Raw genomic sequence first — 57,671 nt, 5'->3', positions numbered from 1 at the left:
TTGGCGTACCGACATCGGAACGCACAGCTGATCTTTGCAGAGAATTGGGGGTTCCACTCACGACTCTGGAAGAAACGCCGCATCTTGACCTGACCGTCGATGGCGCTGATGAAGTCGATCCTAATCTTTCAGTCATCAAGGGCGGAGGTGGTGCATTGCTGCGTGAAAAGATCGTCGCTGCCGCTTCCGACACAATGATTGTTATTGCAGACGGGTCGAAAGTTGTTGAGACGCTTGGCCGTTTTCCTCTGCCGATTGAAGTCAATCGTTTTGGACTTGGCGCAACTTTGCGCGCTATTGAACTGGCTGCTTCGCAATGCGGCCTTGCAGGTCCGTTGGTCCTGCGTTTAAAAGACGGCTCACCATTTGTAACGGATGGTGGGCATTATATCGTGGATGCATCTTTTGGCCGCATTCCCGATCCAAAGATTCTATCTGACGCTCTCTTCGCCATACCGGGCGTTGTCGAGCACGGACTTTTTATCGGACTGGCACGGGCCGCAATCATTGCAGGCGCTGACGGCATCCGAACCATGACCCGGCCTTAAACCGCCTATAAGAATTGTTTGAACGGAGTACTGACCATATGATCCCGGCAACTGGCTTCCGCCGTCTGATTGCACCGTTTTCCGCACTCGTCCTGCTGTCAGGCGTTCATGCGGCCTCAGCACAGGAAATTTCCGCTTCGCATCTGGACGCTGCCCGCGCGGCAATTGCTTCCATTCAGGCGACTGAACAGTTTGATGAGATCCTGCCGAGTGCCGCACGGGCGCTGAAGGGGGAACTTATTCAGAAAGACCCAAATCTTGAAGCGCTCATCACCAAGACTGTTGATGACAAAGCGCTCGCGCTTGCTGCTCGCCGCGCCGATCTCGAAACTGAATCGGCTCGCGCTTATGCAAATGCGTTCAGCGAAGATGAACTCAAAGCAATCGCCGCATTCTACAATTCCGAAGCAGGCAAGAAGCTGCTTGCTGAAGGCCCGATTGTAACGCGCGAAGTCGTTAAGGCTGCCAATATCTGGCAGAACGGAATTGCCCGCGATCTCGCGACTTCGGTTGCAGAAGTTCTCGCAGCCCAGGCAGGTGCTACGGCTACGCCTGAACAGCCTGCTCAGCAGTAATTTCTTATTGTAACGCAGATTTTAAAAGCCCGGCGACTTGGCCGGGCTTTTTCTTTTGCTTACATAAGTGTCACGCATCAGATTTAAATGGAGAGTCCCATGGCCGGTTATGATTATGATCTTTTTGTTATCGGTGGTGGGTCCGGTGGCGTGCGGGCAGGGCGCCTGGCCGGTGCAATGGGCAAAAAGGTCGGTCTGGCCGAAGAGTACCGTATGGGCGGCACCTGCGTTATTCGTGGTTGTGTCCCAAAAAAACTCTTCGTTTACGCCTCGCAATTTCCCGAGCACTTTGAAGATGCGGCCGGATATGGCTGGAATGTTGGCAAAAGCAGCTTTGAGTGGAAAAAGCTTCTCGCGGCGAAAGACAAGGAAATTGATCGGCTTGAAGGTCTTTATCGCAAAGGTCTTGAAAACTCGAACGTCGATATTTTTGCAAGTCGCGCAGAACTGATCGATGCACACACAATCGAACTCAAAGCTGACGGGCGCCGTGTCACTGCGGATCAAATTCTGATTGCAACGGGCGGTCACCCAAGCGCGCATGACGCGCTGCCCGGCCATGAATATTGCATTACGTCTAATGAAGCCTTTCATCTGGAAGAGTTGCCGAAATCCATCGCCATCGCTGGCGGCGGTTATATCGCAGTCGAATTTGCCAATATTTTCCATGGTCTTGGTGTTGAAACGACAATCGTCTACCGCGGCAAAGAAATCCTCTCGCGCTTTGACCACGATCTGCGTCAACTGCTTCATGAAACCATGGTTTCTAAAGGCATTCGCATCATCTGCGGCGCAGTTTTTGAGAAGGTCGAAAAGCAATCTGATGGCGCATTGAAAGTTTCGCTGACCAATGGCGAAACACTCGATGTCGGTCAAGCCATGTTGGCAATTGGCCGCAAACCCAACACCGCGGGCCTTGGTCTTGAAAAGGCAGGCGTAAAAACCGACGCGCTGGGTGCCATCGAAGTCGATGATTATTCCCGCACAAGCGTTTCCAATATCTGGGCTGTTGGCGATGTTATCAATCGCGTTCAGTTGACGCCGGTCGCGATCCACGAAGCAATGTGCTTCCTTGAAACAGCTTTCAAAGATAATCCAACGAAACCCGATCATGAGCTTATTGCCACGGCAGTTTTCTCGCAGCCTGAAATCGGCACTGTTGGCTTGCCGGAAGATGAAGCTGCAAAGAAATATGCTGAGCTGGAAGTTTATCGCGCTTTGTTCCGGCCAATGAAGAACACGCTTTCAGGCCGCAACGAAAAAACGCTGATGAAACTCATCGTTGATGCCAGGAGCCGGAAGGTTGTCGGGGCCCATATTATGGGGCCGGATGCCGGCGAAATGGCACAGCTGCTTGGGATTTCGCTCAAAGCTGGTGCAACCAAGGGCGACTTCGACCGCACCATGGCGGTTCACCCGACAGCGGCGGAAGAACTGGTTACAATGTATAAGCCGACCTACCGCGTGGTGAACGGGCAAAAGCTCGAAAGTTGAACTTTCGTATCACTCCCATCCTGTTAACGATTCTCGCTGGTATAAAGTGAGCGTCTGCATTATATCAACGCGATCACGCGTGCTGTTATGCGTGCACAGACATTGAATTGTCTTGCACAAACGCATTTCAGCTTTCGTGCAAGGAGGAACTAATCCGAGAGAAATCGCGCGGATAATTAAAACAGGTGTGAAATGACGAAGAACTGGACCCCAAATTCCTGGAGAGACAAACCGATCAAGCAAGTGCCGTCTTATCCAGACGCACAGGCTCTGACCGATGTTGAGGCTCGCCTTCGTACCTATCCACCGCTCGTATTTGCAGGCGAGGCCCGCAAGCTGAAAAGCCAGCTGGCAGACGTTGCCGAAGGCAAGGCATTTCTGCTTCAGGGCGGCGATTGTGCGGAAAGTTTCGCAGAACATGGCGCGGATAATATTCGCGACTTTTTCCGCGTCTTTTTGCAGATGGCCGTCGTGCTGACATTCGGAGCATCCAAGCCTGTTGTTAAGGTGGGCCGTATTGCCGGTCAGTTCGCCAAGCCGCGTTCTTCCGATATGGAAACACTCAATGGCGTCGAGCTGCCATCATACCGTGGCGACATCATCAACGGCATCGATTTCGACGAAGCATCGCGTATCCCTGATCCGCAGCGTCAGGACATGGCTTATCGCCAGTCCGCTGCGACACTGAACCTGCTGCGTGCCTTCGCGCAGGGTGGTTATGCGAACCTTGAAAACGTACATCAGTGGATGCTCGGCTTTGTTGGCAAAAGCCCGCAGGCAGAGCGTTACGCTGCACTGGCGCAGCGCATTTCGGAAACGATGAATTTCATGCGGGCGATTGGCATCACCTCTGACAGCAATCATTCGCTGCGTGAAACCGATTTTTACACCAGCCATGAAGCGCTGCTGCTTGGCTATGAAGAAGCACTGACACGCGTCGATTCGACCTCTGGCGACTGGTACGGCACTTCGGGTCACATGATCTGGATTGGCGATCGCACACGTCAGGCTGATCATGCGCATATCGAATATTGCCGTGGCATCAAGAACCCGCTCGGTCTGAAATGCGGTCCATCGCTACAGCCCGATGATCTCATCCGGCTGATCGATCTTCTCAACCCTGAAAACGAAGCTGGACGCCTGACGCTCATCGCGCGTTTTGGTTACGACAAGGTCGGCGATCATCTGCCACAGCTCATCCGCGCCGTTGAACGTGAAGGCCGTAAGGTTGTCTGGTCTTGCGACCCGATGCACGGCAACACGATCACAGCAGGCGGTTACAAGACGCGTCCATTCGACCGTATCCTCAAGGAAGTTGAGTCCTTCTTCGCGATCCATCGCGCCGAAGGTTCACATCCGGGCGGTATCCATGTCGAAATGACCGGCAAAAACGTCACCGAATGTACGGGCGGTGCGCGTGCGATTTCAGCAGAAGATCTGCATGACCGCTACCACACGCATTGCGACCCACGTCTGAACGCCGATCAGGCGCTTGAACTGGCTTTCCTTCTGGCAGAACTGCTCAAGAAGGAACGGGATCTGGGCTCGGAGAAGCAGGCCGTTAACGCCTGATTGAATAAAGTCACTTTGAAACAAGCGCAGGGCGGAGAATTCACTCTCCGCCCTGTTGTGTTTCAAATGAATTCGCTTATTGGTTTTGGCGAAAACTCATTTGGGGGCATCAATGAAGCGAATTTTTCTGGCGTTTCTCAATTCAATGCGTGCTCTTCGCTACTTGGCCGCTCATGAAAAGGCAGTTCAGCAAGAACTGGTGCTTTTCCTGTTATCAGTGCCAATCGCATTCTTTCTTGCTCCGAGCGGGCTGGCATTTCTGCTGATGACAGGATCGATCCTGTTTCTCATTCTTGTTGAAGTGCTCAACACCGGTATTGAAGCCACTTGCGATGCTGTTTCGCGTGATTTTCATAAGGAAATTCAGATTGCCAAGGATTGCGGCTCGCTCGCCGTTCTGATCGCGATTGTTTTTGTCGCCGCCACATGGGGCTATATTCTGATCACAACCTATATGATCCGATAAAGAACGACTGTTCTTGAACGCCATCCGTTGCAATTAATTGCACAAGCGCGCTAAAGCTGACGCATGATCAGCGTAAACGAGAATCTCGACATGCTTCGTATTGCCGTTGCACAGCTCAATCCTGTTATGGGCGACATCGCCGGAAATCTTGCCAAGGCGCGTGCAGCCCGCGCAGAAGCAGCCAAAATGAACGCCGACCTTGTGATGTTCACGGAGCTGTTTATTGCAGGTTATCCGCCGGAGGATCTGGTTCTCAAAACGGCCTTTGTCGCAGCCTGTGAAAAGGCTGTGGCTGCGCTTGCCAAAGACACAGCAGATGGTGGACCAGGTGTCATCATCGGGACACCGATGCAGCGTGACAGTGGCCTGCATAACGCTGTCGCTGTTCTGGATGGCGGTGAAATCATTGCCGAGCGTTTCAAGGTCGATCTTCCCAACTATGGCGAATTTGACGAAAAACGCGTCTTCCAGTCGGGCCCAATGCCCGGACCAGTCAATTTCCGCGGTGTCCGCATCGGCATTCCGATCTGCGAAGATATATGGGGTGATCTCGGTGTTGCGGAAACACTGGCCGAAAGTGGCGCTGAACTCCTGCTGGTGCCCAATGGTTCGCCTTATCACCGCGCCAAGATCGAGCGCCGCTATCAGGTGGTTCTGAAACAGGTCATCGAAACCGAGCTTCCCATGCTCTACGCCAATCAGGTTGGCGGGCAGGACGAACTGGTCTTCGATGGTGGCTCATTCGTATTTAACGCCGACAAGACGCTTCGCCTGCAAATGCCGCAATTTGCAGAAGCCATTACACTGAGCATATGGAAGCGGGACGGCGAGGGCTGGCATTGCGAGGAGGCCGAAAAGGCTACGCTGCCGGAAGGTCTGGAAGCTGATTATTCGGCCTGTATGCTGGGCCTGCGTGATTATGTGAACAAGAACGGCTTCAAGGATGTTGTGCTTGGTCTTTCAGGCGGTATCGACTCGGCGATCTGCACAGCGTTAGGCGTCGATGCGTTGGGCAAGGATCGCGTGCGCTGCGTGATGCTGCCCTATCGTTACACGTCCGAAGAGTCGCTCAAAGACGCTGCCGATTGCGCCAAAGCGCTCGGCGTGCGTTATGATATTGTGCCGATTGCCGAACCTGTCGAGGGTTTTCTGTCTGCACTCAAGCCTTTGTTTGAAGGCACAGAAGCCGGTGTGACGGAGGAAAACCTCCAGAGCCGTGCCCGTGGCACCATTTTGATGGCAATCTCCAACAAGTTTGGCTCGATGGTTGTAACCACCGGTAACAAGTCCGAAATGTCGGTCGGCTATGCAACGCTTTATGGCGATATGAATGGCGGCTTTAACCCCATCAAAGATGTCTATAAAATGCAGGTCTATGCGTTGTCGGAATGGCGCAACAACAATGTTCCGGCGGGCAGCCTTGGGCCTGCAGGCGAGGTGATTCCACAAAACATCATCTCAAAGGCTCCATCCGCAGAATTGCGCGAAAACCAGACCGATCAGGACAGTCTGCCACCTTATCCGGTGCTGGATGACATTCTTGAGTGCCTCGTTGAAAACGAAATGAGCAATGCTGAGATTGTCGCGCGCGGCCATCAGCTTGAAACGGTACAACGGATCGAGCATCTGCTTAATCTGGCGGAATACAAGCGCCGCCAGTCTGCGCCCGGTGTCAAAATTACCAAGAAGAATTTTGGACGTGATCGTCGTTATCCGATAACGAACCGCTTCCGCGACCGCTGAAAGATTGAGTCATGACTGTTACAGTTCGTTTTGCACCGTCGCCGACGGGTTATATTCATATTGGCAATACACGTACCGCGCTCTCAAACTGGCTCTACGCCAAAAAGAATGGCGGCAAATTCATTCTGCGTTACGACGATACCGATGTAGAGCGTTCTAAGCAGGAATATGCTGACGCCATTGCTGTCGATCTTGCATGGCTGGGTGTGACGCCTGACCGGATCGAATACCAGTCGAAGCGATTTGATGTGTACGCCAAGGCTGTCGAAAAGCTGAAACAGGCCGGTCTTCTCTATGCCTGCTATGAAACAGCCGATGAACTCGAACGCCGCCGCAAACTGCGTCTCGCGCGTCGCCTTCCGCCCGTTTATGGCCGTGAAGCCCTGAAGCTGACGGATCAGGAGAAGGCAGCTTTTGAAGCCGAAGGCCGCAAGCCACATTGGCGCTTCCTTTTGCCGAATTTCGAAAGCGACCCTTTTACGACCACCCGCACCGAAGTTCATTGGGACGATCTGGTGCGCGGACCACAGACTGTCGATCTGGCTTCCATGTCCGATCCGGTTCTGGTTCGTGAAGACGGTACCTATCTCTACACACTGCCATCAGTTGTCGATGACATTGATCTTGGTATTACCCATATCATCCGCGGCGATGATCACGTCACCAATTCAGGCGTTCAGATTGCCATCTTCAAGGCGCTTGGTGCAGAACCGCCCATCTTCGGCCATCATAATTTGCTGACCACCGTTTCAGGCGAAGGCCTTTCAAAACGATCCGGCGCGCTGTCAGTCGGCTCGCTGCGCGAAAGCGGGTATGAACCGATGTCCGTTGCCTCACTGGCAATCCTCATTGGAACCTCGGAATCTGTTTCGGTAGCCAGCGACATGAATGCGCTCGCAGAACGCTTTGATCTGGCTGCCATTTCAAAATCTTCGGCAAAATTCGACCCAGCCGAACTGGATACGCTTAACCGCGCTTTGCTGCATGAAATGCCTTTCGAGAAAGCAAAAGAGCGTCTCGAAGCACTCGGAATTTCAGGCGACCAGGCAGAACCATTCTGGCTGACTGTTCGTGGTAATCTTGAGCGCTTCAACGATGCAGCTCATTGGTGGCAGATTATCAATGGCGAGCTGCCTGAAAAGCCTGAACTGTCCGAAGAGGATCAGGCATTTGTGCAGCAAGCGTTTGAATTGCTGCCTGCTGCCCCTTGGGACAAGCAGACCTGGAAAATCTGGACCGATGTTGTGAAGACCGCAACCGGACGCAAGGGCAAGACACTTTTTATGCCCCTGCGCATCGCGCTTACGGGGCAGGCGCATGGTCCGGAGCTTGCGGATTTGCTGGTTTTGATTGGTCCGGAAAGAACGAAGAGCCGATCACTCTGACCTTGGCACTATCCGAATATGCCCGTTCAACAGGCGGTGTCGCGTCTACAGGTGCGATGTGCGCTGGCGCTTGCAACACCGGTGCGGATGCTGTGTAAGCGACCGGCTCTGTTGCGCTTGAGCTATAGGACGAATAGGCCGGCACGACATAATCCTCAACCGGAAGCCCATCAGTTTGTACTGGCTTTTTCGCCTGCGCACTGGCAACCGTAACCGATGCTTTTGCCAATTTTCTGCTTGGCGCGGCTTTCTGAACGCTGCGCTTCGGCAGCCAGCTGGCCGAGCAGGATTTTACATGCTTGCCAGGATGAGACATTCCGGCAATGGCAGCATTAATTTCTGACAGTCTTTCAGAAAGTGTCTGGTTTTCAGACACAAGCTTTGCTTCCTGCGTTTTCAAGCGCTCACACTTCGGTGACTTATTTACAGGTGCAAACAAATTTCCCGTACAACGTTCTTTTGCCTGCTCGGCACGAATACGTGAAATTTGTATTTTATTTCTATCCAGTCGTGCATTCGTTGGCGTGATTTGTGCATGCAACCTTGCCGCTTCCTGACTGGTGCAGGGCTGTGAAGGTTGCGTTGTTGTACAGCCACTCAATAAGCCAACTATCGTAACAGCGAATACTGCTGAAGGTAAGTTTGTAAATTTCTTATAAACAGTCATCATAGAACAAGCCCATCCCGTTGTTCGTATGTGTCAATGTTTATTTATTACAGTTAAAAAAACATAAACGCCAAGTATTATTTGAATACTTGGCGTTTATTACGTTTTAATTATAAAGATCTATCTAAATTATTTATTCTGATTTCCTTCACCGGATCTTTGTAATGCTTCAACAACTGCAAGCGCTGTCATGTTGACGACACCGCGCGAAGTAACCGAAGGCGTAAGAATATGAGCAGGGCGTGCTGCGCCCAGCAGGATAGGACCAACATGCAATGCATCAGTGACAGTCTTGACCACGTTAAGTGTGATATTCGCCGCATCAAGATTAGGGAAGACAAGCAGATTTGCTTCGCCCTTGAGACGTGAACTTGGAAATACACGGTCACGAAGCGCCTGCGACAATGCAGAGTCACCATGCATTTCGCCGTCAGATTCAAGATCAGGCGCTTTCTCCGCAAGCAGTGCTGCAGCCCGGCGCATCTTCTCTGCACTGGCAGATTCCTTGGAGCCAAAGTTTGAATGCGAGACCAGAGCAACCTTTGGCTCAATACCAAAGCGGCTGATTTCTTTTGCAGCCAAAATGGCCATCTCGGCAATATGGTCGGCATCAGGTTCCACATTGACATATGTGTCTGTTAGGAACAGGGCACCGCGCTGCGAGATAAGCAAACTCAATGCGGAATAATCGCTGATGCCCGGCAGCTTGCCAATGATCTGCTTTACAACGCGCATATGGCGCTCAAAGCGGCCTTCCAGACCACAGATCATTGCATCTGCTTCATCGCGCATAACGGCGAGGGCAGCGATTGCAGTCGAGTTTGTACGGACGATCGTGCGTGCTGCTTCAGGTGTTACGCCCTGACGCCCCGTGAAGGACAAATAAAGATCGACATAATCACGGTAGCGCGGATCGTCTTCCGGGTTGATCAGTTCAAAATCCTTACCCGCTCGAATTTTCAAACCATAACGGTTCAAACGTGTTTCAATAACATTCGGACGACCAACGAGGATTGGCGATGCAATGCCTTCTTCAATCACCACCTGCGCAGCGCGCAATACGCGCTCATCTTCACCATCAGCATAGATCACGCGCATTGGATTTTTCTGTGCACGCGCGGCAGCAAAGACCGGCTTCATGATAAGGCCTGAGCGGAACACGAAGCGGGTCAGCCTGTCCATATAGGCTTCCCAGTCCTCAATCGGACGCGTGGCAACTCCGCTCTCCATCGCAGCCTTGGCAACAGCAGGCGCGATACGCAGAATCAGCCGCTGATCGAACGGCGAAGGAATGATGTGGTTTGGTCCGAAAGTTGGCGTATCGCCCGAATAGGCGCGTGCGGCGACATCAGAAGGTTCTTCACGGGCAAGTGAAGCAATGGCACGGACGGCCGCAAGCTTCATTTCCTCGTTGATTGCAGTGGCGCCAACATCAAGTGCACCGCGGAAAATGTAAGGGAAGCAGAGAACATTGTTCACTTGGTTCGGATAGTCTGAACGTCCGGTGCAAATCATGGCATCAGCGCGCGCTTCGCGTGCAGCCTCTGGCATGATTTCCGGGTTCGGGTTGGCCAGCGCCATGATAAGCGGCTTTTCAGCCATCTGCTTAAGCAGTTCTGGCTTCAAAACACCCGCAGCCGAAAGTCCAAGGAACACATCGGCATCGCCAATGACATCGGCGAGCACGCGCGCATCCGTCTTCTGCGCGTAAACATCTTTCCAGCGGTCCATAAGCGTATTGCGGCCTTCATAGACCACGCCTTCAATGTCACAGACCCAGATATTTTCGCGTTTTGCACCAAGTTTAACCAGCAGATTGAGGCAGGCAAGGGCTGCTGCACCAGCACCAGACGTTACAATCTTCGCTTCACTGATCTTCTTGCCGGCCAGTTCCAGACCGTTCATAACGGCAGCGGCAACGATAATCGCCGTTCCGTGCTGGTCGTCATGGAAAACCGGAATATTCATCTGCGCGCGAAGCTGTTCTTCAACTTCAAAACACTCAGGTGCCTTGATGTCTTCGAGATTGATGCCGCCAAAAGTTGGCTCAAGCGCCGAAATCACGTCGACCATACGGTTGATTTCAAGCGCTTCAATTTCAATGTCGAACACATCAATATCAGCGAATTTCTTAAAGAGAACGGCCTTGCCTTCCATCACCGGCTTGGATGCAAGCGCGCCGATATTCCCAAGTCCCAGCACAGCCGTACCATTGGATATGACAGCCACCAGATTGCCGCGCGCCGTATATTCGGCAGCAGTGGATGGATCTTCTTGGATCGCAAGGCAAGGCGCTGCAACACCGGGCGAATAGGCGAGTGCCAGATCGCGCTGATTGCCAAGCGGCTTTGTCGCCTGAATTTCGAGCTTTCCCGGTTTCGGGTAGCGGTGAAAGAACAGGGCCGCTTCGTCAAAATCTGAACGCGTGGAAGTGGAGGGGGTCTTTTTGTCGGTCATTTTAGCATCGCTTTCCAGTTCATACGCGCAGCCGGAGGGAAACCGCGTGAGGACGCCTATTCGCGTCATGTGAGCCAATATCGTTTTTATCTCAAACTATCAAATCACTATAGGCCCGATTTCGAGAAGCAGTTGTTCCGCAATCCAACGGTATTTTGAACGAAACTGCTTTTTATGGCCGTAGACATGCCACTAAGCCGATGTGGCAATCAACCGGATTCTGGTTGACGCGCGGAAATGTCCAACAAATCCTCACTCAAAAATGCCGTCATATGTTTGTGACATGAATCGGGTTTTCTTCATTCAAATTCGGGTTGCCAGTCGGAAGGACAACCAAATGAGCGAAGAACAGATCGATCCAAAAAAATATCGCACCCTGTTCATTTCAGATGTGCATCTTGGTTCCAAAGCAGCTCAAGCTGAGCTTTTGCTTGATTTTCTGCGCTATCACGAGGCGGAAACGATCTATCTGGTTGGCGATATTGTCGATGGCTGGCGCCTGCGTCGCAACTGGCACTGGCCGCAGGAGCATAATGATGTTGTGCAGAAACTGCTACGCAAAAGCCGCAAAGGCGCGACAATCATTTATATCGCCGGCAATCACGACGAATTTCTGCGAAATTTTCAGGGCACACATTTTGGCGGCATCGAGGTGATGAACCGCGCCATTCACGAAGCTGCGGATGGCCGCAAGTTTCTGGTCATCCACGGCGACCAGTTCGACGTGGTTGTGCGCAATGCGCGCTTTATCGCCTATCTGGGTGACTGGGCCTATGACACAGCGATCTGGATCAACACGGTTATGAGCCGTATACGCGCGACGTTCGGATTGCGTTATTGGTCATTTTCCGCATGGGCCAAATTTCGCGTGAAGAAGGCTGTCAATTTCATTGGAAAATTTGAAGACGTGGTTTCCGATGAAGCAAAACGCATCGGCGTGGATGGTGTGATCTGCGGTCATATTCATCACGCAACCATCGGAAATATGAATGGTGTTGAATATATCAATACCGGGGACTGGGTCGAAAGCTGCACAGCGGTTGTCGAGCATTTCGATGGTCGCATGGAATTGCTTGAATGGACGCAATGTCTCGCTCAACGCCCATCGATCCCGGCTGATCGGGAAAGCAGCAAGATAATCAGGCTTCCAAAACAAACTCGAAAAGCGGTGAATAGCAACAGATGAAGAAACTCGTCATCGTGACAGACGCGTGGCATCCGCAAGTGAATGGCGTGGTGAGAACGCTGACAAAATGCTGTGAACTGATGACAGCGCGTGGCTACGAGGTGATTGTTGTTTCGCCGCTGGATTATCGCTCTGTTCCGTGTCCGACTTATCCAGAAATTCGTCTGGCCATGACAACACCGGCTGCCGTCCGGCGGCGATTGCTTAAGATGCAGCCCGATTATGTGCATATCGCAACCGAAGGTCCACTTGGTTTTATGGCACGCAGGGCATGTCTTAAGATGGGCTGGAGCTTCACGACAAGTTTCCATACGCGCTTTCCGGAATATCTTCAGGACCGCTTTCCCATACCACCAAAATGGACTTATGCATTTTTACGCCGCTTCCATAATCTTGCATCGCATACACTTGTTCCGACCCAATCCATTCTGGATGACTTGCGGGAGCGCGGCTTTACGGGATTGGAATTATGGACGCGCGGTGTTGACCGCACGCTGTTTCATCCGCGTGATGATGTGGCAAGAGACCTTCCAAAGCCAGTTTTCATCTGTGTTGGACGCGTTGCGACAGAAAAAAACCTGCCAGCATTTCTTGAGCTTGATCTGCCCGGCACAAAACTGATTGTCGGCGATGGCCCTGCGCTCAATGACTTCAGGTCGCGTTTCCCGGATACGGTATTTATCGGAAAAAAAGAGGGCAAAGAGCTGGCGCAAGTCTATGCATCAGCGGATGTTTTCGTTTTTCCAAGTAGAACCGATACATTCGGCCTTGTTCTGCTGGAAGCTATTTCATCAGGCCTTCCTGTAGCGGCCTATCCTGTTCCCGGATCATCCGATGTTGTGGGTGCCACAGGCGCAGGCGTTCTTTCGGAAGATTTGCAGACTGCTTGTCTTGCTGCCCTTGAAATGCCTGCCTTTAACCCTGCTGAAGTCCTCAAACCCTTCACATGGGAGGCCTGCGCGGATATTTTCGAGAACGTGCTCTCATCAGCAACGCGCCTCACGCAGGCAGCACAGGACGCCCATAATCAACCCCAGACGGCCGCTTCCGGCGGATAAACAAGAGCACCATCATAATGAAGGCCGGGAATGCGATCCTGCGCCAAGAGCAGTGGACCATCGAGATCAACGACATTGGCTTTCTGTGCGAGCAACACGGCCGGAGCCATACCCAGCGATGTGCCGACCATACAGCCAACCATGATCTGCAATCCAAGCGCAGTTGCCTTTTCGCGCATGATCAGCCCTTCGGTCAGACCGCCGGCTTTGTCGAGCTTGATATTGACTGCATCATAACGCTTTGCGAGGTCTTCAAGACCAATCGACGTATGCACGCTTTCATCGGCACAAATGATGACCGGACGTTCAATTCGGCTGAGAATTTCGTCCTTGCCAGCGGGCAGGGGCTGTTCGATCAGAACCACACCGGCCTTTGCGGCAGCGGCCATGTTTTCTATAATGTTGTCATCAGTCCAGCCTTCATTGGCATCGATGATAATGCGGCTGTTGGGAGCAGCCTTTGCAACAGCCAAAATACGCTCAATGTCATTATCGCCCCCCATCTTGACCTTGATCAGCGGATAATGGGCAACCTTAGCCGTCGATTCAGCCATTTCAGCAGGCGTACCGAGCGACACCGTAATCGCAGTTTCAAGCGGGCGGGTTGGTGTTCCAAGCAAGTCTGCAACACGTTTGCCAGATATTTTTGCTTCCAGATCCCAGAGCGCGCAATCAACCGCATTGCGCGCGGCACCGGCAGCCATAATTGTCTGTATTTCCTGACGCGTTGCACCCTTTTCAAGGGCATCACGCACGACCTCAATCTGTTCGCTCACACTCTCAATCGATTCGCCATAGCGTGCATAGGGCACACATTCGCCACGCCCACGCTTTCCTTCATGGCTTATCTCGCACACGATGACCGAAGCCTCCGTCTTGGAGCCGCGGGAGATTGTGAATTTCCCGGCAATAGGATAGCGTTCATGAATGATTTTCAAGTTTTTGTGCATGGCTATGGCTTCCAGTACGCAGTATTTCGGTCGCGCAACGACTCGTATAAGGGTTAGGCCATGTTGACCGACACCGACGACAAAGCAAGTGCTGCCGCCAATGTCGCGCCAAAGATTGATTTGGCCGAGCAGGATAACTTACGTCTCATAAACCTGAGCGGACATTGGATTTCTCAGAACGTTGGCGTTGTCGACAAAAAAATGCGCGAGCTCGAAAAAATTGGCGGCTCGCAGGCAGCGATCATCAACGTTGCGGGTGTGGAAAGTCTTGATACGGCTGGTGCCTGGCTGATCGAACGCCTGCGCCACCGTCTGTTGTCTCAAAAGATCGATGTTGAACTCCAAGGCGTTAAGCCAGCATGGCTGCCGCTTGTGGAAGAGGTCGGCAAATCCGTCGAACGCACGCTGGACGTGCCACAGACCAAGAAGCCTTTCTTCTTTATCAAAATGCTGGATTCCATCGGGCGTGGCGTCACCTCGATGTTTCAGGATTTCCTGATGGCAATGCACATTCTTGGTGCAACAATTCGCGGTGCGCAGCTGAAAGCCGGGCGCGGCAGTGGTATTCCGTTTCCGGCAATCGTCAAGCAGATTGACCGGATGGGCGTGGGCGCGATCCCGATTATTGTCCTTATGTCAACAATTGTTGGTGCCATCATTGCACAGCAGGGCGCCTTCCAGCTTCGCTATTTTGGCGCTGAAATTTTCGTGGTTGATCTGGTCGGCATTCTGGTTCTGCGTGAACTCGGCGTGCTTCTGACTGCCATCATGATCGCCGGACGATCCGGCAGTGCGATCACGGCTGAAATCGGCTCGATGAAAATGCGGGAAGAAACAGATGCGCTCACCGTTATCGGGCTTAATCCAGTCGGTGTTCTTGTCTTTCCGCGACTTGTCGCGCTTGTGGTGATTCTGCCGCTTCTGACAATCATTGCAGATCTTTCAGCTTTGGTAGGCGCTGCAGCGGTTACTTATTTCTACTCCAACATCTCGCCGGAAGCATTTATCAGCCGCTTGCATGATGCCGTTGCACTCAACACCTATTTTGCAGGTCTTATTAAAGCACCGTTTATGGCGATGATTATCGGTATACTCGCTTCTGTTGAAGGCATGAAAGTCGGCGGCAGCGCAGAATCACTGGGCAGTCGCGTAACTGCCTCTGTGGTTAAATCAATTTTCATCGTCATCGTTGTCGATGGTTTGTTTGCGATATTCTACGCTGCAATCGACTTCTAAGTCTTCAATATCCCTCTATATAAGGAATTGTGGGGCCTTTCGGACACAGTTCCAGACAGAACTTATATAGCTTTGTTTCATACTGTTCTGTCGAAGCGCACGCTCAGGTAAAGAGTAAATATGGAGACTATCATCGATAACCAGCAGCCAATGCAGGATACACAAAGCAGCGAAGCGCCTGTGCCGATCATTTCGGTGCGGGATGTTACCGTTGGCTTCGGTGGCCGCGCTCCTGTACTCGATAGCTTATCGCTCAATATTTATAAGGGCGAAGTCCTTGGCTTCATCGGGCCGTCAGGTTCTGGTAAATCTGTGCTGATGCGGACCATTCTTGGACTGAACAAAAAGCAGTCGGGTGAGATCGAGATATTGGGACGCAATATCGACAAGATCACAGAAGCCGAGAAAATGGCAATTGATATGCGCATGGGCGTGTTGTTTCAGCATGGCGCCTTATTTTCAGCACTCAGTGTGCTTGAGAACATTCAGGTTCCGATGCGCGAATATCTTGATCTTCCGCCCAAGCTTATGGATGAACTGGCGCGTCTCAAAATCGATCTGGTGGGCCTAAGTCCTGATGCGGCTGATAAATTTCCATCTGAACTTTCCGGCGGCATGATCAAGCGTGCGGCATTGGCACGTGCTCTGGCGCTTGACCCGGACATTGTATTCCTTGACGAGCCGACATCTGGTCTTGATCCGATTGGAGCGGCAGACTTTGACGAACTGATCGCCAATCTGCGCGATACAATGGGGCTTACCGTTTATATGGTGACGCACGATCTTGACAGTCTGTTTGCGATTTGTGATCGCATTGCCGTTCTGGGTAACAAAAAAGTTTCGGTTAGCGGTTCCATTGAAGACATGCTGGCTGTAGACGATCCATGGGTTAAATCCTATTTTCGAGGAAAGCGCGCACGTCAGATCGACACCTCTGCGCCAAGCAGAAGACGGCCCGGCAGCGGCAGCCGCTTGCAGACTGGATAAGATATGGAAACGAAGGCCAATTATGTACTGGTAGGAGTTTTCACGCTGATCGTCAGCCTGCTGGCTTTCGGTTTCGTGTACTGGATCGCGCGCTATGGCGAAGCCAGAGACTCCGTAGAGCTTGATGTACGCATACCCGGATCGGTAACGGGTCTGGGGATCGGCAGTCAGGTTCTGTTTAACGGTATCAAAGTCGGGGACGTCCGCTATCTTCACCTCGACGAAACAAATCCGGGTATGGTGATCGTTAAAACGCGTGTGAATGCAACAACACCGATTACCCGTTCAACTGAAGCGACACTAGGCTTTCAGGGTCTGACAGGTCAGGCCTATATTGAGCTTAAGGGTGGGCGGCTTGACGAGCCAAACCTTCTTACCGAAGCTGCAAAAGAAGATACGGTTGCACGCATTGATGCCGATCCATCTGCCGTGAACAATCTTCTGGCGACCGCGCAGGATATTTTTGCGCGCGCAAACAGCGTGCTGGGCGAGCTTGAAGGCTTTGTCACAGAAGCGCGCGGGCCGCTGACTGACACGATCAAAAACACCAAGACCTTCACAGATGCACTGGCAAAGAATGCCGATGTGATTGATGAGCTGGGCTCCAACGCGGACAACATCAACCAGATCGTTTCCGATGCCAAAGAAATGATGGGGCGCTTGAATGCTGCTTCATCGCGCATCGAAGATGTGATTGCGAAGGCGGACCATTTGCTCTCCAGTGACGATAAGGACGGTGTTGTGGCGCAAGCCAAGGCAACGCTTGAATCCATTCGCCAGCTTTCCAGCAATCTGGACAAGCGCATTTCACCCATTGCCAGCAATCTTGAACGCTTCTCCGGTCAGGGCTTGACCGATATTCAGGCGCTGATTGGTGATAGCCGTCGCGCTGTACAACGTGTAGAACAGGCTGTATCCGATATTGAGCGCAATCCGCAGCGATTGTTCTTTGGTGGCCCCGGCAGCGTACCGCAGTATAACGGAAGGACGCGTCATTAATGTCCAATACAGGTTCTGTGGTGGTAAATTCCCATCGTCGTTTCATTATGCCTCTTCTGCTTGCAACCTTGCTGGCAGGTTGCGGGACGACAACACCGCTCGACACATTCAGCCTTTCCGCACCGCAGCAATCGCAGTCCGCATCGGCGAACCGCAAGAACCTTCAAATTCTGGTGCCCCCACCAAGCGCTTTGAAAGCGCTTGATAGCCAGAACATCGTCGTCAACACTGCGCCCGGTGCCATTGAATATCTCAAAGGCGCGCAATGGGGCGACAGGCTGCCAAACATCGTTCAGTCGCGTCTTGTGCAGGCCTATGAAAATACCGGCGTATTTGGCGGTGTTGGGCGCCCCGGTGACGGTTTGGCCATCAACTATCAGATCCTGAGCGATCTTCGCGTATTCAGTATTCAGGCCTATGGTGCTCAGAGAGCCGCAGTGGTGGAAATCGCCGTCAAGCTTATGAATGACAAGAATGGTGAAGTCCGTGCCACACGCGTTTTCCGTGCCACAACACCAGTCTATGGCACGTCCAACAACGAATATGTCAAAGCGCTGGATAGTGCTTTTGAACGTGTCGCCAGCGAAATTGTTGGCTGGACAATTTCTTCACTCTAAGCGTTAAAACATAAAAGGCAGCTTGTTTTCACAAGCTGCCTTTTTTCTCGCCCGTCACTTCTGAAGTTCATACAGAACCGTCAGTTTAAACCAGCACCGGGCAACACCCGAACCCCAAGCTTTTCTAAAAAAACTGGAAATAAAAAAACGCGGCCCATGAGCCGCGTTTTCATTACTTTATTGGCTTTTCTTACCGCAGGCGACCGCTTGCATGGGCCAGCATCGTGTAAACTTTACCGGTATCTGACGTCAGGTAAGTCTGCGTCACCATGTTATCGCGGTCATTGCGCGCAACGTCTTCAAGCAGACGCTGGAAGTCGTCCATGTAACGATCTACAGCGCGACGGAACTCACCATCCGTCTGATATTTACGCTTGATGTCGTCAAAGGTCTGCTGTCCCTTGAGCGTATAGAGACGACGGGTAAAGACATTCCGTTCACCGCGGCGATAGCGGTCCCATAGCTCAACGGATGCTTCATGATCGATTGCGCGGGCAATATCGACCGAAAGCGAGTTGAGCGATTCAACCACATGGCTTGGCGAGCGAGGAGCCTGTGTAGGCTGTGCCTGCGATGGGGCGGCCACCTCATCCTCGCGCGATGCACGGGCAAGAAGGTCAGAAACCCAACCGCGTGGCTTATCAGAGGATACAGCTGGCTGTGCGGGTTTAGGGGCTTCTACCGGACGGGTGCGAACAGCGACGTCGGCCTGTGGCTGCACTGCCATGATAGGAGCCTGAACCGGAGCTGGCCTCTGTGTCTGAACCGGACGCGAAACAGGGCGATCTGCGCGGCTTTCACCAACATCAACCAAACGTCCCGACTTGTTGACGATTTCAGCAAGTTCCTTGAGAGCATTGATCTGCTCGCCAACGGCTTTGCGCATTGCGCTCGTCGTTTCCTTGGCTTCCGCAGGCATATCCAGAACGCCGCGCTTGAGTTCACCACGGGTTGTGTCGAGCTCTGTGCGAATTTCTGTTGCCGTGCGGCGGATATCGTCGGTCGCAGCGGAGAACTTCTGCGATGCCTGTTCGACGATCTCAGCAATGCTTTCACGCATCTTCTCAGCCGAAGAACGGGTCTGGCCCTCTGCGCGCTGGAAGGCCGATGCCACGATCGTTTCAAACGACTGCATCAGATTCTCAATGCCTTCCGACTTCTCAACAAGGCCCGAAGCAAGCTTGTCAAGCGCGAGATGGCGATCTTCAAGCGTACCGGCAAGACCATTCTGTGCCGAGCTGATCATATCCGAAGCAGTTGAGAGAACCTTGCCATGCTCTTCAAAGCGCTCGGCAATATCAGCAATCTGCGACAGTGTACCATCGGAAAGCGCGCGCAGCGTGCCAATATTGTTGTCGATGAGACCCGTTGAGGCCTGGAACATCTGTGCTGCGCGGTTTGCATTTTCAACGAAGCTGCTTGTCGTTTCAACAAGGCGGCCGTCAATGCTTGTCAGGTTGCGCGCAGCAGATTCGATCAGCTTGCCAAGTTCGCTATTTGAAGCGGCGAGGCGATCAATCAGCTCGCTTACATTGTCTGACAGTCCCGTCTTTGCCTGCTGCACGGCTGCAATGGTTTCTGCCGTACGGCTGGCCAGTGCATTGACGAGCGCTGCGTTCTCAGCACGCAGACGATCAGTGGCTGCATGGGTCGCTTGTTCAAGCTGTTCTGCCAATCCGCGACCGCTATCCGCCAGACGCTGCACAAGAGGCTCGGCAGTGTCGCTGAGAATCTGTGTGATTTCCTGCGAGCGCGCTGCCAGAACTGCATTGAGTTCACGTGTGCGTTCTTCAAGCGTAACAGCCGTTGTGTCTGTTACCTGAGCGATACGTGCTTCAACGGAACCCAGTTCCGTTGTGATCCGCGAGCCAATGTCACCAAGGCGCGTGGCAATGGCATCAGCACGTTCGGTGAGGCGCGCTTCTGTGCCGGACAGGTTTTCAGTAACGCTTGATGAGAATGCTTCGCTGTGACCGGCCAATGTTTCACTGGTCCGGGTCGCCGTGTCAGCAATACGCGCTTCAATCGCCGAAAGTTCGCCGGTGAGGCGGCTTTCAATGGCTTCAAGTCCACCGGCAATAGCGCTTGCACGCTCACTTAGACGGGCTTCTGTGCCTGCCAGATTATCGGCAACACTTGCTGCAAATGCTTCGCTATGACCGGCAAGTGTTTCGCTTGTCTTGCTCGCCGTATCAGCAATGCTGCTTTCAATCTGGGCCAGACGCGATGCAATTGCATTGGCTCGCTCACCGAGGCGTTCCTCAGTCGCAGCAAGATTGGTCGTCAGATCAGCGCTGAAATTCTGACCAAAACCGTCGAGCGATTCACCAGCCTTCGCTGCTTCTGCGGACAGAATGCTGGCAGCTTCCGTGATCTTCTCGCGCAGCGAACCAGCAACGACGCCTGCACTGTGTTCAAGTGCACGGCGAACATTGTCAACGCCCATCGTGAGCGCCTTTTCCATGGTCTGCGTGCGCTCTTCGATAATGCCAGTCTGACCTTCAAATGCACGGCCGATCGCATGGCTGCTGTTTTCAATCGCATGATGCAAATTGGTCGTGCGTTGCGAGAGAATTTCGCCATGGTCCTGAAGCGTCTGGCTCAGAGATGCAGTGGTTTCAGTGAGCGTTTCGCGGATGGCAGCAGCACGACCTTCAATGGTCTGTTCATGTCCATCAAGAATATGGGCAAGGGTGCTGTTGTGATCGTTGAGAACCGAGCGAAGACCGCTCGTACGTTCTTCTACACGCTGAACATGATCGGTAAATGTCGCCTCGAAAGCATCACGGCTTGCGCCGATGGTTTCGCTGATGGCTTGCGAACGCTCATCAAAGACACGCGCCAGCTGCTGCTGATTGTCTGCAATAAGCGCCTGCAAAGCGGTGACGCGCTCATCGAACGTGCGTGCCAGAACTTCGCGATTTTCATTGAAGTTATCGCGCAACACGCTTGTGCGTTCATCCAACAACTGAGCAAGCATGGCCTGATTGCCGGCGATCACACTGTTGAGCGAGGCTGCACGCTCGTCAAGCGAACGGGCATGATCAGAAAATGCTGCATCAAGACGCGAAGCATTGTTTGCCATTTCTTCCTGAAGAACATTTGTTCTGTCAGCAAGGATCGCAGCATGGTGCTCTGCGGCTGAATTGAGCGCAGATGCGCTGCTGTTGATGGCGTTTTCAATGTCGCTCGTGCGAGCAGTCAACGTATCGGCATGACCACGAATGACAGTCGAAACACGCTCAGTTTCGCCTTCAAGCGAAGAAGCCAGTACGTCGCGGCTTTCCGCAAGCTTGCCTGCAAAGGCTGAAGCCTTTTCGTTGAGAACATTGCCAACGCTCTCGCTGATCGAATTCAGTTCATCGCTGATCTTCGTCTTAGTTTCATCGATCATACCAATCATTGCATTGCGCCCACCTGAGAAGGTTTCGGCAATTTCACGGGTACGGGCAATGAGATTTTCATTGATCTGGCGTGAACGGGTTTCAAGGGCCGCGTTGAGCTTTTCCGTGCTACTGTCAAGCGCATGCGCACGTGTTTCAAACTCGGTCAGAAGCGAGCGACCACGTTCATTGAGTGTCGTATCAAGCTGCGCGAGACGTGTATCGAACTCGCTGACCATTGACTGGGTTGCACCACCGAGCAGTGTCGCAATGCCCGCCGTGCGTTCGTCCAATGCCGAGCTTACACGTTCCGAAATCTCGCGCGACTGCTGGTCAAGCGTTGTGATGCGGGTATCAAGCTCTTTCGAGAAAGATTCACCGGAACTGGTGATGCGGCTCGCAATATCGCCGGTACGCTTTTCAATAGCATCAGCAATGGCACCGCCACTTTCATTGATGCTGCCGATCAGACGCTCGCCGGAATCGCCCAACAGCGCACTGAGCTGTTCAGATGCGGAGGCAACATTATCGCGTATGATATTGGCTGCGCTCGACAATTCTTCCTTCAGCTGCTCATGCGCACCCGTAATGGAAGAGCGAACGCGTTCAGCATGGCTGACCACGGCTTCGCGTTCATTGCCAAGATCGCTGACAAGCGAACGAATACGGACTTCGTTGTCGCTGTACGCACGTTCAAGCTGATTGACCTCTGATTGAACAAGGGTCTCAAGTTCGACAGCACGCGCCAGCGTACGTTCGATACCTTCGTTCATTGCAGCAACTTCGCGGCGAACGGCCTGGCTCAGCGTGGAAACGCGATCACCCGCTGCTGCTTCAGGCTGCAACAGTTTCAGCGCTGCTTCCGACATGCTGCGTGCTGCAACATGCATTTCCTGTGCACGACGAACAATATGGGCAAAGCCCCAGAACATAGCGATAGGCAGCGCCACGCCTGCGGCGACGCCAATGCCGGATGGGGATGTGAAGAAATTCGTCGTTGCCTGGAGGCTTGAGAAAACGTCCGGGCTGATTGCTTTGCTGATTGCAACACCGCCAGCGGCCCAAAGGACACTCATGGCTGTTGTGGTCCAGTAAAGCCTGGATGAGCGTTCGGTTGCGCGGCGCGGCGCTGTCGCGATGGCACGGCCATTGCGTGAATCGTCGTTGGCTGGCGTCAGGGCTGCGGCAGGCGTGGCGGCGACAACAGATGGCGCAGGAGAGGCCGAAGAGGTTGCAGGCTTCGCTGCGGCGTCCTGAGCGATAGGCTTGGATTTATTGGCAGGCTTTGGCGCAACGTTGGCTGCTTCTGGTAAGGCGGAAGAAGCTGTTGTGTTGGCGACCGAAGCGATCGGAACAACCGGCGGCATTGGGGGGGCAGCCGGGCTTGCAATCACAGAAACGGTTGCGATCGTCTCTGCCTTCGCTGTTCCCTCTGTCGTAATATCAACGGAAGAGACCTGCGCGGCTTGAACCACTTTCGTGTTCTGCTCTGCGACCAGTTCTTCGGTCGCGCGCGAAATCTGCTCTTCGAGGTCATCGACTGAGAAATCTTCGTCAAACGCACTCATATCCATGTCGATGTCGAAATCGTCACCGAAATCAATGTCGAGTGCCTGTTCAAGTGCCTGTTCAACCTCATGGTCGAGCTTTTGCGCCTTGGATTTTGAAGCCATAGCCTTGCCTACCTCGTACTCAATTACTGCGACGGCCGGAACAACTCAGAGCCGTTACAAAACTTACTCCGCCATTTTTTATCGTACTGACTCAGGCTTGTTAAGGAAATAGGCACCCGGGCCAGATGTCTAAAACTTTAAATACAAGGTTAACAAAAATGAGTGAGCCTGTAAAAAATCCCGGAGTTCCGGCGTTTTTAGATGGGTGATCATTCTGTGGAAATCAAAACAATGTGCGAAATGACTATAACGCATCCTGTGTAAAAGGTTAACAAAATTACGCGCGGAAGGTGAACTGGTAGTTTTCCGCCACCCACAGTTTGATTCATGCTCCTACGCTTTGTCTTGTGATCATCAATCCTGCCGACCAGCTAGAACGGCATATTGGCGCAGTTCTCTGCCAAGCTGGTTCCCGTGGTTGAAACTCCTGGCATAAGACCGTATTTGCCTCTGCAACATATCAAAGAAGCTTGTTGCAGCTCACAGGGGTTGTTAAACAGCTTTCAATCGCGCCCTCTTGGCGTGTTCAGGACCTTAAAATGACAAAGATTATCTTCGTATCCGCTGATGGCGCATCCCGCATAGAAGTTGACGCTGACAATGGATCAAGCGTGATGGAAGCTGCAATCCGCAACGGTGTTCCGGGTATTGATGCGGAATGTGGCGGTGCCTGCGCCTGTGCAACCTGCCATGTTTATATTGATGAAGACTGGACTGACACGGTTGGCGGCCCGGATGCGATGGAAGAGGATATGCTGGATTTCGCTTACGAACCCCAGCCGAACTCGCGGCTTTCCTGCCAGATCCGCGTGCGCGACGAGATAGATGGCCTCGTCGTCACCGTGCCTGAACGCCAGAACTAAAGCGCATCCCGAAAAGGGTGAAGCGGTTTTCAGAACAAGATGCGTGTTAAAACAAACAGATAGAGCCGTTTTGGCTTACTGGCTCATTTTTTCAAGTTTGTAAGTCAGAAGCCGCTCAAAACGGCGCTCGAAATTGATCGTTTCAACGCGATCAAATTGCTCTTGCGCCTTATCATGGGCTATCATCAACTGCTCGGTCACTTTGTCGATGTCAGCGCGCAATGTCGAACAATCTTTACGGCTGCGAAGCGCACGTATCTCACGTTCCATCTCGCTCGCATGACTGCGGGCGATCACGATGTGGCTTTCTTCGTGGCGGCGAATATCCTGATAAAGGGTATCCCAGATCAGTGCGAGTTCGGGCGATGCTTTCCGGCGCTGTTTCCAGCGCGGCAGCATGACCTTCGCATGAACATTGACATAAACGTCCTGAACCTTGCAGGCGCGATCACCGGTCGCGCGACCATAACGCACTTTGGCGTCAAAGCGAATCTCGGCTGCGCCGGGATGATGCTGTCCGGTCTTTTTCAGAAACGGGCCGCTGCGCGACAATGCCTTGTCGAGATCTTCCGCAGTCTTTCCGTTGACATTATAATAACTGAACGTTCGGAAAATGGAGGCCGCTTGAGCCTGTGGTGCAACGACAGCCAGCGCCACTGTAATCGCCAGAACCCGTTTTTTAAAAGACATGTTCCGGCACCTCTTCATATAACCAGAAAGAAATTTGCAAATTCAACGATGAGCAACATGGCATGCAATCGTCAAGAGAACTATAACAACCACCATAAAACATTGTACTTGTTTTCTGGCTGCATTGTTTCCGACAAAAAAGACAATTGGAATATTCGTAAATGATGAAAGAATGGCAACTTGCCCATGGTCGTAACCTCCAATTGGGGACAAAATCTGTCATCATGGGCATTTTAAATGTCACGCCGGATTCATTCTCAGATGGCGGCCAATATAACGATGTCGATAAGGCTTTGGCGGTTGCTGAAAAGATGCTCGATGATGGCGCGACCATTATTGACGTGGGTGGCGAGTCGACCCGTCCGGGCGCTGAAGCGGTGGATGCTGAGACCGAAGCGGCACGCGTTGTTCCGGTTATTCGTGCGCTGACCGAGCGCTTCGGCTGCATCATTTCTATTGATACTTATCGCGCTTCAACCGCCAAACGTGCGATCGAAGCGGGCGCGCACATCGTCAATGACGTATGGGGGTTACAAAAAGAGCCTCAATTAGCCGAAGTGGCACGGGAAACCAGCGCCGGGCTGGTCATCATGCATAGCAGCCGCGACAGGGACACCAATCCCGATGTGATAGCCGACCAATTTGAATTTCTTGGCAGATCATTGGAAATCGCGGGCAGGGCAGGTATTGAAACCTCGCGCATTGTGCTCGATCCTGGTTTTGGCTTTGGCAAGGATAAGGACGACGACATTGCACTGATGGCACACATGGAAGCGTTGCAGCGTTTTGGCTATCCTCTGCTTGTCGGCACATCGCGCAAACGCTTTATTGGTGCAATCACCGAGCAGGCCGACCCTTTGAAGCGTGATGTGGGAACCGCGGCAACATCCGTGGCGACGCGTCTCGCCGGAGCCAGTATTTTCCGCGTCCATAATGTCGCTTTTAATAGGGATGCTCTTGCAGTCGCTGATGCTATCCTGCAAAGCAAAGCAAGTTCAAAATAGGAAATCAGGCCGTGTACACAATCCGTATCATGAATTGCGCATTCTTTGCGCACCACGGCGTCTTTGACGAGGAACATAAGCTCGGCCAGCGATTTTATGTCGATGCGATCCTTGATGTCGATCCCGGTGATTCCCTGGAAAATGACGATATTGAAGGCACGGTTCACTATGGGATCGCCTTTGCCGTCATTAAGGATATTATCACCGGGCGTCAGCGTTATTTGATCGAAACACTTGCGCTTGATGTCGGAAAGGCACTCAAAGAGCGTTTTCCGCAGATTAAACGTGCGGAAATTACCATTCGCAAGCCCAATGCACCGGTTCCGGGCATACTCGATCATGTCGAAGTCACGGTGGTATATCCGCGTTGATCGACGAAGACATGCCTTATCGCGCCTGGCTGGGCCTTGGCGGCAATATTGACGACCCTGTTGCGTCTATGGCCAAAGCATTGAAATTGCTTGATGGCCGTGAAGACACAAAGGTCGTCGCCGTGTCGAATGTCTATCGCACACCGCCATGGGGCAAAACTGATCAGGCGTGGTTTCACAATGCCTGCGCGGAAATAGTGACCGCGCTTGAGCCCCTCAAGCTTATCCAAATATGTCTTGATGTCGAACGTTCACTCAAGCGTGTGCGACTGGAGCGCTGGGGGCCGCGCATCATCGACATTGATATTCTCGCAATGCAAAACAAAGCGGGCGAGGCGATCATCATGAATGAGACCGCCCTTGAACTGCCGCATCCGCGCATTCAGGAGCGCGCTTTTGTGCTCGTGCCGCTTAATGATATTGCTCCGGAACTGGAAATCGCCGGTAAAAGCGTTTGCCAATGGGAAGCGGCCTGTAAGAGCGCTGAAATAGAAAAAGCCCGCACGGATGCGGGCTGGTGGCTTGAGCAATACCAGTCTTAATTCTTGGCGATGCTGCCGACAGCCATGTTGTCAACGCGCTTGAGGCTCATGCCGATCACCGGAACCAGTTCTTTTTCGACGCGAACAGACACCGTGACATTCATAGTGTTTTTATCGGCAACGCGTGCGAGCATGGCACCATTAAGTTCCTTGCGGTTAAGACCAAGCACAACCTTGTTGCCGCTGACCGAACCGGAAGTCACATTGAGACCTTTGCCTTCTGCTCCGTCATTGAACTTACCGGAATAGCTGGAGCCAGTGCGTGTAACCGTTGCCTTCATCGGCTGCGAGAAAACACCAACCCGGCAGGAACCATCCAGCGTCATGCCAACCGTATCATCGGGCGTGGTGCCTGCCAGCGTACAGACGAACTTCGTGCCTTTGTATTTTCCGGCAACGATCTCACCCGGACCCGACCATTGGCCTTCGATTGTCTGGAAAAACTGTTCATCCTTGTCTGCAGCCGATGCAGGCGCAGCAAAGAACGATGCGGGCAGTAGCGTGAGGCATGCAACGATGTAATTTTTCATATTCAGCTCTGTCCCGGAATTTCTACCATTAAGGGCGCATTCCAATAGATTATTTCAATACACGCCAACACAAATACGCAGCGTGTTTCGAAGGGGCAGGAATCGCAGATTCGAGCCCCCAATATTCTGACCTTATAATCGTCGCGAATGGTTAATGCTTCGTTGTTGCCGTTCGCAAAGTCAACGGATTTGCATCATTATATGTTGTGCCTAGCCACGATTTTTTGGCTTTGGATCCTTATCACTATTTATGCGCGCAATATCGCCGATAAAGTCGCCAATACCGGGTCTTTTCTCAGCATTGAATGGAAAGGGGCGCACAACGTCCATGGCCGCAATCCCGATGCGGGCGGTCATCAAGCCATTGACCACGCCTTCACCGAGCTTTGCCGAAAGCCGTGACGCCAACCCATGGCCGATAAGCTGCTGAATGACACTATCCCCCATAGCGATTGTTCCGGTGACAGCCAGATGCGCCACAACGCGCCGCGCAAGCTTCAAAAAGCCCAGTGTTCCGGGACGTCCACCATAAAGCTGTGACAGTCTGCGGATGAGACGTGCCGATTCAAAAATCACATAACCAATATCAACCAGCGCCCGCGGGCTGATGGCTGTCACGATAGAAACGCGCTTAGACGCATTGAGGATCAAGGCACGCGCTTCGCGATCAAGGGGGCGCAGAATTTCTGTTTCGGCAAGCTGGATGAGATTGCGGCCATCAATTATTTCGTCGCTCAGCCCATCCAGCATCTGCCGTCCGCGCGCGGTTTCAGGCAAACCGGCTGCAATTGCACGCAATTCATCCACAGCTTTGCGCGCTGCGGCCATATCATCACGTTCGGCAGCATCGGCTGCGTCCTTGCGCAGATGCTGAACCGATGCGAGCCTTCGCAAAGCCAGCAACTCCCGCACGATAATGGCGAGGAAGGCCACAAGTGCAACCACGGCAACAGCCAGAGCCGTCCAGCCAAGCCAGTCGGATCGCGCAAACAGCGCCTGAATGAGATCCTCGATCCAAATACCGATGGCAAACGAAACCAGAATACCCAAGGCACCAAACAATATCCTGCTCAACGACCAACGACGCTGCGGCGGCGCTTCAAAGGACGGATCAAGAATTTCAAGTTCTGCCGCTTCATCCTCACTGAGCGCAAAGATATCCACCTCAGGGACAACCTTTTCCAGATCCGTGACGGCGCGTGGGCGGCGCGGCGCATCTTGTTCCATGTCCAGAGCCGAAACCGTCTCAACGGGTTTTTTGACGGTAAACGATGTCGGTTTGCGCGGAGGCTGCTCACTCATGCCAAACGATCTCCGATAAGAAACTGGAGTGCGCGATCAAGCCGGATATGCGGCAAGGAAAGCGTGATGCCTTCCGCAGTGCGTTCAAGACGCGGAGGGCGGAAGCGGACAAAGCGGATGGCTGACTCTGCGCTCGAAAGCAACGGCTCGAATATTACATTAGGATTTTTTGGTAAATCACCGGGAAATATAGCAGTTTCTGTTTTTCCATCGAATGTTTCACCATCAATACGCTCGCCTTTAAGCGGCGTTCCAATGATCACAGGCAGCGTATCCTTGCCTTCTTTTACAGTGGCTTCGCGGGTGGCACGGACGGCGGCCATAGCCAGCACTTCGATATCGGCACCGGAAAAATCGGCACGCTCAATGGCGCGCTCCACAAGCCTGCGAACAATCGCCTGCAACCGGTCATGACTTTCATGATGCAGATGATCGGCTTTTGTTGCTGCGACCAGAATACGCCCGATACGACGTTGAATAAGCCCTGTCAGCAGGCTGGCGCGTCCCGGACGAAAGCACGAAAGAATATCAGTGAGCGCGCGTTCGAGGTCGGCTACCACAGCACCACCGGCATTCATGGCCTGCATGGCGTCGATGAGGATAATCTGTCGATCAAGTCGCGCGATATGTTCGCGAAAAAAGGGTTTGACCACATGTGTTTTGTAAGCCTCGTAACGGCGCTCCATCATCGCACCCAGACTGCCCGTCTTGAAATCATCTGCTTTTAAATCGGGCAAGGGAGCGAAAGTAAGCGCAGGCGACCCCTCAAGGTCGCCCGGCATAAGAAAACGCCCCGGCGGCAATGTAGACAAGGCGCGTTCATCGGCCTTACCGGCCCTTAAATAAGCCGTGAAACTCTTTGCCAGCCTCTGTGCGGTCAGTTCGTCTGCACTGTCTGATGCGATGACCATCTGAGCCTCTCTCAGCCAGTCCTGCGCCAGATCTTTATGAGTTGGCTCATTGGCGAGTGCAAAAGAATCTGCGCTGAACTCACGATAGTTTTTACCCAGCAAAGGCAGATCAAGCAGCCATTCACCGGGATAATCAACAATATCGACGGACAGCCGTCCCGGTGAAAGCCAGCGGCCCCATGCCGATGCGCTCTCATATTCAATGGTCAGCCGAAGCTGCGATATGGCGCGCGTCGAATCCGGCCAGATGCCTTCATCAAGCAGCGCCGAAAGATGCTCTTCATATTGAAAGCGCGGGACCGCATCATCGGGCTGCGGTTCCAGCATGGAACGGGAGATCCGCCCGGATTTATAAGCTTCAAACATCGGCAGGCGACCGCCATGCACCATATTGTGCACAAGGGCCGTTATGAAGACCGTTTTGCCCGCGCGTGAAAGACCGGTAACGCCAAGTCTCAGCGAAGGAGACATCAGCCCGGTTGCGCGATCCGTCAATGTATCAAGTGCGATCCGTGCCTCATCGCTGAAACTGGTCAGTTTTGCCAATTGTTGCCTCGCAAGAAAACCGTTCTGTCACACTCATACATAGGAACCCGTGCGGCATATCAACAAGGCCGCCGTTAAATGCTTCAACTCCGCTTATGCACCGGGCAGCGGAAAGCTTTCGAGAAAACCTTTGCCCCGCGCAATTTCTGACAGCGGCCCATCAAACCGCATGATGGCAAGGGCAGACGTTGGAAATCCGGCACCAAGTCGGGACATGCTCGCAGCTTCACCATCGCCGCAGAGCGCAAGTGCCAAATCTTCAATGCTTGGATTGTGTCCCACCAGCATCAACTGCCCTGAACCGGCATTGGCGCGAATGGCCTGCATATAGTCGTTTGGCCCCCCGCTATACATGGTCTCGTCAATGACTGTTTCGACGTTAATGCCAAGTCGCTTGATAAGACCGAACGCGGTTTCACGTGTGCGGCATGAAGCCGAAAGCAAAATTTTTTCAGGAAGAACCCCGGATGACAGCATGGCTTCAGCCAGTCTATCCAGAGAGGAATTCCCCTCATTATCCAGCGGCCTGTCAAAATCACTCATTGATGGCTTAGCCCATATAGCCTTCGCATGGCGGAGAAGAAAAAGACGACTCATGAGGGGCTCCCGGCTGCAATTTGAAAGGCGCTAAAGGGAATTAATGCCACAATTTCTGCAAACTTTCTCGCAATCGCTCTCGTTTTTGATGATTTTTTTAAAGCTTCGGGAAATATTCACAGGTAGTTTTGCTCTTTTATTGGGCATAAACTGGATGATTGGTTGTTCTTCATTCGTAATTATGTTTCGTGAGTAGCAGCCTAGACAATATTTTGAAGGCATTTATAAAAACAAAAACTAACAAACTATACACTTAATATAAATTGCGTATTTTTTCATCAAAATCATACAATTTTGATGGATTAAAAAGTCGTGAAGCGCGCGTGTTTAATGTTGTGTCGTCGTTGCGATGGACTTATATAACCGCTCGCGTCTCCTAGATGTGGGGTGATTCAGAATGAGTGAATTAATCGACCTTGACTATAGGCCCACTGAAGACGAACCGTTCATGAATGAACGGCAGAAGTCTTACTTTCGTGCAAAGCTTGTTGCATGGAGGAATGATATTCTTCGCGAAGCGCGCGAAACTCTCGATGCGCTACAGCAGGAAAATGCAAACCACCCGGACCTGGCGGATAGGGCATCCTCCGAAACGGATCGGGCAATTGAGCTTCGCGCTCGTGACAGGCAGCGCAAACTGATTTCCAAAATTGATGCAGCCATTGGCCGTATTGAAGAGGGGACCTATGGTTTTTGTGAAGAAACCGGCGATCCGATCAGTTTGAAACGACTTGATGCACGACCAATCGCAACGCTTTCTATTGAAGCGCAAGAGCGCCACGAGCGCCGCGAAAAGGTCTATCGCGACGATTGATCTTCATCCAGTCGGCTATACAAATTCAAAGGCTGCGGGTTCGCAGCCTTTTTTCTTTGTGTTTTTATGATGCACAAAAAAGGGTATCAGCCCATCGGAATGATACCCTGATATTGCCAAAGGCAGTCTGATCAGAAATTGCGTGTTTCGTTTCTGGTAAGCTCACCGAGAAGCTTTTCCATTTCATCCTCAATCGCATCATCCGGGCGTGCATTTGCCTCATTCTCGTTCGGAGAAATATCAAGCGAACCGAGCAGCTCTTCTTCAAAAAAATCAACTTCAAGCATTGACGGTTCATCAGCAGCAGAACGTGCCTGAGTTTCCGTTTCAAGGTCAGCCATGATGGCATCATGCAACGCGCCGCCAATATCGCCCAGATCATCGTCAGTAAGATCCGGCTCGGAATGTGCCGAAACCATAGCCGGCTCTGTTTTGGTCGCAGATGGCGTATTGGCAGCCGGGCTCTGCTGGATATTGCTGATTTCAGGAACAGGCGATTTTACGCCCGTTGGCTCACGCTCCGGCGTTACGCCGCCAAGGTCGGAAGAAGCCGCGACAGTTGCAGCTGCTGCCGCACCGGCACCAAGACCAGATGTCGAGCTGAGAACCCCACGCGATACCTGGCTAAGCGGATAGGCAGGATGCAGACGCGGAGACTGTAGCTGTTCTGCCGGGCGCGCTTCGGGCAGAACCGTGCGCGGCTGTGGCGGGTAATTCGGGGCAGGTCGTGGCGGCTGAGGGCGCGCCTGAACCGCTGGTGCTTCGGCTACCTTGGGTGCCTGAGGCGCAACCGGCATAACAGGTGGCACAGGCGGCGCCCGAAACTGCTGCGCTTCAAATGTTGCCTGCTGCACAACCGTCTCGCGCACGATTTCTGGCTTGCGCGGTAACGGTGTTTCAATCGGAGAATTAAGCTGAATGGCTTCGTTTTTCTCCACAGGCTGCGGCACCTGCTGCGAAATACCCGGACGCTCTCCCGCCTCTGAAGTGAGACTTGCCTCATGCTGTCGGAAACGTTCGATATGTTCCGCTTCAATACGGGTTGCTTGCGAGCGCGAATTGGCACGTGATTCCATGACGATATTTTGCTCAACAACAACGTCGGTGGGGCCACCGATAAGCAGAAGATGCTCAACATCGTCACGACGGATCAGAACCAGCTTACGGCGGCTATCCACCGCTGCAGCATCCATCACCGACAATCTTGGCTGGCGCCCGGTTCGTGCATTAGAGGCAAATCCTCCGCCGCTAAAGCGACGGATAATACTCAGAACAACGAAAATTCCGCCTAGAATGATCGCAAAAATAAGGATGAAGCCGACAATATTTGCCGTGCTTTCGCCAACAAGACCGCTGAGCCATTCCTTCATGCGGGTAACCCTCTCATACTAAAACCAATAATGTCCGGTTGACGGAAACCACAAATTCCCCGCGCTTCAAATCACCGCGACAACACATGTCCTGTAGAACACTAATTCAATTTGCCTTGCATGGGAATGTTCTATGAATTCATGAGAAACATATGATCCCCAGCCAAAACAGTGCAAAACGCTGCTCTTCGTGCTGTTTTATACGAGCCATGCTTGTGCTGTCAGGCAATTAACGCATTCTGCGAATCGTATATACCCTGCAATATGCGTCAAAATCTGGCACAAGATATAAAGCTGGAAAACGATGCAGGGAACGTGATTGGTTTTGCTTGATGAATAAGATAGCGCTTGAGCTGGAAGAAACAGCGAATGGACGATACGTCGTCCATGCAGTTCAGCCAAACAGCATGAAAGGGCAGTGGGCCTGATGTCGCGACATACGGACAATAATTATCCGAAACCGCTCGTCATGCCGAAGCGTGGCTCCAGTTCAGCCTTGAGGCTGCTGATCATCGGCGTCGTGCTGACCATGGCAGCCCTTGTCTATTTCCTGTTTCGCGATCAGCTTGGCGATGGTTTCGCAATCGTTTTAATGGGCATATTGTCCATGATTGGCGTTTTCTATCTTTTTGGTGCGGCCACGGGGCTGATCCAGTTCAGCCAGCGGCATGGTGGGCAGGATCTGGCGCATGTTTTCATGGATACACAGCCGGAAGGCACCGTCATTTCAGATGCACGCGGGCAGATTGTCTATGCAAACAATGCCTATGCCAGAATGACCGGCGTTGCATCCGCTGATGGTGTTCGCTCGCTCGATAATATTCTGACCACCGAACCTGCTGCTTCAGATGCTATTTACCGGCTGACAAATGCCGTGCGTGACGGGCTTTCGGGGCAGGAGGAAGTGCGTATTTCCGGTGGCCTTTCACGGGACGCTCAAGGAGCGGATGCTCCTGTCTGGTATCGTATTAAGGCACGTCCCGTTGACGGCGGACAGGACTTCAAGGGAACGCTTGTCGCCTGGCAGATTGCGGATATTTCGGACGAACGCGCCGAACAGGAGCGATTCTTTCAGGAGTTGCAGGAAGCAATCAACCACCTTGATCATGCGCCTGCCGGATTTTTTTCGGCTGATCCTTCGGGCCGTATCATCTATCTCAATGCAACCCTTGCCGAATGGCTTGGCGTAGACCTCACGCAATTCACCCCCGGTTCTCTCACGCTCAATGATATTGTCGCTGGCAGCGGTATGGCGCTTATCAAAGCCGTCAAAGCAGAACCCGGCACCAGCCGTAACACTGTGATCGATCTCGATCTGATCAAGCGCAATGGTCAGAGCCTCGCTGTGCGCTTTTATCATCGCGTTCAGGCTGCACGCGATGGCACACGCGGCACCAGCCGCACAATCGTGCTGGATCGTGCAGAGGGTGATGATTCCTCCGCAGCACTGCGCTCGGCAGAAGTCCGCTTCACGCGCTTCTTCAATTCCGCCCCAATGGCCATCGCAGCCGTGGATGCGCAAGGCCATACACTGCGTACCAATGCGCGCTTCCTTGATATTTTCGCGCCGGTCGTGGATCGCGATGCGGTGGATAACCGCATCAAGCTCGAAAATGTCGTTCATGAACGTGATCGCGATACGTTCAACAAGGCGCTGGCAGCGGCCTTTGCAGGCCAAGCCAGTATTTCGCCAGTCGACACCGTTCTTCCGGGCAATGAAGACCGTCACATTCGCTTTTATCTGAGCGCGGTCACTGATCTTGGCGAAACAAGCGAAGAAGCAGCGATCGTGTCGGCGGTAGAAACCACCGAGCAGAAGGCGCTCGAAAATCAGATGGCGCAAAGCCAGAAGATGCAGGCTGTCGGCCAGCTTGCCGGTGGTATCGCGCACGACTTCAACAACGTCCTGACCGCGATCATCATGTCATCGGACCTGCTGCTGAGCAATTATCGCGCTTCCGACCCGTCCTTCCCTGACATTATGAACATCAAGCAGAACGCCAATCGGGCCGCCTCGCTTGTGCGTCAGTTGCTTGCATTCTCGCGCCGTCAGACGCTTCGTCCAGAGGTTCTTGATCTTACCGATGTTCTGGCCGATCTGCGTATGCTGTTGGCGCGTCTGGTGGGTAAGGATATCAGCCTCAAGATCGAACATGGACGCGATGTCTGGCCTGTTAAGGCCGATCTTGGCCAGTTTGAACAGGTCGCCGTCAATCTCGCTGTGAATGCCCGTGACGCAATGCCGGAGGGCGGCGAGATCACGCTGCGCACACGCAACGTCAAAGCACATGAGGCAGCCAAGCTCCACTATCGTGATCTGCCCGAAGCCGACTATGTTGTCTTTGAAGTCGAAGATACCGGTACGGGAATTCCGGCTGATGTGCTCGAAAAAATCTTCGAGCCGTTTTTCACCACCAAGGAAGTGGGCAAAGGCACCGGCCTCGGTCTCTCCATGGTCTATGGCATTATCAAGCAAACCGGCGGCTTCATCTATTGTGATTCCGAAGTCGGCAAGGGCACGACCTTTAAAATTTTCCTGCCACGCCATATTGAAGAAAAAAGTGCAGACAATGCACCTGTCACAATCAAGGAAAAGAAGGTCGAAAAGGCCGCTGACCTTTCCGGCTCGGCAACTGTTCTGCTTGTCGAGGACGAAGACGCCGTGCGCATGGGCGGCGTGCGTGCGCTGCAATCGCGCGGCTACACCGTTCATGAAGCAGCCTCAGGCGTCGAAGCGCTGGAGGTTCTGGAAGAACTCAACGGGCAGGTGGATATTGTTGTCTCTGACGTTGTCATGCCTGAAATGGATGGACCGACGCTGCTGCGCGAATTGCGCAAGACCCATCCCGACATCAAATTCATCTTCGTATCGGGTTATGCGGAAGACGCATTCGCGCGTAATTTGCCAGCTGACGCCAAGTTCGGCTTCCTGCCAAAACCTTTCTCTCTCAAACAGTTAGCAACTGCTGTTAAAGAAATGCTGGAGAAAGAAGATTGATACCGAAACGCGGTTCGCAAAGCAATGCGTAAGCGTATGATCGCAATTCTCGGCGGTGGACCGGCAGGGCTGTTTGCCGCCGAAAACTTGTCGGCGCTTGGACATTCGGTCACTGTTTACGAGCAGATGCCGACGGTCGGGCGCAAATTTCTGCTGGCGGGAAAATCGGGTCTTAACATTACCCATTCAGAAGATTTTGCCCGTTTTACACAGCGCTATGGTGCAAGCAGTGAACGGCTTCAGCCAGCTTTGCAGCAATTCACGCCGCAGAATTTACGCGCATGGGCGGATGCGCTCGGCGCTGAAACCTTTGTCGGCTCATCGGGCCGCGTGTTCCCAAAAGCGATGAAGGCTTCCCCGCTTTTACGCGCATGGTTGCGTCGTCTGGAAGCGCAGGATGTGACCATACGGACCCGCCATAAATGGGTCGGGTTCCGCACCGGCAAGCCGGTAATTGAGACATCGACTGGCACTCAAACCATATCCTGTGATGCAGCACTGTTTGCGTTTGGCGGCGCAAGCTGGCCCAAGCTTGGCTCGAATGGCGCATGGACAGAATTATTCGCAGCGCAAGGCGTCGACATTGCACCTTTTCGATCCGCCAATTGCGGCTTCGATGTCCACTGGAGCGATTTCTTTGCAGAACGATTTGCCGGAGAGCCGGTCAAGTCGGTAACGATCAAAAGCGCAGCAGGTGTTTCACAAGGCGAATTTGTTATCACACGCGGCGGTGTCGAAGGAAGCCTCGTCTATGCGCATTCAGCGGTTTTGCGCGATGATCTTGAACGCGATGGCCACGCCAGTCTGGAGCTTGATCTTGTGCTGGGGCGCACGCTTGAACGCCTGACACTTGATCTTTCGCGACAGGATAAGAAGCTAAGTATCAGCAATCTCTTGCGAAAAGGCGCAGGCCTAACGGGTGTCAAAGCAGCACTCGTGCTTGAGTTTTTGCGAGATAAAGACCCAATCACACTCGCCCAGACCATCAAGTCACTCAAAATTCCACTCCTTCGCCCGCGACCAATTGAGGAAGCGATATCCTCTGCTGGCGGCATAAAATGGAGCGAGATCAATGAACACTCTATGCTTGAAAAACTGCCGGGCACGTTTGTCACCGGCGAAATGATCGACTGGGAAGCCCCCACCGGCGGTTATCTTCTAACCGCGTGTTTTGCAATGGCGAAGGCTTCTGCAAACGGTATTCATAACTGGCTTGCGAAATCCGGTTAGAGCCTGAGAAATGATATAGGTGGCAATCATCAGGGCTTTGCAACAGGCGCTGTAAGGTCCGCAAGCTTGAGCTTGCGGAAGTCTCCACCACTGGGGTTCTGGAATGGATAAAGGCCAAATTCCGGCATCACCGCATAAAGGTGGTCGAAAATATCAGACTGGATTTGCTCATACGATGCCCAGACAGTGGTGTTAGTGAAGCAATAGATTTCGAGCGGCAATCCATCTGGCGTGGGGTCCATCTGGCGCACGAGCAGGGTCATGCCCTTGTGAACAGCGGGATGGTTTCGCAGATAGGTCTCGACATAGGCGCGGAACGTCCCAATATTGGTAAAACGGCGCGTATTAACCGGGTTCTTCGCCTTATCGCCAAGCTTCGCATTCCATTCGGCGATTTCCTTTTCTTTTTTCGAAAGATAGCCTGTAAGCTGATCAATCGAGGCAAGGCTTTGAAGCTCATCTTCACTGAGAAAACGGATGGTTGCCTGATCGATAAACAAGGCGCGCTTGATGCGTCTGCCACCGGATTGCTGCATCCCGCGATAGTTTTTCATCGGTTCGGTGATGAGTTTGCGGATAGGGATAGTCGTAATCGTCTTGTCGAAATTCTGCACTTTGACCGTATAAAGCGCAATCTCAACAACATCGCCATTGGCATCAAGATTCTTCATTTCAATCCAGTCGCCAACCCGTACCATGTTGGAAGAGGCTATTTGCATACTGGCGACGAGTGAAAGCAGTGTATCCTGAAACACCAGAATAAGCACGGCCGCCATCGCACCCACACCAGACAACAGGATTACCGGTGAGCGATCCAGAAGTGTCGCGATAATCAGCACCACCGCGACGATATAAATTGCAAGCTTGCTGACCTGAACATAGCCTTTGATCGGCCGATCTTTCGACTCTTCACGGCGGCTATAGAGCGTTTCCACGACGCTCAAGACAGCGCTTAAAGTGAAGGCCAGAGTCAGAATGATAAAGGCAATTGCCACATTATTGATCACCGTCAATGCGATGTGTGGCATTCCGGGAATTGCGACAATCCCAGTCGAAATAATGAGCGCCGGAACAATATTGGCCAAATGGCCGACGACGCCATGCTGCTTTATTTCCTCATCCTGCCCGAAAGGCGTTTTCTGAACAATACGATCAAGAACCTTGAGCAAAACAGCTTTAACAAGGAAATTGGCGACAAAAGCCGCAAGAAAAAGGCCCAACAGCAATGCAACTGTCTGCGCCCATGGGTGAGCAATAAAAAATTCCGACAATAGAGTTTCCCGGATGCTTTGGCCAAATTGATTGGGCCTGAATGATTTGGTGATTTATAAAAGTCCTACGTGTACGCGGTGCTGAAATCAACCTTTCGACTTTATTTCAAAAAAATCCCGGCCCAAAGGCCGGGATTTTTATCGATATACCGAAACACATTACTGCGCCGGAGCAGGGGTTGCGGGCGTGGTAGGTGCCGTCGCATCTGGCGCTGCCGGTGCAGGCGTTGTTGCTGGTGCGTTCATTTCAGCGGCTGCATTTGGATCTGCAACACCGTCCTTGAAGAGCACGCCACGATCAAAGGTCGGTGCCTCCGTCAACTGTTCCTTGCTTGCCTTGATGACCAGCCATTTTTTGCCATCGCTTCGGGTTGCCAGCTGCAACTGATCCGGGCTGACCGCAACGTCCTTTTCACCCACGCCGAGAAAACCGCCAACACCAATCACAGCAGCCTGAATTTCGCCCTCAGGGCTTACAATCAGATCGTTGAGATTGCCAACAGACGCCGCATCGGCTGCGTCACTTTCATAAACTGTCTGTCCGATAAAGCTCGAAACGAGAAGCTGTCCATCCTTGGCTTCGACAAAGCCAATCTTTTCAGATTCCGCAGCAGGCGGACTACCGAACATGTTCTGAGAAGAAACCGGAAGCTCCGAAGCCGCAGGGGCTGCTCCCATCGGTGCTGGGTCTGCTGTCTGGGCGAAGGCTGCCCCTCCGATAAACAGCGCACACGTCGTTGTCAGAAGTGTTGTTCTAAGCATAACCATCTCCTTTATACGTTCGGTTTCACTAAACAAACGTAGAGAATGGCGAGGGGTTCCAATTTTTTTCAAAATTTTCATACAAAAAGGGTGAGTAAGAATAGAAAAAATGAAAGATAAAAAATAAAACAGGCCGGTATTAACCGGCCTGCCATTAATACTTTATATTACTCTATCTTAACTGCAGCCACTTGTAGAGCCGCATGTATCACACTTCAAACAAGTTCCATTACGGACCATGGTGAAGTTCTGGCATTCTGTGCAACTATCGCCGGTGTAACCCTGCATCATCGACTTGATACGACGATCCGCTTCAAGCTTTTTGGCAGCATTTGTTGTTTCTGCGCGAGCCGACGCTGCATCGGCAGCCGCCTTATCAGAGAACAATTCCGTTGCAGCCATATTTTCCTGTTCAGCGGCGGGTGTCGGCTGTTCTTCAAACTCACGCTTGAAGGCCGTGGCACCATCCGTCACAAGACCAACCGTCGCCGAGCGAGCCGAAGAAGACTTGAGCGTCGTTACATTCGACACCTGTTGTGGTGTTGAAGCAGCCGAGCCCTTCGATTCTGTACCGGGCAGGGTGGTCGAGACAAGCGTTGGCTTGTAGCCGCGCGTCCAGCCGGTCGACACAAGATTGGTCTTGCCTTCCTGAATCCCCTTACCAAGTGCGGTATTGGAGAAGTCGCTCGTATCAACATGGGCGAGATCGTTGCGTCCGAGATAGGAAACTGCCAGCTCGCGGAACACATAATCAATGATCGACGTTGCGGTTTTAATCGCATCGTTACCAATCACCATGCCAGCAGGTTCGAACTTGGTGAAGGTGAATGCCTCAACATATTCTTCGAGCGGCACGCCATATTGCAGGCCCAGCGACACAGCGATTGCGAAATTGTTCATCATCGCACGGAAAGCAGCGCCTTCCTTATGCATATCGATAAAGATTTCGCCAAGACGACCATTACCAAATTCACCTGTGCGCAGATAAACTTTGTGACCGCCAACAACAGCCTTCTGTGTGTACCCCTGACGACGGTTCGGCAGCTTTTCCCGCTCATGAACAATCTTTTCGATGACCTTTTCGACAACACGCTCGGTGACGTGAACGGCACGCGCAGCAGCTGGCGCTTCGATCAGTGCATCAACCGCATCATCTTCATCTTCATCATCTGCAATCAGCGACGCATTAAGCGGCTGCGAAAGCTTGGAGCCATCGCGATAAAGTGCATTCGCCTTGAGTGCCAGCTTCCATGAAAGCATGTAAGCGCTCTTGCAGTCTTCAACCGTTGCTTCATTCGGCATGTTGATCGTCTTGGAAATCGCGCCCGAAATGAACGGCTGCGCCGCAGCCATCATCCAGATATGGCTTTCAACCGAGAGATAACGCTTGCCGATCTTGCCACAGGCATTGGCGCAATCGAAAACCGGATAGTGCTCTTCTTTGAGGAACGGTGCACCTTCCAGCGTCATCGCACCGCAAACATGAACATTTGCTGCTTCAATATCCTTGCGGGCAAAGCCAAGCGCTGGCAGCATTTCAAACGAGAAGTCGTTGAGCTGCTCATCGGTCAGCTTCAGGATGTCCTTGCAGAAATCTTCGCCCAGCGTCCACTTGTTGAAAGCGAATTTGATGTCAAACGCACTCTTGAGAGCGGCATTCAGTGCTTCAATCTTCTCGTCCGTAAAGCCCTTGGCCCTCAATGTTGAAGGATTGACACCCGGTGCCTGATTAAGATTGCCGTGACCGACAGCATAAGCCTCGATTTCAGCAATCTGGCTTTCCGAATAACCAAGCGTGCGCAGTGCTTCAGGAACAGCGCGGTTGATGATCTTGAAATAACCACCGCCGGCAAGCTTCTTGAACTTCACCAGCGCGAAGTCAGGCTCGATACCGGTCGTGTCACAATCCATGACAAGGCCAATCGTGCCGGTCGGCGCGATAACCGTTGCCTGCGCATTGCGATAACCGTGCTTTTCGCCCAGTTCCAGCGCCTTGTCCCAGGCAGCACGTGCATGCGCGATCATGTCTTGATCAGGGCAATTTTCGGCAATCAGACCAACCGGGTTAACGGCCAAACCTTCATAACCGTCATTTTCACCATAAGCAGCACGCCGATGATTGCGAATAACGCGCAGCATACTGTCAGCATTCGGCTCATAGCTTGGGAAAGCGCCCAGCTCCTTCGCCATTTCAGCAGATGTGGCATAGGCAACACCGGTCATGATTGCGGTCAGTGCACCGCAGATCGCACGACCTTCGTCTGAGTCATAAGGAATGCCGGATGTCATCAGCAGGCCGCCAATATTGGCATAGCCAAGGCCGAGTGTACGGTATTCATAAGACAGACGGGCGATTTCCTTGGAAGGGAACTGCGCCATCATCACCGAGATTTCGAGAACCATCGTCCAAAGGCGCGCAGTGTGCTCATAAGCACTAATATCGAACGAGCCATCCTTATTGCGATAGGTCAGCAGATTGATCGACGCCAGATTACAAGCCGTGTCATCAAGGAACATATATTCCGAGCACGGATTGGACGCACGGATTGGGCCAGCCGCAGGGCAGGTGTGCCAATCATTCATTGTTGTGTTGAAATGCAGACCCGGATCAGCTGAGGCCCAGGCTGCATAACCGATCTTTTCCCAAAGATCGCGCGCCTTGAGCGTCTTCATAACGCGACCATCGCGGCGCGCAGTCAGGTTCCAATCGCTGTCGTTTTCAACAGCGCGCAGGAATTCATCCTTGAGCGAAACCGAATTGTTTGAATTCTGTCCCGAAACAGTCAGATAGGCTTCCGAATCCCAGTCCGTGTCATAGGTCTTGAACTCAATGTCCGTGTAGCCCTGACGTGCAAACTGAATAACACGCTTCACGTAGTTTTCAGGAACCTGATTCTTTTTTGCAGCCTTGATTTCGCGCTTGAGAACCGGATTTTTGGATGGATCAAAGCAATCGTCATTGTCTGCTTCGCAATTAACGCAAGCCTTCATAATGGCAGTCAGATGCTGCTTGACGATCTTGGAGCCCGTGACAAGAGCCGCAACTTTCTGCTCTTCTTTCACCTTCCAGTCGATATATTCTTCAATATCCGGGTGATCAATATCGACAACCACCATCTTGGCGGCGCGACGTGTTGTACCACCTGATTTGATTGCGCCCGCTGCACGATCGCCAATTTTCAGGAAGCTCATCAAACCCGACGATTTGCCACCGCCCGAAAGCTTTTCACCCGCGCCACGCAGGTGCGAGAAATTCGAGCCAGTGCCGGATCCATATTTGAACAAACGTGCTTCACGAACCCAGAGATCCATGATGCCGCCTTCATTGACGAGATCATCGCCAACCGACTGAATGAAGCAGGCATGCGGCTGCGGATGTTCATAAGCGGACTTGGATTTTGTCAGCTTACCGGTCTGCCAGTCAACATAGAAGTGACCCTGCCCAGGACCGTCGATGCCATAGGCCCAATGCAGGCCCGTGTTGAACCATTGCGGGCTGTTTGGTGCCACGCGCTGCGTCGCAAGCATATAAGCAAGCTCATCGCGGAAGGCGCGCGCGTCTTCTTCCGAATCGAAGTAGCCACCCTTCCAGCCCCAATAGGTCCATGTGCCGGACAAACGGTCGAAAACCTGACAAGCATCCATTTCAGAACCGAAACGCTCATCTTCCGAAAGTTTCGCGAGAGCCTCTTCATCAGGCACAGAACGCCAGAGCCATGATGGCACGTCGTTTTCTTCAACCTTTTTCAGACGGGCAGGAACACCGGCCTTACGGAAATATTTCTGCGCAAGAATGTCTGCGGCAACCTGACTGAATTGCGCAGGGACATTGATGTCCTCAAGGCGAAACACCACCGAGCCATCGGGATTCTTGATCTCACTCGTCGCCGTACGGAATTCGATCTCCGCATAAGCCGACTGGTTTTCTTTCGTGAAACGGCGTTCGATCTTCATCTGTCCCATCCAAACGTTCTATATATGGTAGCCTGGCTGAAAAATTTCAGCCCCGGCATTCCAGCCACGATACGTGCCTGCATATTCACTTCGAATGTCCTCATATATGAAAGGACAATCATGATTGAGGAGCTGGCTCCTCGAGAATTCTTTCAATCGATTTCGATCATGCGAAACCCAAACAACGCCACGGCCAAAAGACCGCTTTCATCCAAGCCTGCGGACAAGGTTTCCCTCATCTGGTATATTACCATGACCCAAAATACTAAATCTAGTATTAATACGTCATTGGCATCAATAAAATTCATCCGCCACGCAGCGCTGACATAGCAAATTTCAGACGCAAAAAACCTCGTGCGATCCACGCCTTTTCGACGCAACGCCCGTTGTCAACTCCACTGATTTGAAGAAAAGACCGACAAATTCTTTACGCTCGGCCACGCCACTAACGCAACGATGTCGTTATAAAAAACGACTCGGACATGAGCGTCAAGCTTTGGTTTACCATTAAGCCCCCGGCGCTAGATATTGTGATTAAGCCACGAGGCGAAATGTGGATAACGGGGAGAATGACAGATATATGAAGCTCGGCGTATTTAATTCCAAGACACATGCCAATCAGCAACACAAAGCATGCCTTTAATCCCGATCCCGGAACTGGGTTCAAATTTTGGACGACAAATCGCGGGTAACCTATTGCACAATAAGAAGGGGCAGGGTTCCTTTCCCGCCAGAAGCTATTATTCGGCAGCCGCCGCCGTCAGCGAACCGTCAAAATCAAGAAGAATCCGTTTTAGATCAATTTCATCGACGCGTTCTGCAGCCTCGAGCGGCGAAACCCACTCACACACACGCATCTCCCGCTCTGGCCAGTCTTTGGCGCGCTCCACATAGTGTAGTGTATAGACGGCCACTGAAAACTGATTGATGCTTTCAGGCGGAAGATCGTTTTTGCAATATTCGAAGCTGCCGATAGGGCGTGACGAAATCTCACCGCGAACACCAGCTTCCTCGAAAGCCTCACGTGCGGCAGTTTCTGCAAGCGTGCGCCCAACCTGTGGCCACCCTTTGGGGATAATCCAGCGGCCCGTACCGCGGCTGGTGATAAGCAGAGTTTGCAGATCGTCCGCATGAAAACGATACACAAGTGCCGCAACTTGCTGCAAACGACCAGAAGGCGTCAGAATACGCTTCTCCGTTGCAACAAATTTTTTAGCCTGTGTTTTCACCGCGAAAGTCCCACCATTTTCCAAACAGAATGGATTGATTCTCCGAAATGACAATGGATTTGTTTGCAGCCCCTTGAAACAAAACTATAAAAAATATTTATTTTCAATGACTTAATAAAAACAACGATCACTTCGCTTTCAATAAAAGATCAGTGATACGCCTCCACCGCTTTCCGGCTGACTTTCAATATAGTGTGATTGCGGTCGCTTTACCACCGCAATCACCTTTCATTTTTTTTCGTTTAGCCGCGTTTTCCGCCAGCAATAGGTTCTTGATAGGTGAAACCCATATCCCATGGAAAATAAATCCACGTATCCTGTGAAACTTCGGTTACGAATGTATCGACCAATGGGCGGCCTTTTGGCTTCGCATAAACGGTGGCAAAATGCGCCTTTGGCATCATCTCACGAACAATAGCTGCCGTTTTGCCGGTGTCGGTCAGGTCATCGACCACGATCACGCCTTCACCGCCATTTTCGAGAAGCGGCGCGCTGATTCCCTTGAGAATTTCCATTTCGCCTTGCGATGTATAATCATGGTAAGATGCAACGCAGACAGTTTCGATCAAACGAATCCCGAGTTCACGGCAAACGATTGCAGCAGGAACCAGCCCGCCGCGCGTGATCGCAACGATCGCACGCCATTCGCGATCCATATCTGCAATACGCCAGGCCAACGCACGGGCGTCACGGTGGAACTGATCCCAGGAAACGGGAAAGGCTTTATCGGGCAACGACATCAAAACGCTCCATGGAAAATCCGAAAACATCGTTCCGGACTTAATCAAACCAAAAATGCGCGATGACGCTTGCCATTCGCGCTGAACTGTCTGGATCTGCAGCTTTCCCCTATGCGCGCACAGCATTTCATGTGCATGCTGCACAACAAGGAAAGGCTTTCCGCCCGGCACAGTCAGCGCCGGGTGATGCTGATAACCGCAAAAATACCTGTAGCGCAAGAGCGGCGTGAGACGACATGTTCATTCCACGCCAAAAATATTGCGTCAGACCGCGTGAAGCAGCCCGGTCAGACGTGTTATTTGTTTAACGCGAAAACAGCGTCAGAATTGGCAGTTCATTGAGCATGGAGCGTGTAACACCGCCAAAAACCAGTTCGCGCAATCGTGAGTGGCTGTAAGCCCCCATAACGAGAAGGTCTGCACGCTGTGCAATGATGTGCTCACGCAGCACATCCTGTGCATTGCGGCTATTGGATGCGAGCGGCGTAACACTGGCCTCGATTCCATGGCGTGACAAGGCCTGCGCCAGTTCACTTCCGGCAAGGGCTTCGTCTTCACTTTCACGCTCCGGCGGATCAATCCATATGACTTCCGTGCGGCTCGCATTTTTCATAAGTGGCTTGGCGTCGAAAGCAGCGCGTGCGGCCTCCCGCTTGCCATTGAATGCCACAACAATGCGATCAATCGCTTCCATGGGCAAAATCGGCGCGTACGGCACCAGCAGAACCGGGCAACTCGAATTGAAAACAAGTGTGTCGGCGGTTTCATCATTGGTTGCCGGATCGTCAGGATCTGGCTGGCCAGCCACCAGCAGTTCAGCGCCAAGGCACGATGTCAGCACACCATCCGCAGCCGTACCGGTTTCTGAGCGTGTGACCCGGAATTCGTGATGCACAGCCTGACGGCGCATCTCTTCTTCAAAAAGCAGCTTCAGGCGTTCGGAGATTTCCTTATGCTGCTTGTCATGCAACTCAAACATGCCCGGATCAATGAAACCATTGGGATCAGCATACACGATAGGAGAGGGAACCGAATAAAGGCCGATGACGTGAATGTCAGGCGTTTTGCGCGTCAACAATGCGACCGCCGACAAAACCCGCTTTAACTCGGCATCACTACGGGCATAAGCCACCACCGTCTTATAGGACATATCCGATCTCCTTCCGGCTATTTTCCGTTTTAGTATATAACAATTCAGTCCGACAAACAGGCAAAAATCCTGGGCTCAAGCTGCGCCTTGTGTCTGCAAGGTGATAATCATCGCCTCAATTGCACACACTGCCAAATCGATTTTGGTCTCATCGCTGCCGCGAACAACAAGCTCCGTGCTGAATTTTCCATTTTCGAATTTCGGATAAGAACCGATAATCGTTTCAGGATTTTCCTTCTGGATTGCCGAAAGAGGGGCGCCAATGACGCCTTCGCCAAACGGGCAGGGAACAGTTTTGGACAAAAGCTTACGGCCAGTTTTAAGCGTTGGAAGAACATTGTCGAGCATCGCCTGAAAGACCGAAGGCACCCCCGCCATGACATAGACATTGCCAATATGAAAACCGGGCGCCGTGGATACGGGATTGTCGATGTGCTCTGCCCCCTCAGGCATGCGCGCCATGCGCTTGCGAGAGTCGGTAAACTCCAAATCACGTCTGGCATAAGTTTCTGCCAGAAGGGTCATCGCCTTTTCATCATAAATACAAGGCACATTAAAAGCGCGCGATACGGCATCCGCAGTGATGTCGTCATGGGTCGGACCAATGCCGCCGGAAGTGAAGACATAGTCATATCCTGGACGCAACGCATTGAGGGCTGCAACAATGGCATCTTCATCATCCGCAACGATACGAACCTCTTTAAGATCAATTCCTGCGGCCGTCAGAACCTCGGCCAGATGGCCTATATTCTTGTCTTTCGTGCGCCCTGAGAGAAGCTCATCGCCAATGGCAAGCATTGCAGCGGTAACGGCTTTTTGCGGGATAATCGTCATGCCCAGACTCCATTCTGTTTCATCACAGTTAATCCGCGGCTGACACAAGCTGCAACTGATTTTCTATAATTCTCAAACTGACAGGCCCGCATATGATCATTCACTTTTACAAGAGCTTACATTCTAAAAAATCGTTGCGAACAATTTGTTGAATAATATCCACTGTCAGCAAAACCAGTTGTTGTAAGCGTTCAAAACAGCTTGAATTTGTTTTACAAATCATGACATAGAATTCCTCAGCTGCGGTCGTGGCGAAATTGGTATACGCAACGGACTTAAAATCCGTCGCCTTTTAGGCTTGCGGGTTCAAGTCCCGCCGACCGCACCACCTATCTTCCCTGATAAAACATTGCGCTTTTACTCATGTTTACTGTTTCAAGCTTGTTTGAAACAGTAAAGCAATGTAGCGATGCGCAAATCTTCAAGAGAATGCAGAAAGCTGATTGATGGACGCCTTCGTAAAAGCCGTAGCTCAAGCTGAAACTGCCATGCGTGCGCTCTTTCCAGAGACGCCATTGCAGCGCAATGACTATCTTTCACGGAAATACGGCGCGGAAATTTGGCTCAAGCGCGAAGATCTGACGCCGGTTCGCTCCTATAAGATACGTGGTGCCTTCAACTTCATTTCACGCGCGGTGAAAACTGCCGACGAAAATGCGATATTTGTCTGCGCCTCAGCAGGCAATCACGCGCAGGGCTTTGCCTTTGCTTGCCGACACTTCGGTCGTAAAGGCGTGGTATTCATGCCGGTGACAACACCGCAGCAGAAAATCGACAAGACCCGCGCTTTCGGTGCCGAATTTATCGAAATCAAGCTCATCGGCGATATTTTCGATGTCTGCTATGCCGCGTCGCAAGACTATGCGGAGGCAAACAAGGGCGTGATGGTACCGCCTTTTGACCATGCTGGCATTATCGAAGGGCAGGCGACTGTTGCGCTCGAGATCGAGCGCCAGCTGCCGGATGGCAAAAAGCCGGATTTTGTGTTTTTGCCCGTTGGCGGCGGTGGTTTGTCGGCAGGTGTGACCCAATATTTCGATGGCCTTGGCTGGAAAATTGCCTACCGCTTTGTCGAGCCTAAAGGTGCTGCGAGCCTCAAAGGCAGCCTTGAAGCAGGCAAGCGGATCAAGCTCAATCAGGTTGATAATTTTGTCGATGGCGCAGCTGTGGCAGAGATCGGCAAAGAAAACTTCAAGCTTCTCAAAGGCTTCGACAAAGATATTGTCATAACGGTTCCAGAAAACCGCCTATGTTCGACAATGGTTGAAATGCTAAATATCGAAGGCGTGGTCCTTGAACCCGCCGGCGCGCTTGGCATTGATGCGCTCAAAGATTTCAAGAAAAGCGAACTTAAAGGCAAGCGCATTGTCATCGTCGTATCAGGCGGCAATTTTGACTTTGAACGCCTGCCGGACGTCAAGGAACGCGCGCTTCGCTATGAAGGTCTGAAGAAATATTTCATCTTCCGCTTCCCGCAGCGTCCCGGCGCACTGCGCTCATTCCTTGATCTGCTCGGTCCGGAAGACGACGTGGCCCGCTTTGAATATCTGAAGAAATCCGCACGCAATTTCGGTTCCGTCCTGATCGGCATTGAAACCAAGAATGCGGCGAACTTCAAAATTCTCGAAAAGAAATTTGCCGAAGCCGGATGGGCCTATCAGGATATAACGGACAATCAGGTGCTTGCAGATTTCATCATCTGACAAAGCATTAAATAAAAATCATTTGCTTTTTGGGGTAAAACGCCCCATATGCCTGCTCAGGCGCATGGGCTGAACTGTTTCAGCCTTCCCGGAATCGGACTTGTTGCGTCTCGCCTCTTGCAGTCAGAATGGTCTGAGAGCAGGGGAGACCCGACTGGTTTCGGGCACGGCAGCGCAAGTCGACCGGATGTTTCCGGCGTCCCGTCGTATCATCACAAAGCTATTTTTCGGCAAGTTGCGCTTGTCCGAAGTTTTAAAGCGGACTGCAATTTTGCGGTGCCGCCGAAAGAGTTTAAATTGACTACTGAAAACATTGGCGGCTTTGCCGCTCTTGGCGTTACTGGCGTACTCCTTAAAGGCGTTGAAGCTGCTGGTATGACCGAGCCAAAGCCGATCCAGACACAGGCCATTCCGCACCAGCTGGAAGGTCGCGATATTTTAGGCATCGCACAGACAGGTTCCGGCAAGACCGCTGCCTTCAGCCTGCCGATCCTGCAGAAAATCATTGGGCTTGGCGACAAGCGCAAGGGTAAGACGGCACGCGCGCTGATCCTTGCACCAACCCGCGAACTGGCCGTGCAGATCGAAGAAACGATCCGCACCGTTGCCAAGCAGGCGCATATTTCGACTGCGCTCGTTCTCGGCGGCGTATCGCGCCTGAGCCAGATCAAGCGCATGCAGGGCGGCGTTGATGTTCTCATCGCAACACCTGGCCGTCTGACTGACCTGGTGCGTGAGAACTGCATTGATCTTTCGGAAACCCGTTGGTTGGTTCTCGATGAGGCGGACCGTATGCTCGATATGGGCTTCATCAATGATGTGAAGCGCATTGCCAAGGGCACGCACAAAAACCGTCAGACCGCACTTTTCTCGGCAACCATGCCAAAGGAAATCGCAGCACTCGCACAGAGCCTGCTGCGTGATCCGGTTCGCGTTGAAGTGGCTCCACAGGGCACAACAGCGGCTGAAATCACACAGGTTGTGCACCCTGTTCCAACCAAGGAAAAGCGTCGTCTGCTCTCCGGTCTTCTGGGCGACAAGACCATGAAATCCGTTATCGTGTTCACCCGTACAAAGCACGGTGCCGATGCGGTTGTGCGTCATCTCGAACGTGACGGTTTCGATGTTGCAGCGATCCACGGCAACAAATCACAGAACGCCCGCCAGCGCGCGCTGAACGGCTTCCGCGATGGCACATTGCGCATTCTGGTTGCAACCGACATCGCCGCTCGCGGCATTGACGTTCCGGGCATTAGCCATGTGGTCAATTATGACCTGCCGGATGAGCCGGAAACCTATGTGCACCGCATTGGCCGTACGGGCCGTAACGGCGCAAGCGGCGCATCGATCACGCTTTATGATGCTGCAACGGAAGATACAAAGCTTCGTGCCGTTGAACGCGTCACGCGCAGCAAGCTCACCATCAAGGAAGCGCCCGTCAAGCTCGCACCAGCACCGGCGCCAAAGTTTGATGATGCTGAAGACAAACCACGTTCGGATCGTAAACCCGGTTCGCACAGCGTGCCACAGAAGCATCGTCGTCCGGCCAACAAGATGGCAAAGTCTGGCGAAAATCGTTCAACGCCAGCACCAAAGCCAGCAAACGGCGAAGCGGCTGCAAAGCCAAAGCGTCCATTCCATCGCAAGCGTCGTCCAGGTGGCGGCGGTGGCGGCCAGCGCGCTGCTTAATCGCAGCACACGTTTTTCTAAAAGCCGCCCTTAACGGGGCGGTTTTTTCGTTTTAGCTGGATTGTTGAGTTCGTCATTGCAATTTCACCTGGAAAATTATTCCCCGCTTGCTTGAAGAACGTCATGCTTCCCCGTAGTTTCCTCTCAACCAGAAGGAACGGAAGCCATGCTCAATTCAGCACTCGATGCTATCGGCAATACACCACTCATCCGCTTGAAAAAGGCTTCTGAAAGCACTGGTTGCGAAATCTACGGCAAGGCTGAATTTCTCAATCCCGGTCAGTCGGTCAAGGATCGCGCAGCGCTCTATATTATCCGTGATGCCGAAAAACGCGGACTTCTCAAGCCCGGTGGCGTCATTGTTGAAGGCACGGCAGGAAACACCGGCATCGGCCTCACCTTTGTTGCCAAGGCGCTTGGCTATCGCACTGTAATCGTTATTCCTGAAACGCAAAGCCAGGAAAAGAAGGATGCCTTGCGTCTGCTGGGTGCGGAACTGATTGAAGTTCCAGTAGCACCCTATCGCAATCCGAACAATTATGTGCGTTTGTCGGGCCGCCTGGCTGAACAACTCGCCAAAACCGAACCCAATGGTGCTATCTGGGCCAATCAATTCGATAATGTGGCCAATCGCAACGCACATATTGAAACCACAGCACAGGAAATCTGGCGTGATACCAATGGCAAGGTCGATGGTTTTGTCTCGGCTGTCGGTTCGGGTGGCACACTCGCAGGCACGGCCTTTGGCCTCAAGGACAAGAATGCGAATATCAAGATCGCTCTCGCTGATCCCCATGGCGCAGCCCTTTATTCCTTTTACACAACGGGGGAACTGAAATCGGAAGGCGATTCCATCACCGAAGGCATCGGGCAGGGGCGTATTACGGCCAATCTCGAAGGTTTTACGCCTGATTTTTCCTATCGCATTGGCGATGCCGACGCACTCGATATTCTGTTTGATCTGGTGCAGGAGGAAGGGCTTTGCCTCGGTGGCTCATCGGGTATTAATATTGCCGGTGCAATCCGCCTTGCAAAAGACCTCGGTCCGGGCCACACAATCGTGACGGTGCTTTGCGACTATGGTAATCGTTACCAGTCCAAGCTGTTCAATCCGGCTTTCCTGCGGGGAAAAGACTTGCCCGTGCCGGGCTGGCTTGAAACAAAAACCGAGATTGAAATACCATACGAGGGATAATCATGGCATACGAGACTGAAGCACTGTTCCGCGAAGATGCATATCTTAAAAGCGCGGAGGGTTCGGTCCTTGCCCTGACAGAGTCCGGCGGCATCATTCTCGATCAGACAAATTTTTATGCCACGTCCGGCGGACAGCCAGGAGATACGGGCTATTTTGAACGTGCCGATGGCTCGCGCATTGAAATTGCTGCAACTGTGACCGGCGAAAGCAAAAATGAAATCATCCATGTGCCAGTCGAAGGGCAGGCGGTGCCCGAAATTGGCGAGAAGCTGGTTCTGCAACTCAATTGGGAGCGCCGCTACAAGCTGATGCGTATGCATACGGCCTGCCATCTTCTTTCTGTCGCATGTCCGTTTCCAATTACCGGTGCCGCAGTTGGTGAAGAGGAAAGCCGTGTCGATTTCGATTTGCCAGATGCGAGCTATACCAAGGAACTGGTGACAGAAAAACTCATGGAAATGGTGAAAGCCAATGATCCCGTTACGCTGCGCTGGATTACCGACGAAGAATTTCTGGCCAATCCTGATATTGTGAAATCAAAGAATGTACGTCCGCCTGTTGGCACGGGACATTTGCGTCTGGTGGTTATCGGCGAAAATGGTTCGGTGGATTCGCAACCTTGCGGCGGCACACACGTTTCTCAAACACAGGAAGTGGGTGAAATCCACATCGGCAAGATCGAAAAGAAGGGCAAGGAAAACCGCCGCTTCCGCATTCGATTTGGCAATGCACCGCAAGCTTGAGAATTTCAGGAGCAATCATGTCCGACAAAAGCGCATTTGTTATTTCCCGCGATGATCTGAAAGCCCGACTGGGCGAGCCGGGCCTCGCAATCGTGGATGCATCGTGGTATTTGCCCGCAGCCGGTCGTAACGGACGCGATGAATATGATGCAGCGCACATTCCAGGTGCCGTCTTCTTCGATCAGGACGTGATTGCCGACAAGGATTCAGGCCTTCCCCATACCTTGCCCTCACCAGAGCTTTTTGCGCGCCATGTCGGTGCAATGGGCATCACGGCAGATGAAACCATTGTTGTTTATGATGGTCCCGGCATGTTCTCCGCACCGCGCGTCTGGTGGATGTTCCGCGTGATGGGCGTGAAGAACGTTCTGGTTCTCGATGGCGGTTTTGATGGCTGGAAAGCAGCAAACTTCCCCGTCACCGATGAAGTGACAAAAATCGCTGCAACAGTTTTCACGCCTTCATTCGATGCGGCCAAGGTCGTTGATTTTGCAGAAATGAGCAAAATCGTCGATGAACGCAGCTCTCAGATCGCCGATGCGCGGGCGGCTGGCCGTTTCACAGGCCGCGATGCAGAGCCGCGGGAAGGGATGCGCTCCGGTCACATGCCGGGCGCACGCAACGTTCCCGTTGGATCGTTGTCTGAAAACGGTCAACTCAAGAGCCTCGACAGCCTTCGCGAAATTTTTCGCAGTGCCGGTGTCGACCTCGACAAACCTGTTATTACAAGCTGCGGCTCCGGCGTGACGGCTGCGGTCATCACCCTCGCGCTGGCTTCGCTTGGCCATGAAGACAATCGGCTTTATGATGGGTCCTGGAGCGAGTGGGGCAGCAGGCAGGATACGCCTGTCGTGACCGGCGAAGCAGAATAAAATGCCGCAAAAAAAGCTTACCGCCAGAGTAACCCATCTGGAAATGACAGCGCGGTCGTCGCTGTCTGTTCCGGTGCCATCCGGGGTGCGCCTTGCCATCATGCGATCGACCGAAATGCCCGTGCATTTCTATCGCTACCTTTATGAACAAATCGGGCGTCAGCATCACTGGATGATGCGACGCGTGCAAAATGATGCAGAAGTGGCCGAAGCAATTCACGCCGAAACCACCGAAATTCACGTTCTCTATGTCGATGGCAATCCGGCCGGTCTTTTGGAGATCAATCTCGCTGCCTTACCCGAAACGGCTGAAATTCTCTACTTTGGCCTCATGCCGGATTATCAGGGGCGGGGACTGGGAAAATTCTTTCTCAATGAAGCGATTTCCACGGCTTGGTCACATGAACCGCAAAAAATTTCAATTCATACCAACACGCTCGACAGTCCACGCGCGTTGCAGCTTTACCAGAGAATGGGATTTGTGCCTGTCGGCTGGTCGGAAGAAGAAGTGATAGCGTGGGAATAAGGTTAGCCCCGCGCGACTTCGCGTCCGTTGGTGATTGAAACGACAGACGCGCTCGTAATACGTCCGCTTTCTTCATCAAACACCACGCAATTTCGACCGCGCTGCTTGGCCATATAAAGGCAACGGTCAGCCCGGCTCAACACCTGAGAATTGGATTCATTCTTTGGCGCAGATGCCACACCGATACTGATTGTCAGCGGGTATATCTGATATTCGGTGGCATGGAACGGTGTGTTTTCCACCTCTGAACGTATTCTCTGCGCAACGCGCATACCTGTTTCTCCCGTAGCCCCGGGAAGAAAAACGCAAAACTCCTCGCCACCAATACGCCCGACAAGATCACCCTTGCGCGTCACATTTTGAAGCGCAAATGCAATCAGCTTGAGTGCACGATCACCCACACTATGCCCGAATGTATCATTGATTGCTTTAAAATGATCGGCATCGATGACAAGCAAAGTTCCATTTTCAATGCGCGAGCGGCTGATTTTCATAGCGTCGAACAGTGCTTCGCGATTGAGCAATCCAGTCATATGATCAACGCGCGAGCGCGCCTGCAATTCGGTATGCGCTTTTTCAAGCTGCGCATAGGCATCCTGAAGTTTGCTATAATGATAGAAAATATAAACAAGCGAAGGGAAGGCGGTAACTATCGGAATGCCTGCACTCAGGCTGATAGCTGCCCGTCCCGGCAGTGAACCGAAAAAGAATCCGACAACAAAGCTGGTTGCTAAGGAAAACAGAACGACACACAACGTTATGAACGCTGCCTTCCATAAAACCGTCTTCATATCTATGAAATCCCCCAACCCTATGAAGATATTTTAGGTGTCTGTTGCTGAACCCTGTATGAACAGACCAGATCGTTAGTGCACAGCCCCCAAACGCCAACCGCCGATGCTGAGAAACCAGTCCATAGGACTAATTTCTGATCCCATTGCGACCAGACAAGTTGCGCGCTGAAATAAAATCCGAACACGCCCCCGATACAATCAGCCCGAAACGCGCCCTCAGAGGCCTTATAGGAGGTGCAACATTTTGATAAAAGCTACATTCCTGCACGAATACAATTATTTATATATGTGTGCCATTAAAAACACAATCTAAAGTAGTGCATCATCAATATCTTACTCATAGATTCGTCTTGAGACAACAATCTTTAAAAGAAATAACATTTGCTGTAATTTTTCACATCGGCGCACAACCCGACTGAAGCGAAACAAAAGCCAATAAAATTATGCTTAAAATAGAATGATTTAGAGCAAATATCGGATTCAAGAAAATCGAAACGCGCTCTGGCGCGGTTCGATCTGACTGAATCAATGGGCGTGCTCTTTCTGTTTGGGTTCACGCATTATCCCACGCAAACCCACTTCGCCCTTTGGCTTGGAATGCTCTAAAAGACTGCCAGATATTTCAAGAGCGATACGATACCGATAATAATGACAATCACCTGGGCGATCTGTTTCACTTTCCCATCAAGCGGTAGCATATTGATGAGGTAAAGGACGAGAAAGATAACCAGAATTGTTATCAGAAGGCTAATGAGGATAGACATAAGCAGTCGGACCCTTCCCGGAACGGATGTTTCTTAACTCTTTCGGCGACCGTTCCATCTGGAGGCCGAACAGAGCGGTATGATAATGGGAAGCGCGGCCCGTTTCCGAGCCAATAACTGTCCCCAATCTCCATCATCCTGTTGCAAAGATGATATGCCGGTTAACGTTCCTATCAGAATAAGGTTCCAGTCATTTACGAAAGGAAATCGGCGACTTACGCCGCCGATGAGAGCAGATTTCGACCGGAATGAAAGGAAGGCCGATCTGATTCAATCAAATCGGCACTCCAAATACACAGCCATTATTTTTGCATCGAACCCGTCTGCTTACGCCGGTCATGCCAGCTAAATGCTTCTTCAAGCAGGTGAGGGGTGTGACCGCCTCTGTTGCAGGCACGTTCAAAATAATCATTGAGCTGGTCGCGATAATCCGGGTGCGCGCAATTATTGATAATAAGCCGTGCCCGTTCACGTGGTGCAAGCCCGCGTAGATCGGCCAGCCCTTGTTCTGTCACAAGAATATCGACATCATGCTCGGTGTGATCGACATGGGTGACCATCGGCACGATAGACGATATGGCGCCATTCTTCGCTTCGGACTTGCTGACAAATATTGAAATGTAGGCATTACGCGCAAAATCACCGGAACCGCCGATCCCGTTCATCATATGTGTGCCATCGACATGGGTGGAATTCACATTGCCGTAGATGTCAAACTCAAGCGCGGTATTGATGCCGATGATGCCAAGACGACGAATAACTTCCGGGTGATTGCTGATTTCCTGAGGGCGTAAAATCAGCTTGTCGCGATAGCGGTCAATATTACTAAACACGCGCTCGCCACAGGCAGGACTTAACGTGATGGATGAGCCGGAGGCGTAATCGAGTTTGCCAGCATCGAAAAGATCGAAAGTGCTGTCTTGCAGCACTTCACTATACATCCGCAGATTATGAAACGGACTATCCACAAAGCCATTGAGAACAGCATTGGCAATTGTACCAATACCTGCCTGCAAAGGATTGAGTGTCAGATCAAGGCGACCTGCATCGACTTCTTTGAGAAGAAACTCGATGAGATGCGAAGCAATGGCAATGGTTTCGCCATCGGCAGGTTCCACCGTCGAGGCGCTGTCGTTCTCATGGGTGATAACAATGCCGGCGATCTTCTCAGGCGGAATCGGAATATAGGGCAGGCCAACACGGCTGTCGCAGGCCGTCACCGGAATTGGATCGCGGGAAGGGCGCTTCGTTGGAATATAGATGTCGTGCAATCCTTCAAGCGCCAGTGGCTGATTGAGATTAACCTCGACAATAACCTTATCGGCCAGAATTGCGAAGCTCGCAGAGTTACCAATGGATGTTGTTGGAATAATACCGCCATTTTCGGTGATCGCCAGGGCTTCGACCACGGCGTAGTCAATTGGGCCGATCTGGTTCGAACGCAATTGTTCGACCGTCTCCGAGAGATGCTGATCAATGAACATGACTTCACCGCGATTGATTGCGGCACGCAAAGTACGATCCACCTGAAAAGGCATGCGACGCGCAAGCACATGGGCTTCGGTCAGCACCTTATCGACATCATGGCCAAGGGACGCGCCGGTAATCAAGGTGATCTGGAATGGATCATTTGCAGCACGCGCCGCCATCGCTAAAGGAACTGCCTTGGCATCACCTGAACGCGTAAACCCGCTCATGCCTATAATCATGCCATCTTTGATCAGGCTGGCAGCTTGTTCTGCCGTAATGATCTTATCACGCAGGGATGCGTTCCTGATACGTGCTTCCAACATGTAATCTACCTTCCTTGGAGACCGGCTTTAGGCCGGAAACAACACTCTCCGGTGCGCGAAGCATTTAAGCTGACGATCGGATTCGGCGCATGGGGGTAATAGCGCAAGTCAACAACGATTACACGCATGCTTTGGTCTTAGATCGACAATCAGCAGCCCTGTTGAAATCCGTAATAAGAGAAATGATTACGATCAAACAGAACCTGCTAAAGGCCTTGCAGGATAAGGGCTTTGACCTGCGAACATTCGTATTGAAGACCCCAACCGGCAATCGCATTGATGTCGGTCATAAAATATACCGTTCGTAAAATATGCAAATTAAAGGGTATTGGTTTTTATAAAATCCATGTACAGGGCAGGGCCATTAAAGCCCTGCCTTGCTATTATTTTAACGGCAGCGTGCAGTGTAAATCTGGCCACGGCTGCTTCTGTATTCGCATTTACCGTTGCGCAGATTGCGAACAAGCAAACCACCAATCGCACCCGCTCCGGCACCAATCAGTGCGCCACGGCCACCTCCAGCGATTCCGCCGATCGCGGCGCCAGCAACAGTTCCGATACTGACGTCTTTCTCTGAAGTTGTGCATCCCGCCATGATTAGCATTGCGATCAGCAAGACTGAAATTTTACTCATGAAACTCATCCTCTCCATAAAATAATCTGCAAGCTCAATACCATGAGCTATGTATGAGTATATTCTTATAAACTCAAGCAGCCTAGAAAGGTCGCATCTCTAATTTGCCCATGTGTCGCATCTGTATATTGCCGTCATATGATTTGTTTTAGCAAGTTAAAGTTGCGACGTTCCCAGCAAAATAGAGATGCGACAGGTGCTGACGTTCAGCCCCCATTCCGAGAGGCTGGTCGGGGTTGCAAACGAGGAAT

General features: G+C 52.2%; 46 protein-coding genes, 1 tRNA gene and 2 pseudogenes (1 of these 49 running past the window's edge). 27 read left to right on the top strand and 22 right to left on the bottom strand.

What is annotated here, in order from left to right; translation table 11 throughout:
• The 7 genes from rpiA to gltX form a co-directional block, all read left to right on the top strand.
• Positions 1-548, top strand: partial view of a ribose-5-phosphate isomerase RpiA gene (rpiA, locus tag ABE527_RS16635; protein ID WP_499697614.1) — the 3' portion only. 151 nt of this gene lie to the left of the window's left edge; the window shows 548 of its 699 coding nt (coding positions 152-699); the start codon falls outside the window, past its left edge; it ends in the stop codon at positions 546-548.
• Between the two features lie 38 nt (positions 549-586).
• Positions 587-1,123 (top strand): DUF2059 domain-containing protein, encoded by a 537-nt coding sequence (locus tag ABE527_RS16630; protein ID WP_265984723.1) that lies wholly within the window; start codon positions 587-589, stop codon positions 1,121-1,123.
• Positions 1,124-1,222: 99 nt separating this feature from the next.
• A complete protein-coding gene (gene gor / locus ABE527_RS16625) occupies positions 1,223-2,617 on the top strand; it encodes a glutathione-disulfide reductase (RefSeq protein WP_499694121.1) in 1,395 nt (464 codons plus the stop codon).
• 192 nt (positions 2,618-2,809) lie between these two features.
• Positions 2,810-4,189, top strand: a complete 1,380-nt coding sequence (locus ABE527_RS16620) for a class II 3-deoxy-7-phosphoheptulonate synthase (RefSeq protein ID WP_265984721.1) — start codon at positions 2,810-2,812, stop codon at positions 4,187-4,189.
• A 112-nt stretch (positions 4,190-4,301) separates the two neighbouring features.
• Positions 4,302-4,655, top strand: a complete 354-nt coding sequence (locus ABE527_RS16615; protein ID WP_265984720.1) for a diacylglycerol kinase — start codon at positions 4,302-4,304, stop codon at positions 4,653-4,655.
• Between the two features lie 63 nt (positions 4,656-4,718).
• Positions 4,719-6,398 (top strand): NAD+ synthase, encoded by a 1,680-nt coding sequence (locus tag ABE527_RS16610; protein ID WP_265984719.1) that lies wholly within the window; start codon positions 4,719-4,721, stop codon positions 6,396-6,398.
• 11 nt (positions 6,399-6,409) lie between these two features.
• Positions 6,410-7,783, top strand: coding sequence for a glutamate--tRNA ligase (gene gltX / locus ABE527_RS16605; RefSeq protein WP_499697602.1), 1,374 nt, complete (start codon positions 6,410-6,412; stop codon positions 7,781-7,783).
• Here gltX and ABE527_RS16600 read toward each other — a convergent pair.
• Entirely contained in the window at positions 7,701-8,453 is a 753-nt protein-coding gene (locus ABE527_RS16600) for a hypothetical protein (protein WP_499697601.1), read from the bottom strand. The genes gltX and ABE527_RS16600 overlap by 83 nt on opposite strands.
• Before the next feature lie 126 nt (positions 8,454-8,579).
• Entirely contained in the window at positions 8,580-10,907 is a 2,328-nt protein-coding gene (locus tag ABE527_RS16595; RefSeq protein WP_499694117.1) for an NADP-dependent malic enzyme, read from the bottom strand.
• A 337-nt stretch (positions 10,908-11,244) separates the two neighbouring features.
• Here ABE527_RS16595 and ABE527_RS16590 point away from each other — a divergent pair, with 337 nt between their 5' ends.
• Both ABE527_RS16590 and ABE527_RS16585 read left to right on the top strand, forming a co-directional pair.
• Positions 11,245-12,093 carry a UDP-2,3-diacylglucosamine diphosphatase gene (locus ABE527_RS16590; protein WP_499694116.1) on the top strand — a complete coding sequence of 283 codons (849 nt, stop codon included), beginning with the start codon at positions 11,245-11,247 and terminating at the stop codon, positions 12,091-12,093.
• A complete protein-coding gene (locus ABE527_RS16585) occupies positions 12,090-13,151 on the top strand; it encodes a glycosyltransferase family 4 protein (RefSeq protein WP_499694115.1) in 1,062 nt (353 codons plus the stop codon). The genes ABE527_RS16590 and ABE527_RS16585 overlap by 4 nt, the downstream gene beginning before the upstream one ends.
• Here ABE527_RS16585 and dgcA read toward each other — a convergent pair.
• Positions 13,121-14,101 carry an N-acetyl-D-Glu racemase DgcA gene (gene dgcA / locus ABE527_RS16580; RefSeq protein WP_499697600.1) on the bottom strand — a complete coding sequence of 327 codons (981 nt, stop codon included), beginning with the start codon at positions 14,099-14,101 and terminating at the stop codon, positions 13,121-13,123. The genes ABE527_RS16585 and dgcA overlap by 31 nt on opposite strands.
• A 60-nt stretch (positions 14,102-14,161) precedes the next feature.
• Between dgcA and ABE527_RS16575 the strand changes: the two genes are divergently transcribed.
• From ABE527_RS16575 to ABE527_RS16560, 4 genes are all read left to right on the top strand, one after another.
• Positions 14,162-15,337 (top strand): ABC transporter permease, encoded by a 1,176-nt coding sequence (locus ABE527_RS16575; RefSeq protein WP_396996593.1) that lies wholly within the window; start codon positions 14,162-14,164, stop codon positions 15,335-15,337.
• 120 nt (positions 15,338-15,457) lie between these two features.
• A complete protein-coding gene (locus ABE527_RS16570) occupies positions 15,458-16,324 on the top strand; it encodes an ABC transporter ATP-binding protein (RefSeq protein ID WP_265984711.1) in 867 nt (288 codons plus the stop codon).
• 3 nt (positions 16,325-16,327) lie between these two features.
• Complete coding sequence (locus tag ABE527_RS16565; protein ID WP_265984710.1) at positions 16,328-17,323, top strand: MlaD family protein; 996 nt, start codon at positions 16,328-16,330, stop codon at positions 17,321-17,323.
• The gene (locus tag ABE527_RS16560; protein ID WP_265984709.1) at positions 17,323-17,940 is read left to right on the top strand and encodes an ABC-type transport auxiliary lipoprotein family protein; all 618 of its coding nucleotides are present in this window, start codon (positions 17,323-17,325) and stop codon (positions 17,938-17,940) included. Before ABE527_RS16565 ends, ABE527_RS16560 begins: the two co-directional genes overlap by 1 nt.
• A 190-nt stretch (positions 17,941-18,130) precedes the next feature.
• Here the strand turns inward: ABE527_RS16560 and ABE527_RS16555 are convergent.
• A pseudogene (locus ABE527_RS16555) lies at positions 18,131-22,501 on the bottom strand (apolipoprotein A-IV repeat region-like domain-containing protein); the annotation flags it as partial.
• 296 nt (positions 22,502-22,797) lie between these two features.
• Positions 22,798-22,996: pseudogene (locus tag ABE527_RS16550) on the bottom strand (hypothetical protein); the annotation flags it as partial.
• Positions 22,997-23,535: 539 nt separating this feature from the next.
• Between ABE527_RS16550 and ABE527_RS16545 the strand changes: the two are divergent.
• Positions 23,536-23,859, top strand: coding sequence for a 2Fe-2S iron-sulfur cluster-binding protein (locus ABE527_RS16545; protein ID WP_265984707.1), 324 nt, complete (start codon positions 23,536-23,538; stop codon positions 23,857-23,859).
• Between the two features lie 75 nt (positions 23,860-23,934).
• Here ABE527_RS16545 and ABE527_RS16540 read toward each other — a convergent pair whose 3' ends face one another.
• Entirely contained in the window at positions 23,935-24,549 is a 615-nt protein-coding gene (locus ABE527_RS16540; protein WP_499697599.1) for a DUF922 domain-containing Zn-dependent protease, read from the bottom strand.
• 161 nt (positions 24,550-24,710) lie between these two features.
• On the opposite strand from ABE527_RS16540, the gene folP reads away from it, so the two are divergent.
• From folP to folK, 3 genes are read left to right on the top strand one after another with little or no spacing between them, the layout of a single operon-like run.
• Positions 24,711-25,553, top strand: a complete 843-nt coding sequence (gene folP / locus ABE527_RS16535; protein WP_499697598.1) for a dihydropteroate synthase — start codon at positions 24,711-24,713, stop codon at positions 25,551-25,553.
• Positions 25,554-25,564: 11 nt separating this feature from the next.
• The gene (gene folB, locus ABE527_RS16530) at positions 25,565-25,924 is read left to right on the top strand and encodes a dihydroneopterin aldolase (RefSeq protein ID WP_396996588.1); all 360 of its coding nucleotides are present in this window, start codon (positions 25,565-25,567) and stop codon (positions 25,922-25,924) included.
• A gap of 11 nt (positions 25,925-25,935) precedes the next feature.
• A complete protein-coding gene (folK, locus tag ABE527_RS16525; RefSeq protein ID WP_499697613.1) occupies positions 25,936-26,466 on the top strand; it encodes a 2-amino-4-hydroxy-6-hydroxymethyldihydropteridine diphosphokinase in 531 nt (176 codons plus the stop codon).
• Here folK and ABE527_RS16520 read toward each other — a convergent pair.
• The 4 genes from ABE527_RS16520 to ABE527_RS16505 form a co-directional block, all read right to left on the bottom strand.
• A complete protein-coding gene (locus ABE527_RS16520) occupies positions 26,463-26,996 on the bottom strand; it encodes a hypothetical protein (RefSeq protein ID WP_265984703.1) in 534 nt (177 codons plus the stop codon). The two genes, folK and ABE527_RS16520, sit on opposite strands and share 4 nt — an antisense overlap.
• A 210-nt stretch (positions 26,997-27,206) precedes the next feature.
• Positions 27,207-28,298: a YcjF family protein gene (locus tag ABE527_RS16515; protein ID WP_499697597.1), complete on the bottom strand. Its 1,092-nt coding sequence runs from the start codon at positions 28,296-28,298 to the stop codon at positions 27,207-27,209.
• Positions 28,295-29,755 carry a YcjX family GTP-binding protein gene (locus ABE527_RS16510; RefSeq protein ID WP_499697596.1) on the bottom strand — a complete coding sequence of 487 codons (1,461 nt, stop codon included), beginning with the start codon at positions 29,753-29,755 and terminating at the stop codon, positions 28,295-28,297. Before ABE527_RS16510 ends, ABE527_RS16515 begins: the two co-directional genes overlap by 4 nt.
• 93 nt (positions 29,756-29,848) lie before the next feature.
• A complete protein-coding gene (locus tag ABE527_RS16505) occupies positions 29,849-30,352 on the bottom strand; it encodes a SixA phosphatase family protein (RefSeq protein ID WP_265984700.1) in 504 nt (167 codons plus the stop codon).
• A gap of 397 nt (positions 30,353-30,749) precedes the next feature.
• Here ABE527_RS16505 and dksA point away from each other — a divergent pair, with 397 nt between their 5' ends.
• The gene (dksA, locus tag ABE527_RS16500) at positions 30,750-31,166 is read left to right on the top strand and encodes an RNA polymerase-binding protein DksA (RefSeq protein ID WP_094507171.1); all 417 of its coding nucleotides are present in this window, start codon (positions 30,750-30,752) and stop codon (positions 31,164-31,166) included.
• 131 nt (positions 31,167-31,297) lie between these two features.
• Here dksA and ABE527_RS16495 read toward each other — a convergent pair whose 3' ends face one another.
• Positions 31,298-32,536 (bottom strand): flagellar biosynthetic protein FliO, encoded by a 1,239-nt coding sequence (locus tag ABE527_RS16495; RefSeq protein ID WP_499697595.1) that lies wholly within the window; start codon positions 32,534-32,536, stop codon positions 31,298-31,300.
• Between the two features lie 427 nt (positions 32,537-32,963).
• Between ABE527_RS16495 and cckA the strand changes: the two genes are divergently transcribed.
• Both cckA and ABE527_RS16485 read left to right on the top strand, forming a co-directional pair.
• Entirely contained in the window at positions 32,964-35,534 is a 2,571-nt protein-coding gene (gene cckA, locus ABE527_RS16490) for a cell cycle histidine kinase CckA (RefSeq protein ID WP_265984698.1), read from the top strand.
• 24 nt (positions 35,535-35,558) lie between these two features.
• Positions 35,559-36,764 carry a TIGR03862 family flavoprotein gene (locus ABE527_RS16485; RefSeq protein WP_499697594.1) on the top strand — a complete coding sequence of 402 codons (1,206 nt, stop codon included), beginning with the start codon at positions 35,559-35,561 and terminating at the stop codon, positions 36,762-36,764.
• 29 nt (positions 36,765-36,793) lie between these two features.
• On the opposite strand, the gene ABE527_RS16480 is transcribed toward ABE527_RS16485, so the two are convergent.
• The 7 genes from ABE527_RS16480 to ABE527_RS16450 all read right to left on the bottom strand — a co-directional run bounded on the left by ABE527_RS16480 (position 36,794) and on the right by ABE527_RS16450 (position 46,704).
• Positions 36,794-38,035 (bottom strand): mechanosensitive ion channel family protein, encoded by a 1,242-nt coding sequence (locus ABE527_RS16480; protein WP_265984696.1) that lies wholly within the window; start codon positions 38,033-38,035, stop codon positions 36,794-36,796.
• A 159-nt stretch (positions 38,036-38,194) separates the two neighbouring features.
• The gene (locus ABE527_RS16475; protein WP_499697593.1) at positions 38,195-38,797 is read right to left on the bottom strand and encodes a PRC-barrel domain-containing protein; all 603 of its coding nucleotides are present in this window, start codon (positions 38,795-38,797) and stop codon (positions 38,195-38,197) included.
• 177 nt (positions 38,798-38,974) lie between these two features.
• Positions 38,975-42,751, bottom strand: coding sequence for a vitamin B12-dependent ribonucleotide reductase (locus ABE527_RS16470; RefSeq protein ID WP_499697592.1), 3,777 nt, complete (start codon positions 42,749-42,751; stop codon positions 38,975-38,977).
• Positions 42,752-43,491: 740 nt separating this feature from the next.
• Entirely contained in the window at positions 43,492-43,980 is a 489-nt protein-coding gene (locus ABE527_RS16465) for an NUDIX hydrolase (RefSeq protein WP_265984693.1), read from the bottom strand.
• Between the two features lie 242 nt (positions 43,981-44,222).
• Positions 44,223-44,720, bottom strand: coding sequence for a xanthine phosphoribosyltransferase (gpt, locus tag ABE527_RS16460; RefSeq protein ID WP_007875001.1), 498 nt, complete (start codon positions 44,718-44,720; stop codon positions 44,223-44,225).
• 304 nt (positions 44,721-45,024) lie between these two features.
• On the bottom strand, positions 45,025-45,870 hold the full coding sequence (locus ABE527_RS16455; protein WP_499694101.1) for a universal stress protein: 846 nt from the start codon (positions 45,868-45,870) through the stop codon (positions 45,025-45,027).
• Positions 45,871-45,945: 75 nt separating this feature from the next.
• Positions 45,946-46,704, bottom strand: a complete 759-nt coding sequence (locus tag ABE527_RS16450; protein ID WP_499697591.1) for a competence/damage-inducible protein A — start codon at positions 46,702-46,704, stop codon at positions 45,946-45,948.
• Between the two features lie 242 nt (positions 46,705-46,946).
• On the opposite strand from ABE527_RS16450, the gene ABE527_RS16445 reads away from it, so the two are divergent.
• From ABE527_RS16445 to ABE527_RS16415, 7 genes are all read left to right on the top strand, one after another.
• A tRNA-Leu gene (locus ABE527_RS16445) sits at positions 46,947-47,032 on the top strand.
• Positions 47,033-47,147: 115 nt separating this feature from the next.
• Entirely contained in the window at positions 47,148-48,407 is a 1,260-nt protein-coding gene (ilvA, locus tag ABE527_RS16440; RefSeq protein ID WP_499697590.1) for a threonine ammonia-lyase IlvA, read from the top strand.
• A 48-nt stretch (positions 48,408-48,455) separates the two neighbouring features.
• The gene (locus ABE527_RS16435) at positions 48,456-50,096 is read left to right on the top strand and encodes a DEAD/DEAH box helicase (RefSeq protein ID WP_396998577.1); all 1,641 of its coding nucleotides are present in this window, start codon (positions 48,456-48,458) and stop codon (positions 50,094-50,096) included.
• A gap of 166 nt (positions 50,097-50,262) precedes the next feature.
• Complete coding sequence (locus tag ABE527_RS16430; protein WP_499697589.1) at positions 50,263-51,291, top strand: cysteine synthase A; 1,029 nt, start codon at positions 50,263-50,265, stop codon at positions 51,289-51,291.
• Positions 51,292-51,293: 2 nt separating this feature from the next.
• On the top strand, positions 51,294-52,037 hold the full coding sequence (locus ABE527_RS16425) for an alanyl-tRNA editing protein (RefSeq protein ID WP_265984688.1): 744 nt from the start codon (positions 51,294-51,296) through the stop codon (positions 52,035-52,037).
• A gap of 17 nt (positions 52,038-52,054) precedes the next feature.
• Positions 52,055-52,909 carry a 3-mercaptopyruvate sulfurtransferase gene (gene sseA / locus ABE527_RS16420; RefSeq protein WP_499697588.1) on the top strand — a complete coding sequence of 285 codons (855 nt, stop codon included), beginning with the start codon at positions 52,055-52,057 and terminating at the stop codon, positions 52,907-52,909.
• A 1-nt stretch (position 52,910) separates the two neighbouring features.
• Positions 52,911-53,435 carry a GNAT family N-acetyltransferase gene (locus tag ABE527_RS16415; protein ID WP_265984686.1) on the top strand — a complete coding sequence of 175 codons (525 nt, stop codon included), beginning with the start codon at positions 52,911-52,913 and terminating at the stop codon, positions 53,433-53,435.
• A gap of 2 nt (positions 53,436-53,437) precedes the next feature.
• Here ABE527_RS16415 and ABE527_RS16410 read toward each other — a convergent pair whose 3' ends face one another.
• From ABE527_RS16410 to ABE527_RS16395, 4 genes are all read right to left on the bottom strand, one after another.
• Positions 53,438-54,226 carry a GGDEF domain-containing protein gene (locus ABE527_RS16410; protein WP_265984685.1) on the bottom strand — a complete coding sequence of 263 codons (789 nt, stop codon included), beginning with the start codon at positions 54,224-54,226 and terminating at the stop codon, positions 53,438-53,440.
• A gap of 605 nt (positions 54,227-54,831) precedes the next feature.
• Entirely contained in the window at positions 54,832-54,993 is a 162-nt protein-coding gene (locus ABE527_RS16405) for a Thivi_2564 family membrane protein (RefSeq protein WP_265984684.1), read from the bottom strand.
• Positions 54,994-55,295: 302 nt separating this feature from the next.
• Complete coding sequence (gene scpC, locus ABE527_RS16400; protein WP_265984683.1) at positions 55,296-56,786, bottom strand: succinyl-CoA:acetate CoA-transferase ScpC; 1,491 nt, start codon at positions 56,784-56,786, stop codon at positions 55,296-55,298.
• Positions 56,787-57,174: 388 nt separating this feature from the next.
• Positions 57,175-57,420, bottom strand: a complete 246-nt coding sequence (locus ABE527_RS16395) for a hypothetical protein (protein WP_499697587.1) — start codon at positions 57,418-57,420, stop codon at positions 57,175-57,177.
• Positions 57,421-57,671 lie beyond the last annotated feature (251 nt).

The organism is Brucella sp. TWI432 (assembly GCF_039674445.1).
Lineage (GTDB): Bacteria > Pseudomonadota > Alphaproteobacteria > Rhizobiales > Rhizobiaceae > Brucella > Brucella chromiisoli.
Note: the sequence above shows the minus strand (reverse complement) of the source record. Positions and strands in the feature narration are given on the sequence as shown.

Bases quoted from the DNA above. Each gene is read 5' to 3' on its own strand.
- ABE527_RS16630 (WP_265984723.1), top strand. From the start codon at position 587: ATGATCCCGGCAACTGGCTTCCGCCGTCTGATTGCACCGTTTTCCGCA.
- gor (WP_499694121.1), top strand. From the start codon at position 1,223: ATGGCCGGTTATGATTATGATCTTTTTGTTATCGGTGGTGGGTCCGGT.
- ABE527_RS16620 (WP_265984721.1), top strand. From the start codon at position 2,810: ATGACGAAGAACTGGACCCCAAATTCCTGGAGAGACAAACCGATCAAG.
- ABE527_RS16615 (WP_265984720.1), top strand. From the start codon at position 4,302: ATGAAGCGAATTTTTCTGGCGTTTCTCAATTCAATGCGTGCTCTTCGC.
- ABE527_RS16610 (WP_265984719.1), top strand. From the start codon at position 4,719: ATGATCAGCGTAAACGAGAATCTCGACATGCTTCGTATTGCCGTTGCA.
- gltX (WP_499697602.1), top strand. From the start codon at position 6,410: ATGACTGTTACAGTTCGTTTTGCACCGTCGCCGACGGGTTATATTCAT.
- ABE527_RS16600 (WP_499697601.1), bottom strand. From the start codon at position 8,453: ATGATGACTGTTTATAAGAAATTTACAAACTTACCTTCAGCAGTATTC.
- ABE527_RS16595 (WP_499694117.1), bottom strand. From the start codon at position 10,907: ATGACCGACAAAAAGACCCCCTCCACTTCCACGCGTTCAGATTTTGAC.
- ABE527_RS16590 (WP_499694116.1), top strand. From the start codon at position 11,245: ATGAGCGAAGAACAGATCGATCCAAAAAAATATCGCACCCTGTTCATT.
- ABE527_RS16585 (WP_499694115.1), top strand. From the start codon at position 12,090: ATGAAGAAACTCGTCATCGTGACAGACGCGTGGCATCCGCAAGTGAAT.
- dgcA (WP_499697600.1), bottom strand. From the start codon at position 14,101: ATGCACAAAAACTTGAAAATCATTCATGAACGCTATCCTATTGCCGGG.
- ABE527_RS16575 (WP_396996593.1), top strand. From the start codon at position 14,162: ATGTTGACCGACACCGACGACAAAGCAAGTGCTGCCGCCAATGTCGCG.
- ABE527_RS16570 (WP_265984711.1), top strand. From the start codon at position 15,458: ATGGAGACTATCATCGATAACCAGCAGCCAATGCAGGATACACAAAGC.
- ABE527_RS16565 (WP_265984710.1), top strand. From the start codon at position 16,328: ATGGAAACGAAGGCCAATTATGTACTGGTAGGAGTTTTCACGCTGATC.
- ABE527_RS16560 (WP_265984709.1), top strand. From the start codon at position 17,323: ATGTCCAATACAGGTTCTGTGGTGGTAAATTCCCATCGTCGTTTCATT.
- ABE527_RS16545 (WP_265984707.1), top strand. From the start codon at position 23,536: ATGACAAAGATTATCTTCGTATCCGCTGATGGCGCATCCCGCATAGAA.
- ABE527_RS16540 (WP_499697599.1), bottom strand. From the start codon at position 24,549: ATGTCTTTTAAAAAACGGGTTCTGGCGATTACAGTGGCGCTGGCTGTC.
- folP (WP_499697598.1), top strand. From the start codon at position 24,711: ATGATGAAAGAATGGCAACTTGCCCATGGTCGTAACCTCCAATTGGGG.
- folK (WP_499697613.1), top strand. From the start codon at position 25,936: ATGCCTTATCGCGCCTGGCTGGGCCTTGGCGGCAATATTGACGACCCT.
- ABE527_RS16520 (WP_265984703.1), bottom strand. From the start codon at position 26,996: ATGAAAAATTACATCGTTGCATGCCTCACGCTACTGCCCGCATCGTTC.
- ABE527_RS16515 (WP_499697597.1), bottom strand. From the start codon at position 28,298: ATGAGTGAGCAGCCTCCGCGCAAACCGACATCGTTTACCGTCAAAAAA.
- ABE527_RS16505 (WP_265984700.1), bottom strand. From the start codon at position 30,352: ATGAGTCGTCTTTTTCTTCTCCGCCATGCGAAGGCTATATGGGCTAAG.
- dksA (WP_094507171.1), top strand. From the start codon at position 30,750: ATGAGTGAATTAATCGACCTTGACTATAGGCCCACTGAAGACGAACCG.
- ABE527_RS16495 (WP_499697595.1), bottom strand. From the start codon at position 32,536: ATGAAGGAATGGCTCAGCGGTCTTGTTGGCGAAAGCACGGCAAATATT.
- cckA (WP_265984698.1), top strand. From the start codon at position 32,964: ATGTCGCGACATACGGACAATAATTATCCGAAACCGCTCGTCATGCCG.
- ABE527_RS16485 (WP_499697594.1), top strand. From the start codon at position 35,559: ATGCGTAAGCGTATGATCGCAATTCTCGGCGGTGGACCGGCAGGGCTG.
- ABE527_RS16475 (WP_499697593.1), bottom strand. From the start codon at position 38,797: ATGCTTAGAACAACACTTCTGACAACGACGTGTGCGCTGTTTATCGGA.
- ABE527_RS16470 (WP_499697592.1), bottom strand. From the start codon at position 42,751: ATGAAGATCGAACGCCGTTTCACGAAAGAAAACCAGTCGGCTTATGCG.
- gpt (WP_007875001.1), bottom strand. From the start codon at position 44,720: ATGTCGTTGCCCGATAAAGCCTTTCCCGTTTCCTGGGATCAGTTCCAC.
- ABE527_RS16455 (WP_499694101.1), bottom strand. From the start codon at position 45,870: ATGTCCTATAAGACGGTGGTGGCTTATGCCCGTAGTGATGCCGAGTTA.
- ABE527_RS16450 (WP_499697591.1), bottom strand. From the start codon at position 46,704: ATGACGATTATCCCGCAAAAAGCCGTTACCGCTGCAATGCTTGCCATT.
- ABE527_RS16435 (WP_396998577.1), top strand. From the start codon at position 48,456: ATGCCTGCTCAGGCGCATGGGCTGAACTGTTTCAGCCTTCCCGGAATC.
- ABE527_RS16430 (WP_499697589.1), top strand. From the start codon at position 50,263: ATGCTCAATTCAGCACTCGATGCTATCGGCAATACACCACTCATCCGC.
- ABE527_RS16425 (WP_265984688.1), top strand. From the start codon at position 51,294: ATGGCATACGAGACTGAAGCACTGTTCCGCGAAGATGCATATCTTAAA.
- sseA (WP_499697588.1), top strand. From the start codon at position 52,055: ATGTCCGACAAAAGCGCATTTGTTATTTCCCGCGATGATCTGAAAGCC.
- ABE527_RS16415 (WP_265984686.1), top strand. From the start codon at position 52,911: ATGCCGCAAAAAAAGCTTACCGCCAGAGTAACCCATCTGGAAATGACA.
- ABE527_RS16410 (WP_265984685.1), bottom strand. From the start codon at position 54,226: ATGAAGACGGTTTTATGGAAGGCAGCGTTCATAACGTTGTGTGTCGTT.
- ABE527_RS16405 (WP_265984684.1), bottom strand. From the start codon at position 54,993: ATGTCTATCCTCATTAGCCTTCTGATAACAATTCTGGTTATCTTTCTC.
- scpC (WP_265984683.1), bottom strand. From the start codon at position 56,786: ATGTTGGAAGCACGTATCAGGAACGCATCCCTGCGTGATAAGATCATT.
- ABE527_RS16395 (WP_499697587.1), bottom strand. From the start codon at position 57,420: ATGAGTAAAATTTCAGTCTTGCTGATCGCAATGCTAATCATGGCGGGA.